This is a genomic window from Pseudonocardia kujensis (assembly GCF_021283305.1).
Taxonomy (GTDB): domain Bacteria; phylum Actinomycetota; class Actinomycetes; order Mycobacteriales; family Pseudonocardiaceae; genus Pseudonocardia; species Pseudonocardia kujensis.
Window position 1 is genome coordinate 1 of the sequence record NZ_JAJSOK010000032.1, and the last position, 56,814, is coordinate 56,814.

The following is a 56,814-nucleotide window of genomic DNA, read 5'->3' on the forward strand; positions in this document are numbered from 1 at the left end:
GCCCGGCCACGGACTCAACATCGAGCAGCTCACGCTGCGGATCAGACCGTCCCTGCACCCGGACATCGTCCCAGCGGCCCGAGATCAACTCGCGGTCCGACACCCGAGCTTTTCAGCAGTCTCCTAGGGGGAGTGGCGGCGGCCGCCGCAGGCCCGGTGCCCGGACAGGGTGCCGAGGAGCAGCATCGCGCCCCACGGCCCCGCGACCCAGATCGGCCAGAAGGGCAGTGGGTGCCCGGCGCCGAGCGACGTCGCCAGCCACACCACCAGGCAGATCGCGTTCACCGCGAGCCACGGCACCCAGGCGGCGGCCATCGGGAGGCCGCGGGCGCCACGCGACGGCCGCGGCGGGACGCGCCGGGCCGGAATCGGCCGTGCGGCCGCGCGCGGCGCCGGCAGGTCCGCGAACACCGCGTCGAGCTCCGCCCGGGTCCGCGCCGCGTAGACCTGTCCGACCCGGTCCTCGTACTCGGCGAGGCCGAGCCGCCCGGCCCCCACGTCGGCGGCGAGCCTCGCCGCCCCGCGCTCCCGCTCGTCGTCGCCGATGCGGATCCCCGTCCCGCCCTGTCCGGTCATGAGCCACCACCCCCGTCGGAGGTCCCGAGTCTGCTCCGGTCGAGCACGACATGTCAACTTCGACATGTCGATTCAGGACGGCGGGACGGCGCACCTCAGCACGAGCATCGACCGGGGCGCCACCCGCAGCCGCGCCCCGGCCTTCTGGGTCCTCCGGCGGGCATTCGCCAGCAGCGGGTCCGAGGTGTCGACGGCCGTCTCCCACACCCGGCCGTACTCCTCACCAGGCAGCGTGAACTGGACCTGCTGGTGGTGGGCGTTGATCAGCAGCAGGAAGGAGTCGTCCACGATCCGCACGCCGAGGTGGTCGCGGTCCGGGATGCCCTGCCCGTTGAGGTAGATCGCCAGCGACTGGGCCCGCACGCGGTCCCAGTCCTCGTCGGTCATGTACTCGCCGTCGGGCCGCAGCCAGGCGATGTCGTCCATGCTCGAGCCCTGGATGGGCCGGCCCTGGAAGAACCGCTGGCGGCGGAAGATCGGGTGCTTCGCCCGCAGCGCCGTGAGGCAGCCGACGAACTCGGTGAGCACCTCGTGCTCGCGGGCGCGGTCCCAGTCGACCCAGGACAGCTCGTTGTCCTGGCAGTAGACGTTGTTGTTGCCCTGCTGGGTGCGGCCCAGCTCGTCGCCGTGCGCGATCATCGGCACGCCCTGGGAGAGCAGCAGCGTGGTGAGGATGTTGCGCTTCTGCCGCTCGCGCAGCGCGTGGATCTGCACGTCCTCGGTCGGGCCCTCCGCGCCGTGGTTCCACGAGCGGTTGTGGCTCTCCCCGTCCCGGTTGCCCTCGCCGTTGGCCTCGTTGTGCTTCTCGTTGTAGGAGACGAGGTCCTCGAGGGTGAAGCCGTCGTGGGCGGTCACGAAGTTGATCGAGGCGATCGGCCGCCGGTTGTCCGCCTCGTACAGGTCCGAGGAGCCGGTGAACCGGGCCGCGAACTCCCCGAGGCTGGCCGGCTCGCCGCGCCAGAAGTCCCGGACCGTGTCGCGGTAGCGCCCGTTCCACTCCGTCCACAGCGGCGGGAACCCGCCGACCTGGTAGCCGCCGTCGCCGACGTCCCACGGCTCGGCGATCAGCTTCACCTGGCTGACCACCGGGTCCTGGTTGACCAGGTCGAAGAAGGCGGACAGCCGGTCCACGGCGTGGAACTCGCGGGCCAGCGAGGACGCGAGGTCGAACCGGAAGCCGTCGACGTGCATCTCGGTGACCCAGTACCGCAACGAGTCCATGAGCAGCCGCAGCGACTCGTGGTGGCGGACGTTGAGGCTGTTCCCGGTGCCCGTGGTGTCGAAGTAGTACATCGGGTCGCCGTCGACGAGCCGGTAGTAGGCGTGGTTGTCGATGCCGCGGAAGGAGAGCGTCGGGCCCAGGTGGTTGCCCTCGGCGGTGTGGTTGTAGACGACGTCGAGGATCACCTCGATGCCCGCCCGGTGCAGCGCGCGGACCATCGCCTTGAACTCCGCGACCTGCTCCCCGCGGGTGCCGAAGCAGGCGTAGCCGTTGTGCGGGGCGAAGAAGCCGATGGTGTTGTAGCCCCAGTAGTTGCGCAGGCCCTTGTCGTGCAGCGTCGAGTCGTGCACGAACTGGTGCACCGGCATGAGCTCGACGGCGGTGACCCCGAGCTTGCGGAAGTGGTCGATCATGACCGGGTGCGCCAGCCCGGCGTAGGTGCCGCGGACGTCCTTCGGGATGTCCGGGTGGCGCATGGTCATGCCGCGCACGTGCGCCTCGTAGACGACCGTCTCGTTGTACGGGATCCGCAGCGGGCGGTCGTCCTGCCAGTCGAAGTACGGGCTGACCACGACGGAGGTCATCGCGTACGGGCCCGAGTCCATGTCGTTGTAGGAGTTCGGGTCGCCGAAGCGGTAGGAGAACAGCGCCTCGTTCCAGCGGTACTCGCCGTCGATCGCCTTCGCGTAGGGGTCGAGCAGCAGCTTCGAGGGGTTGCACCGCAGGCCGGCGCCGGGGTCGTACGGACCGTGCACCCGGTACCCGTAGCGCTGACCCGGCCCGATGCGCGGCAGGTAGCCGTGCCAGATCAGGCCGTTGCGCTCCGGCAGGACGACGCGCTCCTCGACGCCGTCGTCGTTCACCAGGCAGAGTTCGATCCGCTCCGCGACCTCCGAGAAGATCGCGAAGTTGGTCCCTCCGCCGTCGAAGGTGGAACCCAGCGGGTAGGGCGAGCCGGGCCAGATGTGCACGTGTCCTCCGGTGCGTGACGAGCGGGAGACAGTTCTAACCCGGCCGGGCGACGTCGGCCACTCCGGGCGAGCCGGCGGTGCGGCGGTTGGGCCGGGCGGGTGCGCGGCCGGGTGACGGGTGGCGGATCGGGCCGCCCGCGCGGCGATGATGGGATCACCGCGCACCGTCGCCGACCGGAAGGACCGCCGTGGACTTCACCCTCCCCGAGACCGCCCTCGCCGTGCAGGAGGGTGTGCGCGCGATCGGCGCCCGCTACGACCACGCCTACTGGTCGCGGCTGGAGGAGGAGCACCGCTTCCCGTGGGAGGTCTGGAGGGACCTGGCCGACGGGGGCTGGATCGGGCTGACCGTGCCGGAGGAGTACGGCGGCGGCGGGCAGGGGATGCTCGAGCTGGCCGTGGCCTGCGAGACCCTGGCCGCGTCCGGCGGCACCGGCGGGATCTTCCTCTACGTCCTCACCCCCGGCTTCGGTGCGACCACGCTCGCCCGGCACGGCACCGAGGAGCAGAAGAAGCGCCTGCTGCCCGGCCTCGCGTCCGGCGACACCCAGTTCTGCATGGCCCTCACCGAGCCCGACGCCGGCAGCGACGCCCTCCGCATCCGCACCCGCGCGGTCCGGGACGGCGGTGACTTCGTGATCAACGGGCAGAAGATCTGGATCTCCGGGCTGGAGAACGCGGACTGGATGATCGCGATCACGCGCACCGTCCCCGCCGAGGAGGCGAAGCCCCGGACCGGCGGCTTCACGCTGTTCCTGGTCGACGTCAAGGAGGCGGTCGCCGCGGGGACGCTGCAGTACACCCCGATCCCCAAGCTGGGCAGCAACGTCGTCACCTCCAGCCAGGTCTTCTTCGACGACCTGCGCGTGCCCGCCGAGAACGTCCTCGGCGAGGTCGACGGCGGGTTCTCCGTGCTGTGGGACGTCCTCAACCCCGAGCGCATCCTCGCCGCGGCCGGCGGCGTGGGCACCGCCGACGCCGCGCTCGACGTCGCCGTGCGGTACGCGAAGGAGCGGCACGTGTTCGGCCGCCCGATCGGCGCCAACCAGGGCATACAGTTCCCGCTCGCGCAGATCAAGGCGAAGGCCGAGCTCGGCAGGCTGATGACCTACAAGGCGGCGTGGCTGTTCGACCGGGGCCTGCCCTGCCATGCCGAGACCAACATCGCCAAGCTCACCGGGGCGCAGGTCGGGTGGGAGGCCGCCAACCAGGCCTTCCAGACCTTCGGCGGCATGGCGTACTCGAAGGAGTACCCGGTGGAGCGGCTGTTCCGCGACTCCCGGATCGCCCGCAACATCCCCGTCGCCGAGGAGCTGGTCCTGGCGCACATCGGCACGCAGGTCCTGGGGCTCCCGCGCAGCTACTAGCCTAGGTAGCCGGGCGCCGGACTCTCAGGTCAGGACGAGCGGCGGGCCGGAGTCGAGCAGTACCCGCATCGACGGTGCGCCGTCCGGGGTGAGCGAGAGGCCCGGGAGGACCGGGCCCGGCGGGACCGCCCCGGTCATCCGGGCGGCGACGATGCCACCCGCGCCGTTCGGGTGCGGGGGAGTGGCGGGGTGGGACAGGCCGGCGAGCTGGGCGTCGGACAGCTCGGCGACCGCGAGGAACGGCATGCCCGGGTCGCCCTCGTGCACCGCGAGCGTCGGCCCGTCCGGCACGGTGTACCGGCGGAAGGGGCCCTCGGGCACCGTGCCGCGCAGGACGATCCCGAACGGGTACGCAGTGCGGGCGCACCGCTGCGCGAACCCGAGCCCGGACGCCCGCTCGGCCTCGGGCTCGTCGATCCAGAGCAGCTCCACGTAGTGCCGCGGGAAGACGACCCGCCGGTTGCGGGTGCCCTGCCCGACGTGCCGCGTGCCCGCGTCGAGCAGCAGCCCGTCCGGCGGGTCCGGGGGGCCGGGGAGGAAGGCGATGAGGTGGTCGAGCTCCAGCACCCGTCCAGCATCCCGCGGGCGGCGATGGGTATGCAGGTGGGGTGATCGATCGGTTCGACGGCTGGATCGCCGGCCTGGGCACGGCGGCCGGGCTCCGCGTCGTGGTGGGGCACTGGCCGCGCTCCCCGCTGGGCTCCTTCACCGACGTCATGGTCGAGCGGCCGGACGGGCACCGGCTCCTGCTCGCGCCGTCCTGCGCCGTGGCCGACTTCGTGTCCGCCACGTACACGTTCGACGAGGTGCGGATCGGCCCGGTCGACCACGAGATCCGCGGTGACCGCCGGCAGGTCCGCGCCGGGCCGCTGGAGTGCGCGTTCCGCGTGGGCGGGCGGACACCGCTCGGCCTGCTGCTCCGCGCGGTGCCGCGCCGGCTCGCCACCGCGCCCCGCTGGATCGCGACGACCGACGCCGTCGCCCGCCGCGTCCTGCCCGGCGTGCGCACCGTCGGCAGTGCGGGCGGCGGGCGCACCGAGTACTACGGCGCGCTCGACCTGCACCGCCTCGGCGCCGCCGTCGTCCGGTGGGAGGGGGCGGACCAGGGTCCGCTGCGACCGGTCCACCCGCCCGTGCGGTTCGGCTTCGGCTCCACCCCCACCGCTCCGTCCCTGGTCCGCATCACCACCCTCGTCACGCGCGAGAGCTGACCGCACCCGCCTGGTCCCCGCCGGACCCCGCCGGACCCCGCCCACCCACCTCGCCCCGGCAGCGGCTCCGCCAGCAGCGCGCGCGGATCGCCGGGTCGACGGCCACGAAGGTGGTCATGAGCCGGTGCACCGTCGCTTGTCGAGCCCGGACGACGCGGTGAGCTCGGCGAGGGTGATCAGCGGCCGCCCGGCGCCGAGCTGGCCCAACAGCTGGCAGGCACTCAACACCGAGCCGACGGTCTCCCGTGCCGTGATCCCAAGTCGGCCTCCGGCAAGATCCTCCGGACGGTGCTGCGGACCCGCGAGGTGGGGTGACCGCCCCGGTGGGTATGCCATCGCCGATGGTGCAGGTCGCCTCGAAGTCCTCGGCGGTGAGCCCGTCGAGCCCGGCACCGCCTACTTCTGGCCGGATCAGCCGCGGGGCTTGAGGCTCGCCCCGGCGTCGGAGACGAGGGTGGTGCCGGTGATGTGCTCCGCGCCCTCGTCGCACAGGAACACCACGGCCACGGCGACGTCCTCCGGGGTGCCTGCGCGGCGCAGCGGCGTGGTCTGCTCCACCCGTCCGACCAGCTGCTGGTAGGCCTCGTCGCCGAGCGGCCCGGAGAACCAGCGGGTGCCGATGAAGCCGGGGACCACGGCGTTGACCCGGATCTCGGGCGCGAGCGCCCGGGACAGCGACACCGTGAGCGTGTTGAGCGCGCCCTTCGACGCCGCATAGGCGATCGAGGAGCCCTCGCCGTCGAGGCTGCTGGTCGACGACACGTTGACCACGGCCCCGTACCCGCGCTCCCGCATGTGCGGGACGACCGCGCGGGTCATCTGGTACGCGCCGATCACGTTGGTGCGGTAGGTCGCCTCGAAGTCCTCGGCGGTGAGCCCGTCGAGGTCGGCGTGCGGGACGATCCGGGTGCGGCCCGCGTTGTTGACCAGGACGTCGATCCGTCCCCACCGCTGCGCGACCTCCGCGGCGACCCGGCGGCAGGCCGCGTCGTCGCCGACGTCGCCGCGCAGGGCGACGGCGTCGACGCCGAGGGCGCGACAGGACTCGGCCGTGGCCTCGGCCTCGTCCGCGCTGCGGGAGTAGGTGATCGCGACGCGGGCGCCGCGCCCGGCCAGGCGGCGGCCGACCGCCGCGCCCAGACCGGTCGCGCCACCGCTGACGACGGCGACCTTGCCGTCCATGCTGCCCATGCCGGGCAGCTTAACGACTGTTCAACTCTCAGCTGAGCCGCTCGTAGATCACGGCCATGCCCTGCCCGCCGCCGACGCACATGGTCTCCAGGCCGATGCTCTTGTCCTCGGCGCGCAGGCCGTTGAGCAGGGTGGCGGTGATGCGGGCGCCGGTCATGCCGAACGGGTGCCCGACCGCGATGGCGCCCCCGTGGACGTTGAGCTTGTCGCCGAACGGGTCGATGCCGAGGTCGCGGGCCGACGGGATGACCTGGGCGGCGAACGCCTCGTTGATCTCGACGAGGTCGACGTCGTCGATGGTCATCCCCGCACGGGCCAGCGCCTGCTTCGACGCCTCGACCGGGCCGAGGCCCATGATCTCGGGGGAGAGGCCGGTGACCCCGGTGGAGACGATCCGCGCCAACGGGGTGATCCCCAGCGCCTTCGCCTTGGTGTCGGACATGACGACCAGGGCCGCGGCGCCGTCGTTGAGCGGGCAGCAGTTGCCGGCGGTGACGAGCCCGTCGGGCCGGAACACCGGCTTGAGCTGCGAGACCGCCTCGTAGGTGACGCCGGCCCGCGGGCCGTCGTCGGTGTCGACGACGGTGCCGTCGGGCAGGGTGACCGGCGCGATCTCGTTCGCGAAGAAGCCGTTCCTGATCGACTCCTCGGCGAGGTTCTGCGAGCGGACGCCGAAGCGGTCCATGTCCTCGCGGGTCACGCCCTTGGCGCGGGCGAGGTTCTCGGCGGTCTGGCCCATGGCGATGTAGACGTCGGGCAGGTTCCCGTCGCGCCGCGGGTCGGTCCAGGTGTCGGTGCCGGACTCGGCGGTGGCGACGGTACGGGCCTCGGCGTCGGCGAACAGCGGGTTGTGCGTGTCCGGCCAGGAGTCGGAGCTGCCCTTCTCGAAGCGGGACACGGTCTCGACGCCGGCGGAGACGAACACGTCGCCCTCGCCGGCCTTGATCGCGTGCAGCGCCATGCGGGTGGTCTGCACGGACGAGGAGCAGTACCGGGTGATCGTGGTGCCGGGCACGGTGTCGAGGCCGAGCAGCACGGACACGATGCGGCCCAGGTTGTTGCCCTGCTCGCCGCCGGGCAGGCCGCAGCCGAGCATCAGGTCGTCGATCTCGCTCGGGTCGAGCGCGGGCACCTGGTCCAGGGCGGCGCGGACCATCTGGACGGTCAGGTCGTCCGGGCGCATGTCCTTGAGCGAGCCCTTGCGGGCGCGGCCGATGGGGGAGCGGGCGGCCGCGACGATCACTGCCTCGGGCACGGGTGACTCCTTCGCTGGAGGGCTGGTGCTGGGTTCGAGTGTGCACCCCTGCCGGAGGCAGGAGTTACCGCGCGGTAGCGAATCACACGGGTTGTCGGGGCGCGCGCGGGCCGCGAGGGTTCGGCCCCCGCGGCGGGCGAGCCGTACCAGAACTCGGTCGCCGGCACCGAGTACCTGTGCGCGGACCCCGGGAGCTGGGCGCGCTGCCCCTCTTCTCGATCTTCGAGCCGGGCTTCCTGCGGGACGTGGCCACGCTGCAGCGGGCCGGGCGGCTGCCGGCGGGCGGGATCGTGAAGCTGTACTTCGGTGGCGACCTGCAGGTCGGCCTGCCGCCGACGCCGACCGCGCTCGAGGCCCATCTCGAGCTGCTGGCGCCCATCGGGCTGCGCCGCGGCTCGCCCCCGCCTCCGCACACGCCGCCGCCGTGCGTCGACCGACCGTTCGGTTCCCGGGGGCGCTAGCATGAGGCCCGTGCAGACGAACAGTGGTGCGGCCGACCCCGACGGCCCTGCGGTCCTCGTCACCGCCGACGAGAAGGACGCGGCCGTCGCGGTCGTCACCCTGAACCGGCCGCGGAAGCGGAACGCGCTCACCGTCGAGCTCAAGGAAGCGCTGCTCGAGGCGCTGCGGCGGGTGGGGTCGGACGAGTCCGTCCGCGCCGTGCTGCTCACCGGGACCGGCAAGTCGTTCTGCGTGGGGCAGGACCTCGGCGAGCACGTCGAGTCGCTGCGCGGCAACGCCGCGACCTCCTTCGACACGGTCGAGAAGCACTACAACCCGATCGTTCGGGCGATCGCGACGATGCCGAAGCCGGTGGTGTGCGCGCTCAACGGGGGCGCGGTCGGTGCGGGGCTGGGCTTCGCGCTCGCCTGCGACCTGCGCGTCGCGGCCGACACCGCCACCTTCGCCACCGCCTTCTCCGCGATCGGCCTCACCGCGGACTCCGGGCTCTCCGCCAGCCTGGTGCACTCGCTGGGCGCCGCCCGGGCGACCGAGCTGCTGCTGCTCGGCGAGTCCTTCGACGCCGCGCAGGCGCTCGCGTCGGGCCTGGTCAGGGCGGTCGTCCCGGCCGAGGAGGTGCTCGGCGCCGGGCTCGACCTGGCGCGCCGGCTCGCCGCCGGCCCGACCCTCGCCTACGCCGAGATCAAGAAGGCGGTGGCGATCGGGGCGGTGTCCTCGCTCGACACCGTGCTGGCCAACGAGGGCGAGGGGCAGGCGCGGCTCGGCGTGACCCGCGACCACCGCGAGGCCGTGGAGGCGTTCCTGGAGAAGCGCAGGCCCGTCTTCGAGGGCCGATGACCGCCGCGCCGTCCGAGCCGCCCGTCCCGCCGGGCCCGCCGCCGCGCACCCGCCGTGCGCGGGGGGCGCCGGGCGCGCGCCGGCCGGTGTACGACGCGGCGTCGCTGCTCGCGGTGGCCGTGCAGGAGTTCAACACCCGCGGCTACGACGCGACCTCGATGGAGGACCTCTCCCGCGCGGCGGGGATCACGAAGTCCTCCTTCTACCACCACGTGAGCGGCAAGGAGGAGCTGCTGCGGGCCGCGCTGAGCCGTGCGCTCGACGGCCTGTTCGGGATCCTCGAGGAGCGCGCGGCACAGGAGGGCACCGCCCTGGAGCGCCTGCGGCACATCATCTTCCGCCAGGTCGAGGTGCTCAGCTCCGAGCTGCCCTACGTCACCCTGCTGCTGCGGGTGCGCGGCAACACCGAGACCGAGCGTTGGGCCCTGGCCCGGCGCCGGGCGTTCGACGCGACGATCGCCTCGCTGGTCGCCGAGGCGGTGGCCGACGGCGAGGTCCGGGCGGGGGTGGAGCCCTCGCTCGCCGCCCGCCTGCTCTCCGGCACCGTCAACTCGATCATCGAGTGGTACCGGCCCGGGCGCCCCGGCTCCGGGTCGTTGCCGGGCGAGGTCGTCCGGATGGTGTCCGAGGGGATCATCCCGCCCGCCTGAGCCGGCCGCCGGGGCGGGGCGAACGGACATTCGGTCCCCGGCGCCGCTCAGCGCGCGACGACGCGGACCGTGCCCAGCTGCGGGTCCGCCGGGTCGGGCAGCACCATCCCGGCCGGCACGCCGGTGGCGAGGTAGTCGACGATCTCCCCGGTGATCCGTTCGCCGGGCAGCAGGACCGGGATGCCCGGCGGATAGGGGGTGACCTGCTCGGCGCAGATCCGCCCCTCGGCCTCGCGCAGCGGGGCGTCCTCGAGCCGCGCGAAGAAGGCGTCGCGCGGCAGCATGACCGCCTCGGTCTCCAGGGCCTGCGGGCCCGGGAGGTGGACCGGCGCGGGGTCCGGGAACCCGTCGGCGGCCTTCGCCAGCGCCGACAGGGCCTCCAGCAGGGTCCCGGCCGTCTGTGCGTCGTCGGCCAGCGAGAGCTGCGCCTCGATCCGGCGGTGGTCGGAGAGCCCGACGTCCACGGCACGGTGGGCGCGCAGCCAGTCCGCGGCCTGGTAGCCGCTGATCCCCAGCTCGGACAGGTCGATCAGCACCTTCAGCTCGTCGAGCTCGTGCGAGGCCTCCACGCCGATCAGCTCGTCGCGCAACGGTTGCAGGCCCTGGATGGCGGCCACCTGCGCGCGCACGTCGTCGGCGAGGTCGAGCGCGCGGCCCAGCAGCTCGTGGCCCTGCTCGACCATCTGCCGGCGCCAGCCGTCGATGCCGGCCCACAACAGGACGTTGGGGCTGGTGGTGGCCAACATGTCGGCGCACGCGGCGAGGAAGGTCGGGTCGACCAGGTCACCCTGCTGGTGGAACACCGAGCCCTGCTCCAGCCCGGCGCCCATCTTGTGGACGCTGACCACACAGAGGTCCGCGCCCGCGTCCATCGCCCAGGTCGGCAGCCGCTCGTGGAACGGCAGGTGCGCACCCCAGGCCTCGTCGACGAGCAGCGGCAGCCCGCGCGCATGGCACAGCTCGGCGATGGCGGAGATGTCGGCGCAGGTGCCGTACGGGGTCGGACTGGTGATCAGCACCCCGGCGACGTCGGCGTCCCGGTCGAGGGCCCGTTCGACGTCGGAGGGCGAGGGCGGGTGCGCGAGGTGCTGGTCGCGGTCGTAGCGGGGGTGCACCCACACCGGCTGCAGCCCGGAGAGCACCAGCCCCGAGATCACCGACTTGTGCACGTCGCGTCCCACCAGCAGCCGCCCGTGCCGGCCGGCGACGGCGAGCATCGCGCTCTTCACCGACAGGGAGCTCCCGCAGGTGGAGAAGAAGGCGTTGTCGGCGCCGACGGCGTCGGCCATCAGCTCCTGGGCACGGGCGATGATCCCGGCGGACGAGGCCCGGTCGTCGAGCCCGCTGGAGGCCAGGACGTCGGCGCGGAAGACCGCCTCGCCGAGGACCGCCCGTACGCGCGGGTCGGCGCCGCGGCCCTGCTTGTGGCCGGGCGGCGTGAACGGCGTGTGTCGTTCGCGGTGGTAGGCCTCGAGGGCCTCCAGCACCGGTGCCTGCGTGTGGTCCACGGGCGTCGACCCTCCGTCCTGTCGTCCGGGCGTGAGGTCCTACCCGGACACGACGGGGTGAAACGGGGTCAGGGCAGGCCCGCCACCCAGTCGGCCAGCCGCGCCACGTTCTCGGCGTTGCGGCCCTGGTCGACGAGCGTGAACGGGACCAAGGGGCGGCTGCGCAGCACCACCCGCGAGGCGGGCCCCTGCGGCCGCACCTCGATCTCGATCCGCTCGCCCCAGCTGCGCCAGGTCACGCCGGTCCGCAGCAGGGCGCGGTCGGCGTCGACGGCCGTCACCCGCCCGCCGGGCAGCAGCGCGGCGGCCTCGCCGACGCGGGCGAGCACCTCCGGCCCGGACACGGCGGCGCGCACGGTGGACTGCGCGACCACGCCGGCCGTCCCGGTCCGCCGGGCCGCCCGGTCCTGCAGGTGACCGAGGACCAGCGCCATGACCAGCCCGAACAACGCCCCGGCCACGATCGACGCCCCGGCAAGGATCCCGTAGCCGGCGGGTCCGGCGTCGGCGCCGGGTCCGCCCTGCAGCGCCACGAGCACGCCCCAGAACAGGCCGAACGGCACCCCGGTGGCCAGGCCGAGCCGCACGCGGCTCGGCGGCTGCGGTGCTCCTGCGACGTTCCCTCCGGACATGGTGTCCTCCCCCGACGGGCCCGCTCCGGCGGGCGCTGGTGACTCACCCGCTGAGGCGGGCTGCCGAGAAGGGTCGGGCTCCGCGGTCCGCGCGGCGAGGGAGGGGGCCCCCGGAGGACCGGGGGTCAACCCCCGGTGGGGTCAGGGGGATCACTCCGCCACCTCGGGTATCTGCCCCAATGTCCCAGGGCTCTCCCCAGAGCATTCTCGTTCCCGTCGAACCGCACCAACGGCGGACGACGAACCGGGGGAGATGCAGCGTCGAGGCTGCTCGATGGGGGGAGACAGCAATGCCGATCGTGACCGGGCCGCAGGAGTTCACCGAGGAGCGTCTGTTCGTCGACCTCCGCTCGATCGTCGGACACGAGCTGTACCTGAAGTGCGAGGGCTTCAACTTCGCCGGCTCCGTGAAGCTCAAGGCCGCGGCCTCGATGGTCGAGGCGGCCGAGCGGGCGGGGGAGATCGGGCCGGGCTCGACGCTCGTCGAGTCGTCGTCCGGCAACCTCGGCGTCGCGCTGAGCATCATCGCCGCCAACAAGGGCTACCGCTTCATCTGCGTCACCGACGTCCGCTGCAACGCCGCCACCATCGCGCTGATGGAGGCCATGGGCACCGACGTCCGCGTGATCCGCGAGGCCGGCCCCGAGGGATTCCTCGGCGCGCGCCAGGCCTACGTGCGGGCCGTCCTCGCGGCCGACCCGAGGGCCCACTGCCTCAACCAGTACAGCAACCCGAACAGCTGGAAGGCGCACTTCCGCACCACCGCGCCGGCCATCGCCGAGGAGTTCCCGCAGCTCGACGTCCTGTTCGTCGGCGCGGGCACCACCGGCACCCTGATGGGCTGCGCCCGCTGGTTCCGCCAGTACCGGCCCGACGTGCACATCGTCGCCGTCGACGCCGTCGGCTCGGTGACCTTCGGCCAGCCCGCCGGGCGCCGGATGATCCCCGGCCTGGGCACGAGCGTCGTCCCGGACATCTTCGACCGGTCCTACATCGACGACGTCGTGTTCGTCGAGGAGACCGACGCGATCTCCATGTGTCACCGGATCGCGAGAAAGGGCTTTCTCTTCGGCGGATCAACGGGCACGGTGGTCAGCGGCGCGAAGGCCTGGCTGGACCAGAACTCGGCCGGGCACCTCACGTCGGTAACGCTCGCCCCCGATCTGGGCGAACGCTATCTGGAGACCCTGTACCGGGCCGACTGGGTCCGGGACAACTTCGGCGACGAGGTGCTCGCCGCCGAGCCGGCCGACGAGAGCCTGGTGGCCTGAGAAGATGGCACTGTTGCCGCCCACCCCGGGGCACGCCCCGGCGGAGGCCCCCGCGGGCCCGCCGGCCCTGCTCTCGGAGCTGGTCCTCGTCGACCGGCACGAGGCGCAGGGCTGGCGGGTCCGCCGCCACGAGCGCCTGGACTCGGTGTTCGAGGAGCGGTGCGACTGGATCCGGGAGTACGGCCGCGCCGGACAGCTCGCCGTCGACGGTCCCGGCGTCTCGTTGACCTACGACGAGCTCGACGCCCGCGCCAACCGGCTCGCCCGCTACCTGCGCCTGCGCGGGGCCCGGCCCGGCGACCGGGTCGCGCTGCTGTTCGACGTCCGGGTCGAGACCTATGTCGCCCTGCTCGCGGTGCTCAAGATCGGCGGCACCTGCGTGCCGCTCGACCCCGACGCGCCGGCGGACCGGCTCGGCTACCTCGTCGCCGACGCCGAGGCCCGGCTCGTGCTCACCCGCGCGGACCTGCGCGGGCGCGTCGGTGTGGTCGGATCGCTGCCGGCCGGCACCGAGATCCTGGCCGTCGACGACGCCGCCGCCCTGATCGCGGAGATGAGCCCGCAGCGGCTGCAGCCCGCCGAGCGCGGCGAGCCCGTCGACCGGCCCGCGTACGTCGTGCACGTGCCCGGCCACGCGGGCTGGTTCGAGCGCGTGGAGATCGACCACCGCAGCATGTGCAACGCCGTCCGGGTCTCGTCCGAGACCTTCGGTGTCCGGGGGCACCGGCTGTACCAGGGCCGCGCCCTGTTCTCCGGGGGCGGCATCGAGGAGGTCTGGATGGCCTGGGCGGCAGGCGCCACGCTGGTACCCGCCCCCGACGGTCCCCGCCTCACCGGCGACGTGCTGCACGCAGTCCTGGCCGAGCGCCGGGTCACCGCGCTGTGCACCACCCCGGCCGTGCTGGCCACGCTGGAGGCGGACCTGCCCCAGCTGCGCTTCCTGCTGGTCTCCGGGGAGGCCTGCCCGCAGAGCCTGGTCGCGCGCTGGCACCGGCCGGGCCGCCGGTTCCTCGTCGCCTACGTGCCGCCGGGCGCGACCGTCGCGGCGACCTGGACCGAGGCGCACCCGGACAAGCCGATGACGATCGGTGTGCCGCTGCCGACCTTCGCGACCGTCGTCCTCGACCCCGAGGTGCCGGAGCGGGCGCTCCGGCACGGCGAGACCGGCGAGATCGGTGTGGCCGGGCTCGGCCTCTCCTGCGGCTTCCCCGACCCCGCGGGCGACGCCTTCGTCGACGACTTCCTCGGCATCCCCGGCAACCCGTCCGGCCGGATCTACCGGACCGGCGACCTCGGTCGCGTCGACGACGCCGGCGAGATCGAGTACCGCGGCCGGACGACGCTGCAGGCGCTCGTCGACGGGGAGCGCGTCGACCTCACCGCGATCGAGTCCGTGATGCTCGCGGTGCCCGGGGTCGCGTCGGCGGCCGTGGCGCCGCGCGAGGCCGCGCCCGGGGTCACCGAGCTGGTGGGCTTCTACACGCTGCGGGCCGACAGCCCGGCCGTGACCGAGCGCGAGATCGGGTCGTGGCTGCGCGAGCGGCTGGCGACCGACCACGTGCCGGCCCGCCTGGAACGGCTCGACTCGCTCCCGCTCACCCCCGACGGGCGGGTCGACCGGGCGGCCCTGCCTCGGGGCGACGGGGAGATGACCCGGCTGCGGGCGGAGAACGCGCGGCTGCACGAGCAGCTGGAGCAGCTGCGGCCGCCGGCGGCGCCGGGGGACACCGACGGCCCCGTCGAGCCGGGCGCGCCCGTCGAGCCCGTCACGCCGGCCGCGCCGAAGTGGCCGGCCGACCTCTCGACGCCGGTCGATCCGGTCGAGCCGGCCCGGCCTGCGGCGCCCCTCGAGCCGGGGATCCTCACGTTCGACCAGATCATCGGCTCGACGGCCCCACCGCCGACCCCGCCGGCCCCGGCCCCGCGGCCCGAGCCGAAGCCGGACGTCCTGACGTTCGACCAGATCATCGGGTCGACGGCCGCGCCGCCGACCGCGCCACCGACCGCGCCGCCGACCGCGCCACCGGCACTGCCGACCCTTCCGGCCCCCGTGGCGCCGGAGCCGGCTCCGGCCCCTGCCCCGGAGCCGGCGGAACAGCCCTCGGCGTCCCGCCGGCCGACGCCGTACCCGCGGGCGGCCGCGCCCGCCCCGGCCCGGCCGACGCCGTACCCGCGACCGGCCTCGGCGCCCTCGCCCGCGCCGCGGCCCGCGCCGACGCCCTTCCCGCCGTCGCCGGCCCGGCCGTCGCCGTTCCCGCGTTCCACGCCGCTGGCACCCACGCCCTTCCCGCGGGCCACCGCAGCGGCACCCACCCGGCCTGCTCCGGCACCGGTGCCGCTCATCCCGGGCACGCTCACCCCGAGCACACTCACACCGCCGGCCGGTCCGGCGCGTCCGGCGCCGACCCCTGAGGCACCGACCCCTGAGGCACCGGGCCCTGAGGCACCGGGCCCTGAGGCACCGGGCCCTGAGGCACCGGGCCCTGAGGCACCGGGCCCTGGCGCACCGGGACCTGGCGCGCCGACACGCGCCGCACCGGCACCCGCCGCACCCACCGAGGCGGTCTCCACCGCCGGTCTCGCGTCGGCGCTGGCGAGCGTGTTGGCCGAGGTGCTGGCGGTCGAGCACGTCCCGACCGACCGCAACGTGTTCGACGACCTGGGCGCCGACTCGATGGTGATGACCCGGTTCTGCGCCCGGCTGCGCAAGCGGGCGGACCTGCCGTCGATCTCGATCAAGGACGTCTACGCCCACCCGACGATCGCCGGGCTCGCCACCGCGTTCGCGCCGTCGATGCCCGTCGCCGCCCCGGTCGTCCCGGTGGGGGCGGCCGGCGACGACGTCGTCCAGGGACTCGCGCAGGTGCTGGCGGAGGTCCTGGGCGTCGAGCGCGTGGCGACCGACCGCAACGTGTTCGACGACCTGGGCGCCGACTCGATGGTGATGACCCGGTTCTGCGCCCGGCTGCGCAAGCGGGACGACCTGCCCTCGATCTCGATCCGCGACGTCTACGCCAACCCGACCGTCGCCGGCATGGCCGCCGCGGCCGCGCCGAGCGCCCCCGTCGCGGCGGCGGACCAGGTCGCCCCGGCCGCGGTCACCCCGGTGCGGCACAGCACGTTCGGCTACTACCTCACCGGGTTCCTGCAGCTGGTGACCTTCCTGGTCTACGCGGGCGTCGCCGGCGTCGTGATGGACCGGGTCTACACCTGGATCTCCACCAGCACCAGCCTGCTCCAGACCTACCAGCGCTCGGTCGAGGCCGGGGCGGCCGCGTTCCTGGCGCTGTGCCTGCTGCCGATCGTGGCGAAGTGGCTGCTGGTCGGTCGCTGGAAGGAGCAGGAGTTCCCGGTCTGGAGCCTGCGCTACTTCCGGTTCTGGCTGGTGCGGACGCTCGTGCGCGCCAACCCGATCGCCCTGCTGCTGGTCGGCTCGCCGCTCTACACGCTCTACCTGCGCGCCCTCGGGGCCAAGGTCGGCAAGAACGTCGTGATCCTGACCCGCAACCTGCCGGTGTGCACCGACCTGCTCACGATCGGCTCGGGCACCGTCGTCCGCAAGGACGCGATCCTGTTCGGCTGCCGCGCGCACGCCGGGAGGATCCAGACCGGGCGGGTCACGCTGGGCCGGGACGTCGTCGTCGGCGAGAAGACCGTGCTCGACATCGACACGGCGATGGGCGACCGCGCCCAGCTCGGCCATGCCTCGTCGCTCCACCGCGGGCAGAGCGTCCCGGCGGGCCAGAGCTGGCACGGCTCGCCCGCGGTCCCGACGGACACCGGCACCGACTTCCGCGCCGTGCCGGCCGTGCGGATCCGCGCGCTGCGCAAGGTCACCTACGTGACGAGCCAACTGGTCAAGCTGTTCGGGATCTACCTGCCGCTGGGCTTCGGCGGCCTGTTCCTCCTGGTCAACGCGGTCCCGCAGTTCCAGGCCCTGCTGGACCCGGGAGCGGTCGGCTACACCACCGCCGCGTTCTACCTCGAGGCCGTGGCCGACTCGGCGCTCATCGTCTTCGGGGGCCTGGTCGTGGGGCTGCTGGTCGTCATCACGCTGCCCCGCCTGGTGGCCCTGTTCGTCCGGCCCGACCGCGTCTACCCGGTCCACGGGTGGCGGTACTCCCTGCACCGCACCGTCACGCGCCTGACGAACGTGAAGACCCTCACCTACCTGTTCGGCGACAGCTCGTTCATCGTCGGCTACCTCTACCTGCTGGGCTACGACCTCGGGAAGGTCGAGCAGACCGGCTCGAACTTCGGCTCGGCCGTCGCGCACGAGACCCCGTTCCTCACCTCGGTGGGCCGCGGCACGGTGGTCGCCGACGGGCTGTCGGTGAACAACGCCGACTTCTCCAACTCGTCGTTCCGCACCACGCGGGTCCGCATCGGCGGCAACAACTTCCTGGGCAACCAGATCGCCTACCCGATCGGCGGCCGCACCGGCGACGACTGCCTGCTGGCCACCAAGGTCGCGGTGCCGATCGACGGTCCGGTCCGCCAAGGCGTCGGGCTGCTCGGCTCGCCCGCCTTCGAGATCCCGCGCACGGTCCAGCGCGACCGTGTCCTGGAGATCGACGCGCGCGAGCGCCGCAGCCGGCTGCGGCGCAAGAACCTCCACAACCTGATCACCATCGGCATCGCCCTGCTGGTGCGCTGGGGCCACGTCCTCGGCCTGCTGCTGCTCGGTCTGCTGGCCCTGGACCACTTCCAGCAGTTCGGCATGGTGGCGTTCGGGCTGGAGCTGGTCGCGAGCCTGCTGTTCACGATCGTCTGGTTCGTGTTCTGGGAGCGGGCGATCATCGGCTTCCGCCGGATCCGCCCGAAGTCCTGCTCGATCTACGACGTGCGCTTCTGGCGGCACGAGCGCTTCTGGAAGCTCGTGATCCCGCCGATGGAGCGCCAGCTCGGCGGCACGCCGTTCAAGAACCTGGTCACGCGCCTGCTCGGCGTCCGGCTGGGCCGGCGGGTGTTCGACGACGGGGTCAGCCTCACCGAGCGCACCCTGACCGCCATCGGCGACGACTGCACGCTCAACTTCGGCACGACCATGCAGTGCCACTCGCAGGAGGACGGTGCCTTCAAGTCCGACCGGATCACCCTCGGTGCCGGCGTGACCCTCGGCGTCGCCGCCTTCGTGCACTACGGGGTCACCATCGGTGACGCCGCGGAGATCGCCCCGGACTCCTTCGTCATGAAGGGCGAGGAGGTCCCGGCGGGCGAGCGGTGGGGCGGCAACCCGGCCCGGGAGATGCCCGAGCCGCCCGCGCCTCCTGCCCCGACCGCCCCGGCCCTGCCGCCCCCGACCGACGCGGCCGCGTCCGACTGGACCGCCGCCCTGCTCACGGCCCGCGAGGAGCCCGTCCGATGACGACCCCGCCCACACCGACCGGCCCGATCACCCCGGTCCCGCAGTTCACCCCGACCACCCTCACCCCGGAGTCCCTGATGACCTCGCCCACCGCCGCCCCGACCTGCGCCCCCGGCAGCCCGGCCCGGGTCTGGTGGACCACGGCGCTGACCGCCGGTGGCCGCACGACGGTCCCGCGCTGGACCCTCGACCCCCGCCCCGGCGCCGGCACGGTCGAGGTGCCGCTGCCCGGGCCCGTGTCCGAGACCCTGTCCGAGGCCGCGCTGGTCGCCGCGCACGCGAAGGTGCTGGCCGCGCTGTCGGGCGAGCCCGAGACCGTCGCCGGGCTGGCGACCCCGGCCGGCGCGCTGCCGTTGCGCCTGCCCGTGGAACCCGGCTCGTGGCGCGCCCTGCGCGACGCCGCCCAGCTGGCCGCCGCCGAGCTGCGGGCCCACCAGGACTTCCCGGTCGAGGCGCTGCGCGCCGAGCTCGGTGTGGCCGGCCCGGTGTTCGAGACCGTCGTCGACCCGGCCGGGACCGCGCCGGAGCCGGCGGGGGAGGTCGTGCTCACCGTCGGCGTCCGCGACGGCGTGCTGCAGCTGCGGTACCGCACGGACGTGCTCGACGCCGCCGCGGGTTCCCGGATCGCGGGCTACCACCTCGCCGCACTTGCACAGCTGGCCGAGACCCCCGACGCCGACCACTCGGCGTCGACGCTGCTCTCCGACCCCGAACGCGCCCACCAGCTCGAGGGCCTGGCCGGGCCGATCCGCCCGCTGCCCGACCGCCGCTTCCACGAGCTGGTCGAGGAGCGCGTCCGCCGGCACCCGGACGCGGTCGCCGCGGTCCAGGGGGACGTGCGCTGGACCTACGCCGAGCTCAACGACCGCGCCAACCGCCTCGCCCGCGCGCTGCGGGCGCACGGCCTGGAGCACGAGGGCGTGGTCGGTGTGGTGACGGAGCGGAACCTCGACTGGATGGCCGCCGTGCTGGCCGTGTTCAAGGCGGGCGGGGTGTACCTGCCGATCGAGCCGCACTTCCCGGCCGAGCGCATCCTGAAGACGCTGACCCGTGCCGAGGCGGCCCTCGTCGTCACCGAGCCGGGCAGCACGGAGACCCTCGACCGCGCCCTCGACGCGCTGCCCGAGGTCCGCGTGCTCACCCTCGCCGGCGCGCTCGCGGAGGAGGCCGACGGGAGCGACCTCGGTGTCGCCGTCGGCCCCGACCAGGCGGCGTACGTCTACTTCACGTCCGGCTCCACCGGCGAGCCCAAGGGCGCGTTGTGCGAGCACGCCGGGATGCTCAACCACCTGCTCGCCAAGATCGAGGACCTCGAGATCGCCGAGGGCGCCGTGGTGGCGCAGACCGCCCCGCAGTGCTTCGACATCTCGCTCTGGCAGCTGGTGTCGGCGCTGCTGGTCGGCGGCCGGACCGTCGTCGTGCCGCAGGACTCGATCCTCGACGTCGAGCGGTTCGTCGACACGGTCGTCGACGAGCGGGTCGCGGTCGTGCAGCTCGTCCCGTCCTACCTGGAGGTCGTGCTGTCCTACCTGGAGCGCACCGGCCGGGAGCTGCCCGACCTGCGGTGCGTCTCGGCGACCGGAGAGGCCCTGAAGACCGAGCTCGCGCAGCGCTTCTTCGAGCAGGTGCAAGGCGTGTCGCTGGTCAACGCCTACGGCCTGACCGAGACGTCGGACGACACCAACCACGAGGTCATGCGGTCCGCGCCCGCCAAGGTGGTGCTCGGCCCGGCGGTGCGCAACGTGCGCGTCTACGTCACCGACGAGAACCTCGAGCCGGTTCCGCTCGGCGCGCCCGGCCTCATCTGCTTCGCCGGGGTCTGCGTGGGCCGCGGGTACGTGAACGACCCGGAGCGCACGCGCGCGGTCTACCTCACCGACCCGCACGTGCCGGGGGAGCGGCTCTACCGCGGCGGCGACTACGGCCGCTGGACGCCCGAGGGCAAGCTCGAGTTCCTCGGCCGCCGGGACAGCCAGGTCAAGATCCGCGGGTTCCGCATCGAGATCGGCGAGATCGAGAACGCGCTGCTCGGCATCCCGGGGGTGCGCGACGGGGCCGTGGTCGTGGCCGAGCGGCCGGGCGCCGGGGCCCAGCTCGTCGCCTTCTACGCCGCGGCCGAGGACCTGCCGGTCGACCTGCTGCGCGACGGGCTCGCCCGGACGCTGCCGGTCTACATGGTCCCCGCGGCGTTCCACCGCCGGGAGCCGTTGCCGCTCACCGCGAACGGCAAGATCGACAAGAAGGTGCTGACGGCGCTCGCCGCCGAGCTGGGGCAGGAGCCGGCGGCGGCCGCCCACGAGGCTCCCGAGACCCCCGCCGAGCGCCGACTGGCCGCCGCGTTCGCGCAGATCCTCGGGGTGCCGGAGGCGGAGATCAGCCGCCACGACCACTTCTTCGACCGCGGCGGCTCGTCGTTGTCCGCGGTGAAGCTCGCGGTCGCGCTGGACCGGGCGGTGTCGCTCAAGGACATCACCCGCAACCCGGTGCTCGCCGACCTCGCGACGCTGCTCGACGCGCCCGCCGAGGCCGTCGACCCCGCGGCGGCCGCCGCGCCCGCGGAGCTGTTGCAGCCCCTCGTCACCGGCACCGACCCGGGCCGGGCGCTGGTCTGCTTCCCGCCTGCCGGCGGCAACGCCGTCAACTTCCGGCCGGTGGCGGCCCACCTCGCCGGGATGACCGTGTTCGGCGTCGAGCCGCCCGGCCACGACCCCTCCGCCACGGAGAAGTTCGTGCCGCTGGCCGAGATCGTCGAGCGCGTCGCGGCCGAGATCACGGCCAGGCAGCTCACCCGCGTGCTGCTGTGGGGGCACTCCTCGGGCACGGCGTACGCCGTCGCCGCCGCGCGGGCGCTGGACGAGCGGGGCGTGCGCGTCGAGCTGGTCGTGCTCTCGTCGCAGCAGCTCGGCGACCCGACGACGCGCCGGAACGGGATCGTCGAGCTGTCGGGACGCTCGGACGCCGCGCTGGTCGACCGGCTGCGCGACACCGGGCTGTACCCGGAGCTCGACCAGCTCGACACGGAGGGGGCCCAGCGCGTGGCGGCGGCGTACCGCCACGACTGCATCGAGGCGCACCGGTACCTGGCCGACGCCGCCACCTCCGGGATCAAGGTCAGCGCGCCGGTCGTCGTCGTCCGGGCGGCGGACGACCCGAGCACGGCCGACGAGTCCCGCCGCCGGGACTGGGAGCTGCTGGCGGGGGAGGTGCAGACCCGCGAGCTCGACGGGGGCGGCCACCACTTCCTCCGGAGCCGACCCGACGAGGCGGCCGCCGTCGTACTCGACGCGGCCCGCGCCGCCTCTTCCTGACCGGACGAACACACCCTCGGAAGGAACCGACATGACCCAGCCCGCACCCGCACTGGACCTCACGCAGCGTCCTGGTGGGCCCGTCGTCCTCACCACCACCGCACCGCAGGGGCCCGCCGCGTGGGCCGCGCAGAACCGCGACGCCGTCCGGAACCTGGTGGCGCAGTACGGGCACCTGTACGTCCGTGGCCTCGGCCTGCAGGACTGGGCGGCCACCGCGGCCGTGTTCCGCGGGCTCACCACCACGCTGCTCGGCGAGCGCGAGGCCTTCGCGCCGCGGCAGCACTTCGGCGACGGCGTGCACTCGTCCACCTCGTGGCCGGCCAACCAGCAGATGTGCATGCACCACGAGCTCAGCTACACCCTCGAGTTCCCGGGCCTGATGCTGTTCGCGTGCCTCAACCCGCCGGCCGCCGGCGGCGCCACCACGGTGTCCGACGCGGCGGCGGTGCTCGAGGCGCTGCCCGCCGACCTCGTCGCCCGCTTCGAGCGCGAGGGCTGGATGCTCACCCGCACCTACAACGACGAGATCGGCGCCTCGTGGCCCGACGCCTTCGGCACGGACGACCGCGCCGCGGTCGAGGCCTACTGCCGCGCCAACGCGATCGAGTTCGAGTGGACCACCGACGGCGGCCTCAAGACCCGGCAGCGTCGGCTCGCCGTCGTCCGGCACCCGGTGAGCGGGGCGCGCTGCTGGTTCAACCAGATCGCGTTCCTCAACGAGTTCACCCTCGACCCGGACGTCCGCGAGTTCCTCGTCGACACCTACGGCCCCGACGGGCTGCCCTTCACCACGAGGTTCGGCAACGGCGAGCCCATCGGCCCCGAGGTGATCGCGCTGATCAACGACGTCTACACCGCCCACACGCTGCGCGAGCCGTGGCAGGCCGGTGACCTGCTGCTCGTCGACAACGTCCGGTGCGCGCACAGCCGCGAGGCCTACCAGGGCGACCGGCAGGTGCTCGTGGGCCTGGCCGACTCGGTCAAGCTCGCCGACTGCGCCCCCACCGGGGGTGCCCGGTGACGGCCGTCGACCCCGCCGCGGCGCCGACCGGAGCCGGGCTCACGGTCCCGCCCTTCGCCGTCGTGTCCGGGGCCCAGGTCCAGGGGGCGCTGCAGGGCCGGGAACGGGAGATCACCGACCTCGTCGAGGCCACCTACCGGCTGCACGGGGCAGGCGACACGGTCAACCCGCCGTCGTACTTCCTGCGGTTCCCCGACCGGCCGACCTCGCGGATCATCGCGCTGCCGGCCTCGCTCGGCGGGCCGTCGGCCGTCGACGGGCTGAAGTGGATCTCGAGCTTCCCGGGCAACGTGCAGGCCGGGATCCCGCGCGCCTCCGCCGTGCTGATCCTCAACGACCACGACACCGGCTACCCGTTCGCGTGCATGGAGAGCTCGATCATCAGCGCCACGCGCACGGCGTCCTCGGCGGCGCTGGCGGCGGACCGGCTGAGCGAGGGCCGCAAGCGACCGACCCGCGTCGGGTTCTTCGGCACGGGCCTGATCGCGCGCTACATCCAGACCTTCCTCGCCGGCACCGGCTGGGAGTTCGAGGAGATCGGCGTGTTCGACCTCTCCGCGGACAGCGCCGCCGGGTTCCGGGGGCACCTGGAGCGCACCGGCACGCCGGGCCGGGTCACGCTGTACGACACGCCGGAGGAGCTCATCCGGAGCAGCGACCTGGTGGTCTTCGCGACGATCGCCGGCACCCCGCACGTCTCCGAGGTCTCCTGGTTCGACCACGGGCCGCTGGTCCTGCACGTGTCGTTGCGCGACCTCGCGCCCGAGATCCTCCTCGAGGCGACGAACTTCGTCGACGACGTCGAGCACTGCCTCAAGGCGGACACCTCGCCGCACCTGGTGGAGCAGCGGCTCGGGCACCGGGACTTCCTGGCCGGGACGCTCGACGACGTCCTCTCCGGGCGGGCGTCGGTGCCGGCCGAGGGCACGGTGGTCTTCTCGCCGTTCGGGCTGGGCGTGCTGGACCTGGCCGTCGGCAAGTACGTCTACGACCGGATCGTGCAGGCGGGGGAGCTGCAGGTCGTGGACGGGTTCTTCCACGAGCTGAAGCGGCACGGGTAGGCCGGGTCCCGGGTTCGGCGCAGGCGCCGGCGGCGGCGAAGGAGGGCGGGCGCGGCCTCGGCGGGGGTCGCGCCGACCTCGGGGCGGCGCGCCGGCGGCTTCGCCGGTTTCGTCGGTGGGGCCCGCTACCGTCCGCGTCGATGGGTGCGACGTGGGCGAGCTTCCTGGGCGGGCTCCTCGGCGCGCTGCTCGGCGCCGTGGCCAACATCCTGGTCGGCGAGGGCAAGCGGCGCCGGGAGGAGGACACCGCGCTGCTGGGCTGGTGCAGCCAGGTCTACGACTGGGTCGTCGAGGGGAAGGTCGCCCCGGAGGCCGCCCGCCACATGCTGGAGGAGCGGCGGATCGTGGGGCACTGGTACGCCTTCAACCGGCGGTACGCGAAGCGCGTCGACGCTATCCTGGACGAGCTCGACCGGGCCTTCGCGCCGCCGGAACCCACCGGTGCCGCCCGCGAGGAGTTCGTGCTCGACACGGAGGACGACGATGAGCGACCAGGCTGACGAACCCGTGGTCACCGAGGTGACGGCACGCCAGGTCCGCGCGGCCCGGTTCCGGGTCGTGCGGGACTCCGTCCAGGGCCGGGTCACCCCCGAACGCATCCGCCGGCTCGCCCGGGTGCTGCTGCCGGGGGAGGACTCGCCGCAGACCGGCTGAGCTCTTCAGCGGCCCACGACCCGGGGCTCAGCCCTCGCCGTCGGCGTCGGCCACGTCCGGGCTGTCGCCACGCGGGTCCTGCGTGCCCCCGTCGGGGCGGTCCTCCGGCGGCGCCGTCATCGTCGGCTCCGCGTCCTGGTCGACCGGGTCGTCGGGCAGGGCGGGCTCGTCCTCGGCCCTGCTGTGCTCGGGGTTCTGGGGGTCGGTCATGCCCGCGGCTACCCGGGTGGGGGTGGGGTATGCGGGCGGCCCGCCCGATCAGAAGGGGATCAGCGGGACGAGGGTGGTGCGCAGGATCAGCACGCCGACGAAGACGATGATGAAGGCCAGGTCCAGGCTGATGCCGCCGAGGTTCACCGGCTTCACCACCCGGCGGACCGGCGCGATCACGGGCTCGGTGATCCCGTGGGTCACGCGGCGGGCCTGGTAGAGGGCGGCGCCGCCGCTGCCGGGGGAGAGCACCCCGATCCAGTCGACGACCACCCGCGCGAGCAGGACCAGCTGGAACAGCACCAGCAACAGCCCGAGGAGGGAGGCGATCACGGCGGTCTCCTTTCCGGTTCCTCTTCGAGTGTCCCGATCGCAGGTGAGAGGGGCCTGAGAGTTTTCTGTCGGTAGGCCCTTCTAAGGTCGTGACCATGACGGCCGCCGCCTCCGTGGTGTCGCCCGCGGCGGACGCGACCGCCCGGGCGCGGTGGCGCGCGCTCGCGCTCACGGACCCGATCGCGCGGCTGGTGCGCAACGCGGCGCACGCCGGGATCGACGACGAGCTGTTCGACCTCCGCCAGCTCGCCCTCGCCGCCGTGGACCTCGTCGTCGGGTCGATGGGGTTCGCGCGGGAGGCGACCCTGGAGGAGGTCGCGGAGGACCTGACCGCACTGGCGGCCCGGATGCGGCCGGACCGCGCGCACCAGGCGCGGGACGTCGCGCAGGTGGTGCTGAAGGGCCTGCTCAACGAGGCGCACGAGCACCGCCGCTTCACCTACTGGTTCGCCGACCTGTCCGGCGAGCGGGTGGAGCGCGAGCCCTACAGCTTCCGGTTGCTCTCGTTGCGCGAGGCGGAGTACGGGCCGGTGCTGGTGGCGTCGGACCAGGCCATCACGCTCTTCCTGCACGGTCTCGACGTCGACCTGGAGGACGCGGACCGCGCGCTGGCGCACGTCCTGCAGCGCCAGCTCGACGACCGCCGCTTCGACGCCGCCGTGCGCACCGCCGCGCAGGCCGAGCGCACGTCGGTCGGCATCGCCGCGACGCTGTCCGAGCTGCTCGACGCGACCCGCCGGGACGTGGGGAGCCACGACTGGCTGGTCGACGTGCCGGAGCGGCTCGCGATCGCCCGCCGGCACGTGGAGGAGCGCATCGGCGAGGACGACCGGTTCCTCGAGCACGTGCAGAGCGGGCTCGACGCCGAGACCAGCGGCGACGTGCGGGCGGCGTCCGGGCGGATCGTGGACCTGCTCGGGCGGGTCCGTCAGGTCCACCTCGACCTGGAACGGCGGCTGGTGGGCGCCCGCGAGGTCTTCCTCGCCGCGCAGGTCCGGCAGCGGCTGGCGAAGCGCCGCCGGTTGCGGATGCTCGCGCTGGGGGAGGACGTGCTGCGGCCCGCCCTCGTCCTGCCGCGCGAGCAGGCGGTCGAGGTCACCACGGCCTTCGCCGACCGCTCGCTCGGGGTCAGCGTGCCCCGGCTCGTCCGGTTCGACGACCTGCTCGACCAGCTGTGGGCGCCGCCGCGCCAGCGCGAGGCCGTCGAGCCGGTGACCGAGGAGGCCGGGCTCGACGAGGCCGCGGAGGAGGACGTGCAGCGGTACCCCGCCGCCGTCGTCGAGGCGGCGCGCGAGGTGCTCGACGGCGCCCGCGTCGAGCCGGCCCGGTTGTCGGACCTGCTCGACGGGTGCGGATCGGACGAGGTGGCCGAGCTGGTCCTGCTGTCGGCGTTGTGGGCCTTCGCCCCCGACCCGGTGGCGGACGAGGAGGAGCCCGACGGTTCGGTCGAGCTGGCGGCCGGCCTCGCGGCGGAGGACGACGGGACCCGCCTGGACCATCGCCTCGCGCGCGGCCGGGACCTGCTGCTCCGCGCCGCCGCGCCGGAGGAGGGCGGACCCGGGGTCGAGGAGGACGAACTGGAGCTGGTGGCGCCGTGAGGGACCCGTCCGAGCGGCACTCCGAGCGGGGCGAGGCATGAGCAATTCCGTCGCGGCCGACCTGACCGAGGTCAGGGCGGCGGCCGAGCTGGTGGCCTTCGGTCTGCAGCGCCGTGCCCGGCCGGTCGAGGGCAGCGACTACCGCGCCCTGCTGGACCGGTACCGGTCCGAGCTGCGGTTCCGGGACGTCGTCGACACCATGGCCGAGGGGCTCGGTCTCGAGGTGCTGGGCACCCCGCGGTCGGGGATCGTGCTCGCGCCCGAGCCCGGCGGCGCGTTCGCCACCCGGCTCGCCGACCTGCGCACCATGGACCAGGCGGAACGGCTGGTGTTCGGCCTGGTCCTGCTCGGGATCGCGGCCTACGCCTACCCGCAGGACGTCGACTTCGACGACCCGGAGACCAAGCTGGTCGACGTCGTGAAGGTCGACGAGTTCCTCCGCTCGGCGATCGACACGCTGCAGGGCCAGGAGGGCGGCGAGGGCACGCCGGAGGAGCGTGCCCGGGCGGCCGCCGAGGTCTACGCCGACATGCCGCAGCTGATCACCACGCAGACGGGCCGCCGTGCCCGGGGCTGCACGCTGAAGGTGATCGAGGACGCGCTGGGCTGGCTCGTCGACCAGGGCGCGGCCCGCGAGGCGACCTCGCTGGGCCCGGACGTCTACCACCTCACCGACCGCTTCCGGCTCCTCGTCGCCGACTCGGCCGGCGGTGCGGCCCTCGACGCACTGCGCGAGCTGCGTGCGGTGGGAGGAGCGGCGTGACGGCCCCGGTCATGTGGAAGATGAGCCGGGTCCGGCTGGACCGGGTGGGGCCGACGGCGGCGCGCTTCCTCGACGTCACCCTGGACTTCACGGACGAGCGGGACGGGCACCCCCTCGACTCGATCCTCTGGCTGCGCAACGGCGGCGGGAAGTCCACCGTGCTCTCGCTGATCTGCGCGCTGATCCGCCCCCGCCGCCGGGACTTCCTGGCCACCGCCGCCACCGGCAAGCACCTCGAGGACTACGTGCTGGGCGCCGACACCGCCCACGTCGTCGTCGAGTGGTCCGGCCCGGACGGGCGCTGCCTGGTCACGGGCGCGGTGCACGAGTGGGCCGACCGGGCCCAGCCGGCCGACCCGAACCGGGACCACGACCGGCTCACCTCACGCTGGTACCTGTTCCGGCCGCAGCCCGGGCGGGCGGAGCTCGACCTGCTGCCGTTCGAGATCGACGGTCGGCCGGCCACCCAGAAGGACTTCCTCGCCGCGCTGCGCACGTGGGACGCGGTCCCGCAGGCGGGCGTCGCGATCACGGACGGGCAGGACCGCTGGGCCCGGCTCCTCGACGAGCACGGTCTCGACCCGGCCCTCTTCACCGCACTGCTGCAGATGAACGCCACCGAGGGCGGCATCGAGGGCCAGTTCCAGTTCCGCAACGCGGACCAGTTCGTGCGGTACCTGCTGGAGCTGATCGTCGACCCCGAGGTGCCCGGACAGGTGTCGGCGATCCTCGAGCGGGTCCGGTCGGGGTTGGCCGAGCGGCCCGAGCTGCTCGCCGACCTGGCGTTCGCCTCGGAGGCCGTGCCGCTGCTCCGCGCGCTCGCCGAGGGCCGCACGGCACTCGCCGAGGCCGAGGAGGCCGAGCGCGCGGTGCAGGAGCGGGCCGCCGGCCTGGCGGGCGCGATCGCGGCCGGGGTGCGCCGGGCCCGGCAGGAGGAGGCCGCGTCCTCCGACCGGCAGGAGGAGCTGTCCGCGCAGGTCACGGAGCTGCGCGGGCTGGCGGCCGCGGCCGAGGAGCGGGAGGCGGCCCTGCGTGCCCTCGCGGCGCGCCACCGGCTCGACGCGGCCCGGACCGAGCTGGCGGAGGCGCAGGCCGGCCAGGAGCGGGCGCGGGCGGCGCTCGCCGCCTGGCGCGGGGTCGTCGACGTGCTCCGGCTCCGCGAGGCCCGGGCGCGGGTGCGGTCGCTGGAGGAGCAGCTCGCGGCGATCGAGGAGGACGCGGAACCGTTGCGGCGCAAGCTCGCCGAGGCCGCTGCGCGGTACGCCCGGAGTCTTGACGAGACGCTCGTGGAACAGGCCGAGCAGGCCGCGGAGCTCGACGACCGGCTGTCGTCGGCGCGCGCGGCGGCGGAGGCGGCGCGGGAGCGCGCCCGATCCGCGACGAGCATCCAGGGACGGCTCTCCGGCGAGCTCGCGGCCCTGCGCACCCGGCTCGCGGAGCTCGACGCCGGTATCGCGGTGGCGCGCGGGCAGGGGCACCTCGGGCCGGAGGAGGAGGTCGCGGCGGCCGTCGAGCGACACCGGGCGGCCGACGCCGAGGCCGCCGCCGAGCTGGAGCGGCTGCTGGAGGAGCGGGCCGGGCTCCGGGAACGGCGGGACGAGCTGCGGGCGGCGGCGGACTCGCTCGCGACCGCGCGGCGCGCCCTCCTCGAGCGGCACCGCACGGCGGCCGAGCGCGCCGCCGGCCTGCGGAGCCGGGTGGCCGAGCTGGCCGCCGACGACCGGTTGCGCGCGCTGACCGGCGGCGACGAGGTGGACCCGGTCGCCGAGGCGGGGGACCTCGAGGACCTGCTCACCGCGGCACTCGCGCGCACCGACCGGCACCGGGTGGAGCTGGCCGTCGAGGGGGCGGAGGACGAGCGGGCACTCGAGGCCCTGGCGGCGTCCGGGCTGCTCCCGCCGACGCTGGACCTCACCCGGGCGCAGGAGGCCGTGGAGGCCGCCGGGATCGCCGTCGCCACGGGGTGGCGGTACCTGGCCGACTCGGTCCCGCAGCGGGAGCACGCGGCCGTGCTGCGCGCGGCACCGGCGCTGGCGTCCGGACTGCTGGTGCACGCGGAGGCGGACCTGCCGGCGGCGCGGCAGGCGCTCGCCGAGGCCGGGATCCGGCCGACCACGGCCCTCGTCCTCGCCACGACCGCTGCTCTCGATGCCGTCGTGCAGGGTGGTGCCGCGGAGCAGTTCGAGCTGGTCACCCCCGCCGCGGCGCTCACCGACCCGGCCGCCGCCGGGGCCGAGACCGCTGCCCGTGAACGGACGAGGGCCGACCGGGCCGGCCGGGACGCCGCGCTGGTCGCCGACCGGGAACGCGACGACGACCTGCGCCGCAGCGTCCGCGCGCTGCGCGCCGACTGCCCGCCCGGCACCCTGGCGTCGCTCGACGGCGAGGTCACGGGGGCCGCCGAGGAGCTCGCCCGGGTCGACGAGGACGCCGCGCGGGTCGCGGCCGACTTCGCCGCCGTCGACGAGCGGGAGCAGGACTGCGAACGCCGGCGCGAGGCCGCGGAGGCGACCCGGCGGGCAGCCGGGGTCGCCGCGGCCGTGCTCGACGGGCTGGCCGAGCGGCTGGCCGCCGCCGGCGAGTCCCGCGCGCGGGCCCAGGCGCTGCCGGCCGAGATCGAGGCCGCACACGCGGAGGTCGAGCAGGCCGGGTCGGCGGAGGAGACGGCCCGGCGGCAGGCACGGGAGGCCGAGGAGCTGGCCGCGGCGGTGCGCCGCAGCACGGCGACACTGCGGGAGGCCCGGGACGGGCTCGACGTGCCGGCCGGCGACCTCGAGACGGCCGAGGCGCTGTCCCTGACCGAGGCCCGGCGGGCCTGGGAGAGCGCCGAACGCGCCTACGCGCGGGAGGTCTCCGACTCCGCGCTGGTCGCGGCGGTCGTCGAGGCGCGGCGGGCCGTCGAGGTCCCCGCGCAGCAGGTGGGTGCCCTGCCCGCGGCCGTGCGCGAGGCCGCGGCGGCCCTGGCCGACGGTCCCGAGGCCGTCGATGCCGAGGCCCGTGCCGCGGCGACGGCGCGGGCCGAGCAGACGGCGCAGGCCGCGGACGAGGCCGTGGGCTCCGCCCGGTCCGCGGTGGGGCTCGCCGAGGCCGAGCTGGCGCGGCTCCCGGCCGGCGGAGACCTCCCCGATCCGCCGCCGGCCGATGCCGCCGAGGCGCTCGCCCTCGCGGCCGAGGCCGCGGAGGAGCACGCCGCGCACCGGGCGGCCACCGAGCGCGCCCGGACCGAGCACGAGAAGGTCGGCGGGCTGCGGACCGAGGCGCGGGAGCGGGCGTCGGAGCTGGGCCATCAGGCGCAGCTGCTCGGCGTCGAGCCTCCGCCGGAGGAGACCGCCGGCGTGGACGCGGACGGGATCGCCGTCGAGGAGGCCGCTGCCGAGGTGACCGCCGTCCGCGACCGCCTCGACGCGGCGGGTGCAGCGGTCCGGCGCGGCCGCGGCGCCGTCGAGAAGGTGGCGCGGGAGATCGTCCTCTGGTCCGCCGCGGACCGGTTCTCGGCGGTCAAGCCGGCGGTGCGGGACCGCTTCCGGGTCACCGACGTGGCCGGCGAGCTGGGTCCGGAGGCGGAGCACCTCGCCGGGGAGCTGGAGACCTACGCCGCGAACCTGCGGGGCCGGCTGGAGGAGCTCGAGGAGCACAAGTCGGTCGTCGTCACGGCCATGACCGGCATGGTGCGCCAGGCCCTCAAGTCGCTGGCCCGCGCGCAGTCGCTGTCCGAGCTGCCGGAGAACCTCGGGCCGTGGGCCGGGCACCGGTTCCTCGACGTCGGGCCGCGGTCGGCCGTCGAGACCGCCGACGTGGTGGTGCGGGACCGCTGCGCCCGGCTCGTCGACCTGCTCACCTCGCGGGGCGCGGAGGTCCCGCGCGGCCAGGAGCTGTTGTGGCAGGCCACGAACGCGGTGGTGGGCGACGGCAACTGGAAGGCACGGGTGCTCAAGCCGTCGACCACGCTCGCGCTGGAGCGGGTGCCGGTGGAACGGATGCGGAAGTGGTCCGGCGGTGAGAAGGTCACCATCTCGCTGCTGCTGTTCTGCATGGTCGCGAAGCTGCGGGCCACCAGCCGGGGCCGGGACCTGCCGGGCCTGGGTGCGCTGCCGCTCGACAACCCGCTCGGCAAGGCCAACTACGTGGTCTTCCTCGACCTGCAGCGCAAGGTCGCCGCCGCCAACGGCGTGCAGCTGATCTTCCTGACGGGCGTGGGGGACATGAAGGCGGTCGGCCGCTTCCCCAACATCATCCGGCTGCGCAACACGGCGAACCGGGGCCGGGAGTACGTGCGGGTCGCGGACCGCACGCAGGCGGGGGAGGACCCGGCGGGCGCGATCGACACGACCCGCCTCCACCGCGACGATCCGGTCCTCACCCTGCTGTAGCCCCCGAGATCCGCATCCCGGCAGGGGAACGTTCGAAAGCGGACGCTTCCCCTGCCGGACCGCCATCACGGTCAGCGCGGGAGGTACTTCTCCGCCGCCTCGCGGTAACGGTCCTCGAGGCCCGCGGTGAGCGCGGCCTCGTAGCGCTCGGGTGTGCCGCCGGCCTCCCAGGCAGGCGGCTCGGAACCGCCGGCGAGCACCCAGGCGGCCTGGCGGGCGGCGCCGTCGGCCACGTACTCGCCGGGTTCGGGCACCACGACCGGGACGCCGAAGACGCCGGGGGCGATGCGGCGCACCGCCTCGGACCGCGCGGCGCCGCCGATCAGCATGATCTCGTGCGCGTGCACCCCCACCGCGGCCAGCGCGTCGACCCCCGCCTTCTGTCCCGACAGCATGCCCTCGATCGCGGCGCGGGCGAGGTTCGCGGGGGTGGCGTTGGCCAGTGTCATGCCGTGGATCGCGCCGGTGGAGTGCGGCAGGTTCGGCGTGCGCTCGCCCTCCAGGTACGGCACGAGCGTGAGGCCCTCGGCGCCGGGCGGAGCGGAGAGGGCGAGCCGGGACAGCTCGGCGTGGTCGACGCCGAGCAGCCGCGCCGCGGCGTCGAGCACCCGGGCCGCGTTGAGCGTGACCACCAGCGGCAGGAAGGCGCCGGTGGCGTCGGCGAACCCGGCGATGGTGCCGGTCGGGTCGCTGCCCTGCCGTTCGCCCCGCGCCGACACCACACCCGAGGTCCCGAGCGAGACCACGACGTCGTCGCCTGCCCCGAGCCCGAGTGCGGCGCCCGCGTTGTCCCCGGCGCCGGGACCGAGCCGGAGACCCGGGCCCTCGACGGACTCGGTGGGGCCGAGAACCCGGGGGAGGACGACGTCGTCGCGGCCCAGCCCGAGCCGCAGCAGGTCGCGGCGGTACTCGCCGGAGGAGGCGTCGAAGTAGCCGGTGCCGGAGGCGTCGGACCGGTCGGTGACCAGCGCGTCGAGCGCGCCGTTCCCGGCCAGCTGCCAGGTCAGCCAGTCGTGCGGGAGACAGACGGCGGCGGTGCGGGCCGCGTTGGCGGGTTCGTTCTCCGCGAGCCAGCGCAGCTTCGTCACGGTGATCGAGGCGACCGGGACCGTACCGGTGGCGTCCGCCCAGGCCTGCGCACCCAGCTCCTCGACGAGTGCGGTCGCGGCGGGGGCCGAGCGGGTGTCGTTCCACAACAGCGCGGGGCGGACGACCTCGCCCGTCTCGTCGAGGCACACCATGCCGTGCTGCTGCCCGGCGACGCTCACGGCCGCGACGTCGGCGAGACCACCGGCCTCGTCGAGGGCCTGCTGCAGCGCCGCCCACCAGTGCTTGGGATCGACCTCCGTCCCGTCGGGGTGCGCGGCCCGGCCGGAGCGGACCAGCTCCCCGGACTCCGCGTCCCGGACGACGACCTTGCAGGACTGCGTCGACGAGTCGACGCCGGCGACGAGCTCACCCATGCCGACCACCCTGCCGTGCGCGACCCCTCGTGCGCGAGGGCAGGATCGCGGCGTGCAACGAGTTCTGATCACGGGAGCCGCCGGACGGATCGGGCGGATGCTGCGCGCGCGGATGCCGCGCCCGGGCCGGGAGCTGCGGCTGCTCGACCGCGAGGGGATCGACGAGCTCGGCGCGCTCACCGCCGACGTCGCCGACCTCGCCGCGATGGTGGCCGCGTGCGAGGGCGTCGACGCGATCGTCCACCTCGGCGGGATCTCGGGCGAGGCGGACTGGGCCTCGATCCGCGACGCGAACATCGAGGGCACGTACGCCGTCTTCGAGGCCGCACGGCAGACCGGGGTGCGGCGGGTCGTCTACGCCTCCAGCAACCACGCCGTCGGGTTCGTCCACCAGCCCGACGACCCGGATCTCGAGATGCCCGACGACCTGGGCCCCCGCCCGGACTCCTACTACGGCGTGAGCAAGGTGGTGGGCGAGGCGCTCGGCAGCCTGTACCACGACCGGTACGGCCTCGACGTCGTCTGCCTGCGGATCGGCACCTGCGCCGCCGAGCCCCACGACCTGCGTGGACTCTCCACCTGGCTCTCGCCCGACGACTGCGCCCGCCTGGTCGAGGCCGCGCTCACGACGCCGTCACCGGGCTTCCGGACGGTCTGGGGCGTCTCGGCCAATACCCGTCGGGTGTGGTCGCTCGAGGGCGGTGCCGCGATCGGCTACGAGCCGCGAGACGACGCCGAGGTGTTCGCCGACCGGATCGGTCCCGGTGACCCGGCGAAGGACGAGGTCGGCCGGAGGTACGTCGGCGGGCCGTTCACGCTCTGACCTCCCGGGATGTGCGACTCGGACGCCCGGAACTGCCGACTCGGGGTGCAGGAACTGCCGACTCGCGGTGCAGGAACTGCCGACTCGCGGTGCAGGAACTCGCGACTCGCGGTGCAGGAACTGCCGACTCGCGGATACCGGCGGGGTCAGAGGGCCATGGCGTCGGTCCAGAGGCGGGCGGAGCGGCCGGTGAGGACGTCGAGCAGGGCGCCGGCCTGGGCGTCCGTGAGGGAGGCGACGTAGTCGATCACCGCCCGGCCGCGGGCGAGGTCGCCGACCTGCGCGGCTTTGACCACGCCCTCCTCCGCGAGCGCCGCGTACTCGCCGCGGGCCAGCTCGACGAGGTCGTGCAGTCGCGGCGGGAGGCCGGGGGCGTCCGGCGAGCGGCCGTCGGCCAGCCAGTCGTGCAGGGCGCCGACCAGCCCGGTGACGACGGTGGCCTGGCCGCGCTGGTGCGAGGCCAGGTCCGCGCGGCGCAGCACGAACTGCTGGTGCACGAACTTCAGCACGGCCACCTCGTGCCACTGCGCCTCGCCGAGCGCCACGTGCGCCGCGCGGACGGGCGGCTCCTCCAGCACCCGGATGCCGCCGACGAGCCGCGAGGTCCAGCGCGCGGAGAACTCGGCGACGGCCCGTTCGGCGGCCATGGACCCGTCGAAGGGCACGGCGAGCAGGCCGTCGACCAGCTCGGCCCGCACCCGGGCGACGGCGGCGGCGAAGGCGTCGTCGGAGTAGACCCAGTCGTCGCGCTCGGCGAGCCGGCGGCGCAGCCGCTCCAGGGCAGCACCGGGCCCCGCCGTCGGGCCGGGCTCGACGGACCGCTCCCAGCTGCGCAGCTCGGCGGCCACGCCGGCCTGCTGGAGCACGCCGACCCGGTGGAAGTCCTCGACGTCGTGGATGGCGTAGGCGATGTCGTCGGCGGTGTCCATCACCGCGGCCTCGACCGTCTGCTGCCAGGGCGCCACCGGGAACGGCGCCCGCGCGGCCTGCAGCTCGCCCAGCTCGGTCACGTAGGCGGAGAACTTCGCCGAGCCGGAGTCGGGGACACCGGGCAGCGGGCCGCCGCCGCGGGGCGGCAGCTCGGCCTCGCTCGGGTGCGGGTCCGGGTACCCGCGGCGCGCCCACGGGTACTTGAGGACGGCGGCGCGCACCGCCGCCGTCAGGCCCAGTCCCGTGCGCCCGGGGCCGTGCAGGTCGATCGTGGTGAGGATCCGGAAGCTCTGGGCGTTGCCCTCGAAGCCGTCGGCCAGCCCGAGGCGCTCCCGGGCCAGGCGGTCGAGGACCTGCTCGCCGAGGTGCCCGAAGGGCGGGTGGCCCAGGTCGTGCGCCAGCGCGGCGGCCTCGACGACGTCCGGGTCGCAGCCGCCGAGCTTCTCGAGCACCGGCCCGGACTCCTCGCCGAGCCGCTCGGCGATCGCCCGGGCGACCTGCGCGACCTGCAACGAGTGCGTGAGCCGGTTGTGGAGCAGCAGCCCGGCGCCGTTGGGGCTCACGACCTGTGTGACGCCGGCGAGCCGCGCGAAGAACGGCGACGCGGCGATCCGGTCGCGGTCCACGCGGAACGGCGAGCCCGCCAGCCCCGCACCCGTCTCCGCCGCGCCGGCCGCGCGCTCCTCCCGGCCCTCGGTCATGCGCAGGGTCATGCGCAGCAGGCTATCCGCGCATCCCCGCGCGCGCCGGGCTGCACAACTCCCCAGCGGGGCGCTGCCCAGCGCAGTATGGATCCATAACGTGTCGGGGAGGGGCGTCTCATCGCGTTGTGGAGCCATACTCCGATCAGGCCCGGATCGGGACCGCGGTCTGCGGCGCGTGGGCCCGTGCGGTGGGGCGGACGAGCAACAGCACCAGCAGCCCCCCGACGACCCCGGCCGCCCCGGCGAGCAGAGAACCGGCGTGCAGCCCGGCCGCGACGGCCGCGTGCACCTCACCGGTCCCCGGCGCCTGCCCCGCGACGACCGCCTCGACCAGCCCCGGGTCGGAGACGTGCCCCTCGACGGTGTTCCGGAAGACCAGCCCGAGCACCGCGACGCCGAGCGCGTACCCGAGCTGCCGCGCGGTGTTGAGCGTCCCGGCGACCATCCCGCCGAGCTGCGGCGGGGCCGCGGACAGGGCGGCGGCGGTGAGCGTGGGGATCGCCAGCCCCACCCCGACCCCGACGACGGCGAGCCCGGGCAGCAGCGCGAGCGCACCCGACTCCGCGCCCACCATCGACTGCAGGCCGGAGCCGACGCCGACCAGCACCAGACCGATGCCCACGGTCCAGCGCGGCGAGACGCCCTGGAGTGCCCGGCCGGCGATGGCCGACACCAGGAACGAACACACCGCCATCGGCAGCAGCGCCACGCCCGCGGCGACCGGCGAGAGCCCGAGCACGCCCTGCAGCCACACGGAGATGTACGCGAGCATCGAGAAGGCCGCGGCCATCAGGACCAGCCCGGCGGTGATCGTCGCGGAGAAGGAGGCGGACCGGAAGAGCCGCAGCTCCAGCAGGGGGTGCTCGACCTTCCGCTCGATGCCCAGGAAGATCGCGATCGCGACGGCGGCGAGCACGAGGAAGGCGACGGTGCCTGCGGCGGTCCAGCCGTCGTCGCCCGCCCGGATCAGGCCGTAGGTGAGCGCGCCGGCGAAGACGGTGAAGGCGAGGATGCCGGGCACGTCGAGCCGCACGCCGGGCCGCCGGGTCTCGACGCAGACGGCGAGGGTCAGGGCGATCGTCAGCACCGTCACCGGCAGGTTGACCAGGAAGATCCACCGCCAGCCCGCGTGTTGGGTGAGCAGCCCGCCGACCAGCGGGCCGAGCGCGGAGCCCGCCCCGTTGGTCGCACCCCAGACGCCGAACGCGACGCCGCGGTCGCGGCCGGAGTAGGTGGCGTTGAGCAGGGCGGTGGTGGTCGCGAACATCAGGGCCGCACCGATGCCCTGCAGGCCGCGGGCCGTGATCAGCACCGTCGCGGTGGGAGCCAGGCCGCAGGCCAGCGAGCCGAGCGCGAACAGGACCAGGCCGGCGACGTAGGCCCGGCGCCGGCCGACGATGTCGGCCGTCGACCCCGCGCCCAGCAGCAGGGCGGCCAGAACGAGGGCGTAGACGTCCAGGACCCACTGCAGGCTGGTGAACGACGCCCGCAGGTCCGCCGCCATGTCGGGCAGCGCGACCGTCACGATCGTGACGTCGAGCAGCAGCATGAAGGAACCGAGACAGATGGCCACGAGCGGCCACCAACGAGAAGGCATGCGACGAGGATCCGGACTGCGTGCGTGGATACGCACTCAGATCTGCGAGGATGCAGAAATCCGACACGGGAGGTCGTAGTGACGCCGGAACTCGACGCACTGGACCGCAGGATCATGCACGCGCTCAACCTCGACGGGCGGGTGTCGTTCGCCCGGGTCGGCGAGGTGCTGGGCGTGTCGGACCGGACCGTCGCCAGACGCTGGGCGCGGATGCGCGAGGCGGACCGGGTGCGGCTGGTCGGCGCCGTCGGCGGGGCGGGTCTGGGCGGCGCCCAGTGGATCATCCGGATGCGGTGCCGGCCCGGCAGTGCGGAGGAGGTGGCGCACGCGCTGGCCCGCCGCGAGGACACCCGCTGGGTGCAGCTGCTCTCCGGCGGCACCGAGATCAGCGCGAGCGTGCAGTCCTGGTCGGCCGAGGAGCGCGACGAGCTGATCCTGCAACGGCTGCAGCGCACCGCCCAGATCCAGACGGTGACCGCGCACAGCGTCCTGCACGTCTTCGGCGGCGGCCCGGACGTCTTCCACGCCGTGGACGTGCTGGAACCCGACGAGATCGCCGCCCTGCGCCCGGTGTTCCGGACCGAGGCCGCTGCCGGGATCACCGACGCGGACCGGCCGTTGCTGCGGGTGCTGCGCCGCGACGGGCGGGCGCCCTACGCCGAGCTCGCGGCGGCGACGGGCTGGTCGGAGTCCACCGTGGCCCGCCGGATCGAGGCGCTGCGGGCCGCCGACCTGCTGTTCTTCGACTTCGACGTCGACGACCGGCTGCTCGGCTTCCACGCCCACACCCGGATGTGGCTGACCGTGCCGCCCGCGCACCTGCTCGAGGCGGGCCGGGCGATCGCGGCGCACCCCGAGGTGGCCTTCTGTGCGGCCACCACCGGCCGGGCCAACCTCACCGCGTCCGTGGTGTGCCGGGACGAGGCCGACCTCTTCCGCTACCTCACCGAGCGGGTCGGGGCGCTGCCGAACATCGGCGAGGTCGAGACCGGTCCGATCATGCGGACGGTCAAGCGGGCCGGCGCCTACCCCTGAGCGGTGGGCGGTGCTGGATCGCCCCCGGCGCGCAGGTCGTCACAAGCGCCGGAACCGCACGGGGATCCCGCCGACGGGCACGGGCAGCGAGGTGTTGTCCCAGCGCATCCGGTAGCCGGGCTCGATCTCCCAGCGGTGGGTCCGCAGCATCTCGTGCAGGATCGCCGTGACCTCGTAGGTGCCGAAGTGCAGGCCGATGCACTTGTGCACGCCGCCGCCGAACGGGACCCAGGCGTCGCGGTCGGAGCGGTCCTCACGACGGCCCTCGGAGAAGCGGTCGGGGTCGAAGGTCTCCGGGTCGGTCCAGCACGCCGGGTCGTAGTGGTTCACGCCCTGCGCGACCACGACCCGGGTGCCCTTCGGCACGTGGTGGCCGGCGACCGCGGTGTCCTTGACCGCCGTGCGCATCACGACCGGGACCGGGGCGTCCATCCGGAGCGCCTCCTTGATCACGAGGTCGAGGGTGGTCAGCGACTTCAGGGCGGCGACGTCCGGCGGGTTGTCGCCCAGGGCGAGCGACTCGGCGCGGGCCTTCTCCTGCCACTCGGGGTTGCGGGCGAGGTGGTACGCGGCCGACGCCGTGGCGATGGTCGACGTGTCGTGCGCGGCCATCATCAGGAAGATCATGTGGTTGACGACGTCGTCGTCGGAGAACCGCTCGCCCTCCGGCGTCACGACGTGGCACAGCGCGGTGAACAGGTCGTCGCCCGTCCCCGCGCGCTTGGCCGGCAGCGCGTCGCGGAACCACTTCTCCAGCACCGCCCGCCCGCGCAGGCCCTTCTGCCAGCGCGAACCCGGGACGGGGTAGCGCACGAACGCGTTGGCCGCCCGCACGCAGTCGACGAACGCCCGGTTGATCTCGTCGGCGTCAAGGGTCGGCTCCGCAAGCTCGGCCTCCGCCTCCGGCCCGCTGCGGGCGTCCATGAACACCCGGGTGGCGATGTCGAGCGTCATCTTCTTGAGGGTCGGGTAGAGCCGCAGCGAACCCTCCCAGCTCGGCACGACGTCCCGGATCACGGGCACGGCCTGGTCGACGTAGGCCTTGATGCGGTCGGCGGTGAACGCCTCCTGCATGATCCGCCGGTGCGCGCGGTGCTCGTCGAAGTCCATGAGCATGAGCCCGCGGTGGAAGAACCTGTCGACGAGGACCCGCCAGCCCTCCTGGGAGAAGGCCTTGTCCCGGTTGGTCAGCACCTCGCGGGTGGCGGCCGCCCCGCCGACGACGACCGCACGGCCGTTCGGGGTGCGCATCCACCAGACGGGCCCGTAGTGCGCGCTGCGGCGGCGGTTGAGGTCGGTGCCGAAGCGGACGTAGCCGAGCGCGTGCCCGAGCAGCGGGAGCCCCTCGTCGCCGGGCACCGGGCGCAGGCCCTCCGGCGCGGGGGAGAGCGGGGAGCCGACGCCCCCGGCCGAGCGCTCGAGCAGGGCGCGGTCGACCTGCGCGGGCAGCGGCAGGGTGAGTACGGAGGAGTACCGCTCGCGGGCGTGGCGCGGGAGGGACCCGATCCCCGCACCGATCCGTCGCACCTGCTCGATCACCGTCACGTGAGTCTCCCTCGACCTCGGCTGTGCCGCCGACGTTAGACACTGTGACACGATGTGTCCACATGGTTGACGGATTCGGCGGATGCGTCCAGGCTGGTGCGATGGAACCGAGGTCGATGGCCCAGCGGGCCCGCGTCGGACTGCGCGACGACGCGCTCGACGTCGCCGAGGAGCTCGTCGTCGACCGGGGGTTCCGGGCCTTCTCGATGCGGGACCTGGCCACCCGGGTGGGCGTGAGCCGGCAGACGCTCTACAACGAGTTCGGTGACCGCCGGGGTGTGGCGTCGGCGCTGGTCCTGCGCTCCACCGAACGGTTCCTCGACGAGATCGAGCAGGCCCTGGCCGGGGAGGCGGACCTGCACGCGGCCTGGGTCGCGGCGGTGCGCGGGGCGCTGGCGCGCGCGGAGGACAACCCGTTGCTCAAGACGCTGTTGACCGGCGAGGACGGCACCCCGGAGCTGTTCGGCACGGACAGCGAGCCGATCGTGGCGGCGGCGCGGGAGCGGGCCGCGGGGTACCTCCGGCGCCGCCGGCCCGACCTCGACGCCGACGTCGTCGGGCTCGCCGCCGAGACCGCCGCCCGGCTCACGGTGAGCCACATCGTGCTCCCGCTGGCCCCCGCCGACGTGATCGCCGAGCAGGTCGCCACGGTGGTGGTGCGGATCTGCCGTGCGCCGTGAGCGGTGCTCCGGCACCACCTCCCGCGCGCGGGCGCGTCAGCGCGTGAGGCGGGGGAGCAGGGAGCTGGCGATCGTGATCATCACGGCGGCGGCGAGGACGAGCACGCCGAAGCAGAGTCCCAGCCGCGCCGGCGCGCCGATCAGCAGACCGCGCAGGGCCTCCACCTCGTAGGACAGCGGGTTGACGTGGTTGACCCACTGCAGCCACGTCGGCATGAGCTCCACCGGGTAGAGCGCGTTCGAGGCGAAGAACAGCGGCATGGTGATCGCCTGCCCGATGCCCATCAGCCGGTCGCGGGACAGCACCAGCCCCGCGATCGTGATCGACAGGCAGCAGAAGAAGGCCGAGCCGAGCATCAGCGCCACGACCACACCCAGCAGTTTCAGCGGGTTCGCCGTGAGCGACACCCCCAGGACCAGTGCCAGCAGCAGCACGACGACGGCCTGGGCCACCGCCCGCACCCCGGCCGCGAACGCCTTCGCCGCGACCAGGGCGACCCGTGGCGTCGGGGTCACGAGGAGCTTGGCCAGCACGCCGGCGTCGCGCTCCCAGATGATCTGGATGCCGTAGAAGATCGCGATGAACAGTGCCGACTGGGCCAGGATCCCCGGGGCGAGGAAGTCCAGGTACGGGATGTTCCCGGTCGGGATCGCGTGGATGTTGGTGAAGACCTGGCCGAAGATGATCAGCCACAGCGCGGGCTGCACCGCGCGCGTGACGAGCTCGGTGCGGTCGTGGCGGAGCTTCTGCAGCTCCACCAGGCACATCGTGGCGATGCGGGACAGGGCGGTGCGGAGCAGGGCGACCGGCCCCGGCTCGGTGTCAACCCAGGCGGCCGGCGGTGCGGCGAGCGGCGCGGACATCGCGGATCCCTCCCTTGTCGTTGTCGAGGGTGTCGCCGGTGTGGTGGCGGAAGACGTCGTCGAGCGTGGCCGCGCCCCCGTCCCGCCCGGCCCCGATCGCGCCCTTGAGCTCCTCGGGGGTGCCCAGGGCCCGGACCCGGCCGCGGTGCATCAGCGCGATGCGCTCGCAGTGCTCGTCCGCCTCCTGCATGGCGTGCGTGGTGACCAGCACGGTCATCCCGGTCTCGGCGCGGGTCCGGGTGATCCGCTCCCACACGCCGTCCCGGGCAACGGGGTCGAGCCCGACGGTCGGCTCGTCGAGGACGAGCAGCTGCGGCGCGCTCACCAGCGCCTGGGCCAGTTCCAGGCGGCGCACCATGCCGCCGGAGTAGGTCTTGACGGGGCGGTCCGCGGCCTCGACGAGGTCCATCGCCTCGAGCACGCCCTCGACCTGCACCTTCCGGGCGCGGCGCGGGACGTCGAAGAGCCGGGCGAACAGCATGACATTCTCCCGTCCGGTCAGCGTGCCGTCGGCGGAGAGCTGCTGCGGGACGTACCCGATCAGCCGCCGGACCTGGGTCTTCTGTCGGGCGACGTCGCGGCCCAGGACCGTGACCGTGCCGGGCGGGGCGGGCAGCAGTGTGGTGATCGAGCGGATCGTGGTGGTCTTGCCGGCACCGTTGGGGCCGAGCAGGCCGAAGACCTCGCCGCGCCGGACCTCGAGGTCGAGACCGTCGACCGCGACGGTGTCGCCGAAGGCCTGGCGCAGCCCGGTGCAGCGGACGGCCGGTGCAGCGGTGCTGTCGGAGGAGCTGGTCACGGGGCCTCTCCTGCGGACGGTCGTGCGGGCCGGACGGGTGCGGACGCGAGCGGGGTGGCCGGCTCCGGGGTGGGCCGAACGGTGGCGGCCGGTTCCGGGGTGGCCGGTTCCGGGGTGGGCGGAGGCGGGGCGGCCGGTTCCGGGACGGGCGGCTCCTCGAGGGCGGCGAGGAGCCGCTCCAGGGCGGGGAGCGCGGCGGTGATCGCGGTCCGCTCGCCGGTGTCGAGCCGGGCGAACGCGTCGTCGAGGAGTTCGCGGCGTGCGGCGCGGCGCCGCGCGAGGCGGTCCACGGCCCCGGGCGTGAGGAAGAGCCGGACGGCGCGGCGGTCGGCGGGGTCGGCCTCGCGGCGCAGCAACCCGTCGTCGACGAGCTGGTTGACCAGTGTGCTCACCGAGTTGCCGGCGAGGTAGAGGGCACGCGCGGCCGCGGCCACCCCGATCCCGGGCTCGGCTTCGACCTGCTGCAGCAGCTCGGCCTGCGCCCCGCGCAACGGCGGCCGCCCGAACCTCGCGCGCAGCCGGCGGCGGAGCACGCGCCGCATCCCCACGACGAGGCGCAGGACGTCGTCGGAGGTGGAGGTGGGTGCGCTCATGCGGCCGACGATAGCTCGTACTCAGAGCTGTTAGCAACGCACAAGAACCCGCACGATCCGCACCATGGAGCCTCGAGAGGGCCAGCCAGCGTTATGGATCCATAACGCTCGGATGGGCCGCCCTGGCCAGCGTCATGGATCCATAACGCCTGGAGAGGGGCGCGCCGGTGAGCGTCATGGAGCCACGGCGTCCGGGCTGGGACGGGTGGAGGCGAGGGTCGTCGCGATCTCCTGCACCTTCGCCCGCAGCTCGGCGGCGGCCTCGGCGGGCGGGACGTCGAACGGGCCGGTCGCCACCGCGACCAGGCGCGCGCCGTGCCCCGTGCCCTCGACCAGCTCCCACTGCACCGCGCCGCCGGACAGCGCGGCCGGTCCCAGCAGCGGGCGGGCGACGTCGGCGGGGGCGGTGAGCTGCCGCTCGACCCGGACCGTGTCGCCCTCGATCTCCGGGGCGTCCAGCGCGAACTCCCGGACGTACTCCTCGTGCCGCGCGGTCATGTCGACGGTCGGTGCGGGGTCGGTGCCCGCCAGCAGCTGCGACAACCCCTCGACGCAGGCGGACCAGCCCGTCGCGAAGCTCGCGGCGCCGTAGCGGTCGGTGAAGGCGTGGTGCAGGACCAGCAGCGACCCGCCGTCGGCCGGGTGGACCTCCCAGCGCAGGTGGTCCGAGTCGCCCCAGCTGAAGGCGAACAGCCGGGGCGGGTCCAGGTCGGTGACCACGCCGCGGGAGTCGCCGTCGTCGAACAGGATCTCCCCGCCCTCGCGCAGGTCGAGGCGCACGGTCGACGGGAACCAGCGCTCGAGGTGCTCCGGCGTGGTCAGGGCGCGCCACACCTTCTCCGGCGGGTGGGGGAGGGGTCGCTCCAGGCGGAGCACGGTGCGGCCGTCGCGCAGGGTGAGGCTGTCGGGGGTCACGATGTCTCCTCGGCAGGGTCGGGGTCGGAATCGGGGTCGGGGTCGGGGTCGGGGTCGGGCATCCGGTCGAGCTCCCGTTCGAGGGCGTCGATCCGCCGGTCCCAGAAGCGGCGGTAGGGGGCGAGCCAGGCGTCGAGCTCGGCGAGCGGCTCGGCCCGCAGCGCGTACCGGCGCCGTTGCGCCTCCGGCTGCACCTCGACCAGGCCGGCCTCGCGCAGCACCCGCAGGTGCTTCGACGTGCCCGGTTGGCTGAGGCCCAGCTCGGCGCCGATCTCCCCGACCAGGCGCGGGCGTTCCCGCAGGAGATCGAGGATCCGGCGCCGGGTGGGTTCGGCGAGGACGGCGAACGGCAGCACTCCCGCAAGATACCCCGACAGTTATATAACTGACAAGGCATGCACAAGCGTGATCGGCCCGGACCTGCCACGCTCACCCCCATGAGCGAGCAGCAATGGTTCTTCTGCCTCAAGCACCACACCGTGGAGGGCCCGGAGGGCTGCCGGGCCGCGGACCGCCTGGGCCCGTACCCGGACAAGGAGACGGCCGCGCGAGCCCTCGAGATCGCCCGCGAGCGGACCGAGCAGGCCGACCGCGAGGACGAGGAATGGCGCGAACGGGGCTCCACGCGCTGATCACCGGCTAGGCTCTCCGTTCGGTGATGCAGGCGCATGAACGGAGGATGCCGATGGACAGCAAGGTCGCTGTCGTGACCGGGGGCAGCCGGGGCATGGGACGCGAGATCTGCCGGGATCTCGCGGGCCGCGGCCACCGGGTGGTCGTGGCCAGCCGCAAGGCCGAGGCCTGCGAGGCCCTCGCCGCGGAGCTGCACGAGGAGTTCGGGGTGTCGGCCCTCGGGATCGCCTGCCACGTGGGCCGCTGGGCGGACTGCGACGCACTGATGGACCGCGTGCTCGAGGAGTTCGGCCGGATCGACGTCCTCGTGAACAACGCGGGCATGTCGCCGCTGTACCCCTCGCTCGGTGAGGTGGGCGAGGACCTGTTCGACAAGGTGATCGGGGTGAACCTCAAGGGCCCGTTCCGGCTCGCGGTGCGGGCGGGCGAGGCGATGCAGAAGGGTGAGGGCGGGCAGATCGTCAACGTCAGCAGCATCGCCGCCGTCCAGCCGCAGCCCGGGGAGCTGCCCTACGCCACCGCGAAGGCGGGGCTCAACGCGCTGACCCTCGGCCTGGCGCGCGCCTTCGGGCCCACCGTGCGGGTCAACGGCGTCATGCCGGGGATGTTCCGCACGGACATCAGCAAGGCGTGGGACGACGAGATGTTCGCCAAGGGGGAGACCGCGGCGCTGGGCCGGATCGGTGAGGCGGAGGAGATCGTCGGGGCCGTGCGGTACCTGACCGGCGCCGACTCCAGCTTCACCACCGGCGCGATCCTCAAGGTCGACGGCGGTATGGCCTGGGCGCCGGCATGACCGACACGGACACGAGGACCGACGGCAGGACCGATACACGGACCCGCCTGCTCGACGCCGCCGAGGCGCTCTTCGCCGAGCGGGGCAGCGAGTCGGTGTCGCTGCGCGAGATCGGCCGCGCCGCCGGGGCACGCAACGTGATCGCCGCGCAGTACTGGTTCACCGACCGGGACGGCCTGCTCAAGGCGCTGATCGAGCGGCACCGGCCCGAGATCGAGGCGGCCCGGCACGCCCTGCTCGACGAGTACGAGGCCGCCCTGGCCGCGGGCACCGCCGGCGACGCCGACGCCCGCCTCGCCGCGCTCGCCGGCGCCCTCGTCCGGCCGAGCGCGGTGAAGCTGGACCAGGGCGCGAGCGGCGCCGGTTACCTGCGCACCGTGGCCGACCTGCTGACCCGACCCGAACCGCAGACCGAACCGCTCGGCTACGACGTCGAGGGCGGCAGCATCCTGCGCTGGCGCGCCCTGCTGGAGCCGCTGCTCGACCCCGACGCCGTGGTCCTGCACCGGCGCTTCCACGTGATCCGGTTCGTCGACGTCGAGCTGGCCCAGCGCGCCCGCGCCCCCGGCCGGCGCGACCACCGGCTGTTCGTGAGCCAGCTCGTCGACTCCGCCGCCGGGCTGCTCGGCGCCCGGACCTCGGAGGAGACCCGGCGGCTGCGCGCGGAGCGGAACGAGCGATGAGCCCCGTCGACACCGTCGACCTCGACCGGCTGGCGGACTGGCTGCGCACCCAGGGCATCGAGGGCCGGATCGGGGAGGTCACACCGCTGGCGGGCGGGACCCAGAACGTCGTGCTGCGGATCGAGCTCGACGGCCGGCCGGTGGTGCTGCGCCGCCCGCCCGAGCACCCGCGGCCGACGAGCGACCGCACGATCGCGCGGGAGATCACCGTGCTGCGCGGCCTCGCCGGCACCGGGGTCCCGCACCCGCGCCTGGTCGCCGGCTGCGACGACACCTCCGTGCTCGGCGTCGTCTTCTACCTCATGGAGCTGATCGACGGCGTCAACCCCGGCGAGGAGGTCACGCCCGAGCAGCGCGCCGACCCGGCGCTGCGGCACGGGCAGGGCCTGGCCATGGCGCGGGCGCTGTCCCGGCTCGGGGCGCTCGATCCCACCGCGCAGGGCCTGGACGTGCTGCGCAAGCCTGGCAGCTTCCTGGAGAAGCAGGTCCCGCAGTGGCTGCGCCACCTCGAGGGCTACCGCGAGTTCCCGGACTGGGAGCCCGGCGGGCTGCCGGACGTCGAGCTGGTCGCCCGGTGGCTGGAGGAGCACCGGCCCGCCGACGCGCCGCCCGGCGTGATGCACGGCGACTTCCACCTCAACAACGTGCTGCTCGCGCGCACCGAGCCCGAGGTGGCGGCGATCGTCGACTGGGAGATGTGCACGGTCGGCGATCCGCTGCTGGACCTGGGCTGGCTGATGGTGACCTGGCCGCAGGAGCCCACCGCGATGGACGTCGGGGGGCCGCTGGCGCAGCTCGGCGGCCTGCCCACCCGCAAGGAACTGGTCTCGGCCTACGCCGAGGCCGGGGGCCGCGAGCCGGTGCACGTCGACTGGTACACCGCGCTCGCCGGGTTCAAGCTCGGGATCGTCCTGGAGGGGACGTGGGCGCGGGCCGGCGCGGGCAAGGCGCCCCAGGAGATCGGGCAGCGCCTGCACGACCACGCCGTCGGCCTGCTCACCCTCGCCGGCCGGGTCGCCCGGGGGGAGTGGTCGGTACTCGACTGACTCGCGTTATGGAACCATAACGCGATTTCCAGGCCCGTTTGAACGCGTTATGGAACCATAATGCGAATTCTGAGGGCGTTTGAGCGCGTTATGGTTCCATAACGCATCAGGTGGCGGCGCGGTGGACGCCGGCGAGGTGGACGTAGGCGGCGGCGTTGAGGGCGATGCCCTTGCGCTCCTCCTCGCCCGTGTCCTTGCGCACCTTGCCCGGCACGCCCGCGACCAGCGAGTTCGGCGGGATCTCCACGCCCTGGGTGATCACCGCGCCGGCCGCGACGATCGTGCCGGAGCCGATGCGGGCGCCGTTGAGCACCACGGCGCCCATGCCGACCAGCACGTCGTCCTCGACGGTGCAGCCGTGCAGCACCGCCCGGTGCCCCACGCTGACCCCGGACCCGATCGTGACGGGGAACCCGGGGTCGGCGTGCACGACGGTGCCGTCCTGGATGTTGGAGCGGGCGCCGACGGTGATCGAGTCCATGTCGCCGCGCAGCACGCACGTGTACCAGACGCTCGCCTCGGCCTCGAGCCGCACGCGCCCGGCCAGCACGGCACCCGGCGCGACCCACGCCTGCGGGTCCACCGACGGCCTCGATCCCTCGATCGTGATCATCGAACTCCTCTCACACCTTCTCGAACGCGCGCAGGATCTCCGCGCTGAACAGCACGAACCGCGCCACCTCGACCTGCGTGTCGGCCTCGCGCACCGTGGTGACGGCGATGCGGGCGGCGTCGTCGAGGGGCCATCCGTAGATCCCCGCCGAAACCGCGGGGAAGGCGACGGTCCGGGCGCCGAGCTCGTCGGCGACCCGCAGCGACTCCCGGTACGCCGAGGCGAGGAGGTGCGAGCGGTCCTCCTTCTTCGCGTACACCGGGCCGACGGTGTGGATCACCCAGCGGGCGGGCAGGTTCCCCGCGGTGGTGGCCACGGCCTGGCCGGTGGGCAGCCCGTCCGGGTAGCGCGTCTCCCGCAGCTCCCGACACTCGGCGAGGATCGCCGGCCCGCCGGCGCGGTGGATCGCGCCGTCGACGCCCCCGCCGCCGAGCAGGGACGAGTTGGCGGCGTTGACGACGGCGTCGACCTCCTGGGTCGTGATGTCCCCCTGGACCAGCTCGATCCGGGTCACGAGGCACCTCCCTGGGCGCGGAGCTTCTGCAACAGCGGGATCGCGGCGATCTTCTCGTCGGTGAGCGATCCCCACAGGACTTCCCCGGTGGGCCGCTCACCCCGCGTCGGCCGGCAGTCGATCACCCGCTCGGGGGTGACGACGAGGTCGACGGGGATGTCGTGGGCCGCGGTCGGGATCACCCCGGCCGGGCGGACCTGCAGCGCGTGCACCGTGGTGACGACGACGGTCCGGTCGGAGATCAGCCCGGCCGCGCCGGCCAGCGCGAACTCGAGGTCGGCGAACCCGCCGCCCTTGCCCAGCCGCGCGCCGTCCTCGCCGACCGCGACGCAGCCCGTCACGACGAGGTCGACCGGGTCGAGGTCGTCGACGGCCACCCGGCGGGCCGAGCGGGTGGCGTTCTTGATCGACACCGCGCGGCGGGGCGGATCGGCCAGGTGTTCCGGGTCGAGCAGGAAGAACGGGTCCTCCTCGGCGAGCTTCGGCACGGCCATGTAGAGCGTCTTGCCGTCCTCGAGCGCACGCTGTCGGACGGGGAGCTGCGCGGAGTCCGGGTTGGACTTCACCGCGCGGGCCTTCTCCCACTCCGGCAGCGACCGCAGGAGCTCGGCGGCCTTCTCCGCCCCGGTGAAGTTGGAGATCCGGTTCCGGGCACCCGGGAACCGCGCGACCTTCGCCTTGGTCAGCGCGGTCCAGACCTCCTCGCGCAGCGCGGCCTTGGCGTCGAGGAGGGCGCGGTCGCCGCCCGCGTCGTGATCGTGCCGCCGGGGCGTCCGTGCCATGCGCCGACCTTATCGGCGCCGGCCGGCTCCGGCGCGTGCCGCATGATGGACGGCATGACGGCGGTCCCGCACAGCGCGCACTGGGGAGTGTTCCGGGCCGAATGGCGGGAGGGTGAGCTGCAGGTCCGGCCGCACGAGGCCGACCCGAACCCGTCCCCGGTCCTGCAGAACATCCCCGCCGCCGTCCGCAACCCGGTCCGCGTGGCCCGCCCGTCGGTCCGGCGGAGCTGGTGGGAGCAGGGGCCCGGGCCGACCGACCGCCGCGGGCGGGAGGAGTTCCTCGAGGTCGGCTGGGACGAGGTGCTCGACCGGCTCGCCGGCGAGTTCCGCCGCGTGCACGCCGAGCACGGCCCGACCGCGGTCTACGGCGGCTCCTACGGCTGGGCCAGCGCCGGCCGCTTCCACCACGCCCAGGGGCAGATCCACCGCTTCCTGGGCCTGGCGGGCGGCTACACGCAGTCGGTCAACACGTACTCCGGCGGGGCGGCGGAGGTGCTGATCCCGCACGTCCTCGGGCCGTTCGACGCCGTGACCCGCTCGGTGGTGACGTGGGACCAGATCGCCGCGCACACCGACACCGTGCTGGCGTTCGGCGGGATGGCGCTGAAGAACTCGACGGTCGCGGCGGGCGGGGTGAGCCGGCACGTCGAGCGCGGCGCGATGCGGGCGGCGCACCGGCGGGGTGCGGGGTTCGTGCTGGTCAGCCCGCTGCGGCAGGACCTTCCGGCGGAGGTCGACGCCCGGTGGCTCGCCGCGGAGCCCGGCACCGACGCCGCCCTGATGCTCGGCCTGGCGCACACCCTGCGCGCCGAAGGCCTGCACGATCGCGACTTCCTCACGGACCACTGCGCGGGCTGGCCGGAGTTCGAGCGCTCCCTGCGCGGGCACGACGCCGAGTGGGCCGCGCGGATCTGCGGGATCGACGCGGAGGAGATCCGGACCCTCGCCCGCCGGCTCGCCGCCGGTCGCACCCTCGTCACCGTCTCGCAGTCCCTGCAGCGCGCCGAGCACGGCGAGCAGCCGGTGTGGGCCGGGCTCGCGCTCGCGGCGATGCTCGGCCAGATCGGGCTCCCCGGCGGCGGGTTCGTCTACGGCCTCGGCTCGCTGGGGCACTACGGACGTCCGCGCAACGCCGTCCCGGTCCCGACCCTGTCGCGGCGGCCGAACCCGGTGCGCAGCTACATCCCCGTCGCGCGGGTGGCGGACATGCTCCTGCACCCCGGCGAGCGCTACTCGTACAACGGCGAGGAGCGGACCTACCCCGACATCCGGCTGATGTACTGGTGCGGCGGCAACCCCTTCCACCACCACCAGGACCTCGCGCGGCTGCGCCGGGCGCTGGGCCGGGTGGACACCTTCGTGGTGCACGAGTCGGTGTGGACGGCCACGGCGCGCCACGCCGACGTCGTCCTGCCCGCCACGACCACGCTCGAGCGCGAGGACATCGGCGCGCACGGCACGGACCCGCTGGTCGTGGCCATGAAGCAGGTCGCCGAGCCCTACGGCGAGGCCCGCGACGACCACAGCATCCTCGCCGAGCTGGCCGACCGGCTCGGGTTCGGTGAGCGGTTCACCGAGGGCCGGACGACCCGCGACTGGCTCGCGCACCTGTGGGAACGGACCGAGAAGGCGTTGGCGGACAAGGGGTTCCCCGCGCCGACGTTCGAGGAGTTCTGGGCGGCGGGGGAGCACGAGCTGCCCCCGGGAGCCGACGACGGCGGCCTGCTCGCGGCCTTCCGCGCCGGCACCGGCCGGCTGCCCACCGAGTCCGGGCGGATCCAGCTCGCGTCGGAGCGGATCGCGTCGTTCGGCTACGACGACTGCCCGGGCCACCCGACGTGGCTCCCGCCGACCGAGCCACCCACCCCGGACCGACCGCTCTGGCTGGTGTCGAACCAGCCGTCGACGCGGCTGCACAGCCAGCTGGACTTCGGCGCCACCAGCGCGGCGGGCAAGGTCGGCGGGCGCGAGGTCGTGCGGATCCACCCCGCCGACGCCGCGCCGCGGGGGATCGGCGAGGGCGACGTCGTCCGGCTGCACAACGCCCGCGGCGCCTGCCTGGCCGCCGCCCGGGTGACCGACGACGTGCGGGCCGGGGTCGTCCAGCTGCCCACCGGAGCCTGGTACACGCCGGCATCGGCGGACGACCCGACCTGCGTGCACGGCAACCCGAACGTGCTGACCCGCGACGTCGGGACCTCGCGACTGGCCCAGGCGTGCACCGGGCAGCTCACCACGGTGCAGGTGGAGCGGTACGCCGGGGAACCGCCGGAGGTGCGGGCGCACCGCCGGCCGCCGATCGTGCCGCGCGGGTAGGGACGTTCCCCGCCCGCCGCCGGAGGGCTCTCGTCCGGCGGCGGGCGGGCGTCCGGCGTCGGCGGGGTACCGCGGCCACGACGGCGCCGGGAGTTCTCAGGAGGGAGCGTGCCGCTGCCACGCGTGGATGCGGTCCTCGGGGCGGCGCAGCCCGTCGAGCGCGTGCACGGCGGCCACGACCTCGGGCCGGGCGCGGTGCTCGGCGACCGCCCGCTCCGCCTCGGCCAGCTCGCGGGCCGCGGCGGCCTCGGCTGCGCTCCCGTCGAGCGCGATGCCGCTGAGCTGGGGGCTCAGCTGCGGGTCCTCGAACGTGCCGACCGTCCGCTCGCGGGCGTAGGGGCTGTCCGCGCGCAGCCGTCCGGTGAACCGGCCCCAGGACCCGACGGTCAGCAGGATGCCGCCGACGACCAGGCTGAAGATCACGTTGGGCATCCGGAACGCGAGGACGTCGAGGGCCGAGTTCAGGACCAGCACGTTCGCGATGCCGGAAAGCAGGAACAGCGCCCCGACCACGACCTGCACGGTCGAGGAGAGCCGGCCGCCGCGGATCCCCGCGCCGACCAGGACCGCACCGAAGACCACGGAGATCGTGGAGAGCAGGCCGTTGGAGGACAGGCCGAGCACCGGCTGCCCCTGGGTGGAGAAGAACTCGAGGCGCTGCGCGAACCCCAGCACCGCGAACACCCAGAGGCCGAGCCCGATCACCACCGATCCCGTGCGGTGCACGAGATCGAGCCGGTGGGCGGCCCGGTCCTCCGCGGTCCGTACCCGGTCCCCGTCGTCGCTGCTGCTCACGGTGCTCCTCCTCGCGGTGGGACGATCCCGTCCGCGGTCCCGGACGAAACGCGCCGAACCTTGTTCACGACAAGGGTGGCCCGTCCCGCCGGAGGCCGCCAGCCGAGCAGCGCCCGGCATGGTCAGTGGTCGCGCAGGGCCTTCACCAGCTCGTCCTTCGACATGTCCGACCGGCCCTCGATGCCGACCTTCTTGGCGCGCTCGTAGAGCTCGTCCTTGGTCATGTCGTCGTAGGAGCCGGACTTCCCGCCGCGCGAGGAGACCTTCTTCTTCCCCTCGGCGGCGGAGGCGTTCGCGATCCGGGCGGCCTTCTCCTTGCTCTCGCCGCGGTCACGCAGCTCCTCGTACATCTTCTCGTTCTTGATGCTCGAGTTCGGCATGTCGGCGGTGGTACCCCCACGCGCCGTGTGCTAAGCGTCGCGGGATGTAGTCCGATGCGGTGCGGGTCCGCGTCGGCCCCGACGACGGGGGGTGCGCGATGGTCCGCGCGATGCGGGCGGTGGGCGGGGTCCTGCTGCTGGTGCTGGCCACGCTGCTGCTGGTCGTGGGGCTGGTGCTCTGCGTGACCGTGGTCCTGCTTCCGGTCGGCCTCGCCGTCGGGTTCCTGGCCGTGAAGGTGGGGAAGGTCGGCGTCCGGCTCCTGCTGCCGCGGAAGGTGGACGTGCAGCGGGGGCTGCAGGGGAGCCTGCGGGTCCCCGAGATCCGCGCGGCCGCCGACCGGTTCGCCCGGTCCACCCGCCGGCCCCGCCGACGGCTCCGCAAGCGGGTCGGCAGGGCACGGCGGCGGCTCGTGAAGCGCTTGTCCTCCTGAGTTGCGGCTCGTCAGGAGGCCAGCTGCTCGAGGCCCGGGTAGGGGCGGATGTGCGCCCCGGGGGCGCGGGTGGGCGGGGTGGTCGTCGTCGCCGGGGTGAGGGCGGACAGGTCCGCCGCGGCCCGGTGGACGATCGCCCCGCCGCGCAGCATCGCCGGGCGGGCGGTCACCGCGACCCGGGAACCGGCACTGCGGACGATGCGCAACGGCTGGGTGTGCGCGATCGCGGTCGCCGTGCGGGCGGCGAGGATCCCGAGCCCGGTGGGGTCGACGGGCCGGGCCGTGGCCTGCGCGACGCGGCCGAGGGTGGCCCGGGTCGCGCGGACGGCTCGGGTCACGCGGACCGGCCGGGAGGACGGGGGCAGCAGGGTCGGCAGGGTCGGCAGGGTCGGCAACGGCAGCCGGGCCGGGAGCCGGAGCCGGGGCTTCTCGGCCGCGACGGCCAGCGCCAGCCCGGCGGCGACGACGGCCAGGAGCGGCACGGACGCCAGCGCGGCCGGGAGACCGGCGTGCTCGGCGAGGAACCCGATGGCGGGCGGCCCGCCGAGCAGCCCGCTGTAGCCGACGGTCGACGCGAGGGCCACGCCGCGCGAGCCCGAGTGCGCCCCGGCCCGTGCGATCGTGACCGGGAAGAGGTTCGCCAGGCCCAGCCCGACCAGCACGAAGCCGGCCAGCGCCAGCTCGGGCGACGAGGTGAGCAGCGCGGCGGCCATCCCGGCGGCCGCGAGCAGCGCGCCGCCGCCGAGCAGCCGGGTCTCGCCGAGCCGGCGGAGCAGCACACCACCGGTGAGCCGTCCGCACGCCATGGCCAGCGAGAAGCAGGAGTAGCCGGCCGCGGCCAGGGCGGGCGTGGCGCCGAGGGTCTCGCGCAGGTGCAGGGCGCCCCAGTCGGTGATCGCACCCTCGCCGAAGGCGGTGCAGCCGGCGATCAGGCCGAGAAGGACGACCAGGCCTCGCCCCCGGCGGCGGGGGGACGACGGCTCCGGGCGGTCGTCCGGCGACGCGGGCGGTGAGCCGTCCCGGAGGCCGGCGAGCGTCGAGCGGGTCGCGGCCACGATCACGAGGCCGACCACGCCGACGGCCGCGAGGTGCGGCAGCACCGGACCGAGCGTGGAGGCGACCCCGCCCGCCGCGGCGCCGGCGAGTCCGCCGAGGCTGAACGCGGCGTGCAGCGCGGGCAGCAGGGGCCGGCCGGGCCGCCGGGCCTCGACGGCCACGCCCGCGCTGTTGATGGCGACGTTGACCATCCCGGTCAACGCGCCGAACAGCAGCAGGGCGGCCGAGAGCCGGGGGATCGACGTCGCCAGCCCCGGCAGCGGGAGGACGAGCGCCGCCCCGGCGCTGCCCGCCAGCGCGACCCGGCCGGCGCCGAAGCGGGTGGCGAGCAGACCGGTGAGCTGCATGCTGGCCAGGGCGCCGACCGACACGCACAGCAGCGCGACGCCCAGCGTGGCGTGGGTGGCGCCGACCTGGGTGGTGACGTCGGGGATGCGGGCGGCCCAGCTGCCGAACACGGCGCCGTCGAACGCGAAGAGCGCGGTCACGGCGGCGCGCAGACGGCGGAAGGAGGCGGGCCCGGGGGCAGTGCGGGACGGCCTGGTCGGAAGGGCTGTGCGGGGAAACGGACGGAGATCGCGGAGGCGCACGGGGGTACGGCGGCGCGACCCGGCGGGGGAGACGGGCATGAACGGGGTCCTCGGGCGGGCCGCGCACTCCGGCGGCGCTCGGGTTGCCGGCCGGAGGGGCCCACCGTGACGGTCGCGACGCTCGGGGAGGGCGCGCGCGACGGGCGGTCGGAGTACGGGACGCACGACCGCGTGCGTCGACGTTCCACCTTGGCAGAGCCCGGACCGTGATCGCCACTTCTCCGCAGGTGAACCGGCTCACGATCGATTCAGAAGGGAGGTCGGGAACCCGCTGCGTCAGGTCGTGGTCAGGAGCGCCTCGAGGCGGTCGAGGAAGGGCAGCTGACCCTTCACGAGCTTCACCCGCGCCGTGGCCAGGTCGAACCAAGCGGCCCGGTCGATCTCCGGGAAGCGCAGCCGGCGCCCGGAGTTGCGCGGCCATTCGATCTCGACCCACGACCCGTCGTCGGGCCGCTCGGCGACGGCCGCGACCTCCCGGTCGGGCACGTCGCCGGCCAGCGCGAACCCGAGGACGGTCTTGCGCCGGCCGGACTGGACGACCGAGCCCAGCGCGTGCAGCTCCCCGTCGGGCGGCGGGAAGCCCAGCTCCTCGGCGAACTCCCGGCGCGCCGCGGCGACGGGCTCCTCGCCCTCGTCGAGCTCGCCCTTCGGGATCGACCAGGCCGCGGCGTCCTTGCGGGCCCAGAAGGGCCCGCCCATGTGCCCGAGGAGCACCTCGACGATCCCGTCGCGGTCGCGGTGGAGCAGGATCCCGGCACTGGTCAGCACAGCACGATTCTCCGCCCCGCCCCCGCGCTCCCGGGCGCCGGGATCAGTGGATCCTGGAGCGCCAGTCCGCGGGTACCCGGCCCGCGGGGCCGGGCACGGGCTGGTCCTCGGGCCGGTGCGACGGCGGGGCCAGCGCCGGACCGGAGAGCGCGACCTCGCGCTCGTAGTCCCAGAACCAGTCCTCGCCCGGCTCGAAGCTCTGCACGACCGCGTGGCCGGTGGAGCGGAAGTGCGCGGTCGCGTGCTGCTCGGGGGAGGTGTCGCAGCAGCCGACGTGTCCGCAGGTCGCACACCGGCGCAGGTGCACCCACCAGCCGCCGGCGGCGTCGCACTCCGCGCACCCGGTGCCCGACGGCGGCACGGACGGGTCGATGGTCGTCACGACTCCTCCACGAGGGCGTCGAAGGGAAGCAGGACCTGGAACCGCGTGTTCCCCGGCTCGGAGAGGACGCGCAGGTCGCCGTGGTGCCGGTTCACCACGATCCGCCAGGAGATGTCCAGGCCGAGCCCGGTGCCCTCGCCGACGGCCTTCGTGGTGAAGAACGGCTCGAAGATCCGCGACCGGATCTCCGCGGGGATCCCGGGGCCGGTGTCGGCGATCTCGACGAGCAGCCGGTCACCCTCCCGCGCGGTGCGCACGGTCAGCGTGCCCCTGCCGTTCATGGCCTGGACCGCGTTGTCGATCAGGTTCGTCCAGACCTGGTTGAGCTCGGCGGCGTAGACGGAGATCTTCGGCAGGCTGCGGTCGAAGTCCTTGACCAGCGTCACGCCGTCGCCGAACTTGCCGTGCAGCATGACGAGCGTGGACTTGAGCAGCTCGTGCACGTCGACGGTCTGGTACGGCGCGCGGTCCATCTGCGAGTACTGCTTCGCCGCGCCGACCAGGGTCGACACCCGGGTGGTCGAGTCCGCGATCTCGTTCATGAGCAGCTCGGTCTCGACCGTGTAGTTCAGCCAGCGGACCGCGCTCTCCAGGATCGCCGGCGGCACGCTGGCCTTGACCTGGCCCAGCCACTCGACGTCGATCCCGGCGGCCACGAAGTTCGGTGCGATGTCCCAGCCGCCGTCGATGCCCTGGTCGGAGATCCACTCGCCGACCTCGTCCTCGGCGTCGCCGGTCTCGAGGGGGCCGAGCTCCGGGGCCTTGCCGACGCGGTCGGCGGCGTCCTCCTGCAGGCGCATGAGGGTCTCGAGGTCGGCCCGCTCGTAGGGGCCCGCCGCGATCAGCCCGAGCTTGTGCCGCATCCCGGCGACGCGCTCGCGCAGCGTCGAGGTGGCGCGCACCGCGGCCGCGGCCGGGTTGTTCAGCTCGTGGGTCAGGCCGGCCGACAGCGACCCGAGGGCGAGCAGCCGTTCCCGCTGGCTGACGGCCTGCTGGGTGTTCTGGATGCCGAAGAACAGGCCCTCGAGCAGGTGCAGCGCCATCGGGAACCACTCGCGCATCAGCGTCGAGAGCTTCTCGGCGTCGAGCACGTAGAAGCGCGAGGGGACCGTGACCCGCAGCGAGTTGTTGTAGACCTGCGGCACCCGGTCCCCGAGGTAGGCGTGCCAGGCCCCGGCGTACACCCCGGCCTGGGAGGTGCGCTCGACCTCGACGTCCTCCTCACCGGACCGCCTGCTC

General features: G+C 74.4%; 51 protein-coding genes (1 of these 51 only partly in view). 24 read left to right on the forward strand and 27 right to left on the reverse strand.

Features of this window, described 5'->3' with window-relative positions:
- Positions 1 to 123 precede the first annotated feature (123 nt).
- Positions 124 to 576, reverse strand: a complete 453-nt coding sequence (locus LWC35_RS21565; protein WP_232871990.1) for a DUF1707 SHOCT-like domain-containing protein — start codon at positions 574 to 576, stop codon at positions 124 to 126.
- A gap of 72 nt (positions 577 to 648) precedes the next feature.
- A complete protein-coding gene (glgX, locus tag LWC35_RS21570) occupies positions 649 to 2,769 on the reverse strand; it encodes a glycogen debranching protein GlgX (RefSeq protein WP_232871991.1) in 2,121 nt (706 codons plus the stop codon).
- A 188-nt stretch (positions 2,770 to 2,957) separates the two neighbouring features.
- On the opposite strand from glgX, the gene LWC35_RS21575 reads away from it, so the two are divergent.
- On the forward strand, positions 2,958 to 4,136 hold the full coding sequence (locus LWC35_RS21575) for an acyl-CoA dehydrogenase family protein (protein WP_232871992.1): 1,179 nt from the start codon (positions 2,958 to 2,960) through the stop codon (positions 4,134 to 4,136).
- 24 nt (positions 4,137 to 4,160) lie between these two features.
- Here the strand turns inward: LWC35_RS21575 and LWC35_RS21580 are convergent, their stop codons facing one another.
- The gene (locus LWC35_RS21580) at positions 4,161 to 4,703 is read right to left on the reverse strand and encodes a VOC family protein (RefSeq protein ID WP_232871993.1); all 543 of its coding nucleotides are present in this window, start codon (positions 4,701 to 4,703) and stop codon (positions 4,161 to 4,163) included.
- 41 nt (positions 4,704 to 4,744) lie between these two features.
- On the opposite strand from LWC35_RS21580, the gene LWC35_RS21585 reads away from it, so the two are divergent.
- Positions 4,745 to 5,347, forward strand: coding sequence for a hypothetical protein (locus LWC35_RS21585; RefSeq protein ID WP_232871994.1), 603 nt, complete (start codon positions 4,745 to 4,747; stop codon positions 5,345 to 5,347).
- A gap of 411 nt (positions 5,348 to 5,758) precedes the next feature.
- Here LWC35_RS21585 and LWC35_RS21590 read toward each other — a convergent pair whose 3' ends face one another.
- Positions 5,759 to 6,538, reverse strand: a complete 780-nt coding sequence (locus tag LWC35_RS21590) for an SDR family NAD(P)-dependent oxidoreductase (protein WP_232871995.1) — start codon at positions 6,536 to 6,538, stop codon at positions 5,759 to 5,761.
- Between the two features lie 28 nt (positions 6,539 to 6,566).
- A complete protein-coding gene (locus LWC35_RS21595) occupies positions 6,567 to 7,793 on the reverse strand; it encodes an acetyl-CoA C-acetyltransferase (RefSeq protein WP_232871996.1) in 1,227 nt (408 codons plus the stop codon).
- A gap of 176 nt (positions 7,794 to 7,969) precedes the next feature.
- On the opposite strand from LWC35_RS21595, the gene LWC35_RS21600 reads away from it, so the two are divergent.
- The 3 genes from LWC35_RS21600 to LWC35_RS21610 are packed head-to-tail and all read left to right on the forward strand — an operon-like array spanning position 7,970 to position 9,742.
- Positions 7,970 to 8,254, forward strand: coding sequence for a hypothetical protein (locus tag LWC35_RS21600; RefSeq protein ID WP_232871997.1), 285 nt, complete (start codon positions 7,970 to 7,972; stop codon positions 8,252 to 8,254).
- Between the two features lie 10 nt (positions 8,255 to 8,264).
- Positions 8,265 to 9,092, forward strand: coding sequence for an enoyl-CoA hydratase/isomerase family protein (locus LWC35_RS21605; RefSeq protein WP_232871998.1), 828 nt, complete (start codon positions 8,265 to 8,267; stop codon positions 9,090 to 9,092).
- On the forward strand, positions 9,089 to 9,742 hold the full coding sequence (locus tag LWC35_RS21610) for a TetR/AcrR family transcriptional regulator (protein WP_232871999.1): 654 nt from the start codon (positions 9,089 to 9,091) through the stop codon (positions 9,740 to 9,742). The genes LWC35_RS21605 and LWC35_RS21610 overlap by 4 nt, the downstream gene beginning before the upstream one ends.
- A gap of 47 nt (positions 9,743 to 9,789) precedes the next feature.
- Here the strand turns inward: LWC35_RS21610 and LWC35_RS21615 are convergent, their stop codons facing one another.
- Both LWC35_RS21615 and LWC35_RS21620 read right to left on the reverse strand, forming a co-directional pair.
- Positions 9,790 to 11,250: an aminotransferase class I/II-fold pyridoxal phosphate-dependent enzyme gene (locus LWC35_RS21615; RefSeq protein WP_232872000.1), complete on the reverse strand. Its 1,461-nt coding sequence runs from the start codon at positions 11,248 to 11,250 to the stop codon at positions 9,790 to 9,792.
- A gap of 68 nt (positions 11,251 to 11,318) precedes the next feature.
- Complete coding sequence (locus tag LWC35_RS21620) at positions 11,319 to 11,882, reverse strand: hypothetical protein (RefSeq protein WP_232872001.1); 564 nt, start codon at positions 11,880 to 11,882, stop codon at positions 11,319 to 11,321.
- Between the two features lie 290 nt (positions 11,883 to 12,172).
- Here LWC35_RS21620 and sbnA point away from each other — a divergent pair, with 290 nt between their 5' ends.
- The 7 genes from sbnA to LWC35_RS21655 all read left to right on the forward strand — a co-directional run bounded on the left by sbnA (position 12,173) and on the right by LWC35_RS21655 (position 24,568).
- On the forward strand, positions 12,173 to 13,153 hold the full coding sequence (gene sbnA, locus LWC35_RS21625) for a 2,3-diaminopropionate biosynthesis protein SbnA (RefSeq protein ID WP_232872002.1): 981 nt from the start codon (positions 12,173 to 12,175) through the stop codon (positions 13,151 to 13,153).
- A 4-nt stretch (positions 13,154 to 13,157) separates the two neighbouring features.
- On the forward strand, positions 13,158 to 18,521 hold the full coding sequence (locus LWC35_RS21630) for a Pls/PosA family non-ribosomal peptide synthetase (RefSeq protein ID WP_232872003.1): 5,364 nt from the start codon (positions 13,158 to 13,160) through the stop codon (positions 18,519 to 18,521).
- On the forward strand, positions 18,518 to 21,829 hold the full coding sequence (locus LWC35_RS21635; protein WP_232872004.1) for a non-ribosomal peptide synthetase: 3,312 nt from the start codon (positions 18,518 to 18,520) through the stop codon (positions 21,827 to 21,829). The genes LWC35_RS21630 and LWC35_RS21635 overlap by 4 nt, the downstream gene beginning before the upstream one ends.
- Positions 21,830 to 21,860: 31 nt before the next feature.
- Positions 21,861 to 22,853, forward strand: a complete 993-nt coding sequence (locus tag LWC35_RS21640; protein ID WP_232872005.1) for a TauD/TfdA family dioxygenase — start codon at positions 21,861 to 21,863, stop codon at positions 22,851 to 22,853.
- The gene (sbnB, locus tag LWC35_RS21645) at positions 22,850 to 23,914 is read left to right on the forward strand and encodes a 2,3-diaminopropionate biosynthesis protein SbnB (protein ID WP_232872006.1); all 1,065 of its coding nucleotides are present in this window, start codon (positions 22,850 to 22,852) and stop codon (positions 23,912 to 23,914) included. The genes LWC35_RS21640 and sbnB overlap by 4 nt, the downstream gene beginning before the upstream one ends.
- A gap of 140 nt (positions 23,915 to 24,054) precedes the next feature.
- Positions 24,055 to 24,414, forward strand: coding sequence for a hypothetical protein (locus tag LWC35_RS21650; protein WP_232872007.1), 360 nt, complete (start codon positions 24,055 to 24,057; stop codon positions 24,412 to 24,414).
- Positions 24,398 to 24,568, forward strand: coding sequence for a hypothetical protein (locus tag LWC35_RS21655; protein ID WP_232872008.1), 171 nt, complete (start codon positions 24,398 to 24,400; stop codon positions 24,566 to 24,568). The genes LWC35_RS21650 and LWC35_RS21655 overlap by 17 nt, the downstream gene beginning before the upstream one ends.
- 27 nt (positions 24,569 to 24,595) lie before the next feature.
- Here LWC35_RS21655 and LWC35_RS21660 read toward each other — a convergent pair whose 3' ends face one another.
- Together LWC35_RS21660 and LWC35_RS21665 are read right to left on the reverse strand one after the other, a co-directional pair.
- Entirely contained in the window at positions 24,596 to 24,778 is a 183-nt protein-coding gene (locus tag LWC35_RS21660; RefSeq protein ID WP_232872009.1) for a hypothetical protein, read from the reverse strand.
- Positions 24,779 to 24,826: 48 nt separating this feature from the next.
- Positions 24,827 to 25,111: a YggT family protein gene (locus LWC35_RS21665; protein ID WP_232872010.1), complete on the reverse strand. Its 285-nt coding sequence runs from the start codon at positions 25,109 to 25,111 to the stop codon at positions 24,827 to 24,829.
- A gap of 95 nt (positions 25,112 to 25,206) precedes the next feature.
- Here LWC35_RS21665 and LWC35_RS21670 point away from each other — a divergent pair, with 95 nt between their 5' ends.
- Genes LWC35_RS21670 through LWC35_RS21680 form a run of 3 tightly spaced genes read left to right on the forward strand, consistent with a single transcriptional unit; the run spans position 25,207 to position 31,842 of the window.
- Positions 25,207 to 26,709, forward strand: coding sequence for a hypothetical protein (locus LWC35_RS21670; protein ID WP_232872011.1), 1,503 nt, complete (start codon positions 25,207 to 25,209; stop codon positions 26,707 to 26,709).
- A 37-nt stretch (positions 26,710 to 26,746) separates the two neighbouring features.
- Positions 26,747 to 27,472, forward strand: a complete 726-nt coding sequence (locus LWC35_RS21675) for a hypothetical protein (protein ID WP_232872012.1) — start codon at positions 26,747 to 26,749, stop codon at positions 27,470 to 27,472.
- Complete coding sequence (locus LWC35_RS21680) at positions 27,469 to 31,842, forward strand: coiled-coil domain-containing protein (RefSeq protein ID WP_232872013.1); 4,374 nt, start codon at positions 27,469 to 27,471, stop codon at positions 31,840 to 31,842. The genes LWC35_RS21675 and LWC35_RS21680 overlap by 4 nt, the downstream gene beginning before the upstream one ends.
- Positions 31,843 to 31,913: 71 nt before the next feature.
- Here LWC35_RS21680 and xylB read toward each other — a convergent pair whose 3' ends face one another.
- Positions 31,914 to 33,305: a xylulokinase gene (xylB, locus tag LWC35_RS21685; RefSeq protein ID WP_232872014.1), complete on the reverse strand. Its 1,392-nt coding sequence runs from the start codon at positions 33,303 to 33,305 to the stop codon at positions 31,914 to 31,916.
- 52 nt (positions 33,306 to 33,357) lie between these two features.
- Between xylB and LWC35_RS21690 the strand changes: the two genes are divergently transcribed.
- The gene (locus LWC35_RS21690; RefSeq protein WP_232872015.1) at positions 33,358 to 34,128 is read left to right on the forward strand and encodes an NAD-dependent epimerase/dehydratase family protein; all 771 of its coding nucleotides are present in this window, start codon (positions 33,358 to 33,360) and stop codon (positions 34,126 to 34,128) included.
- A 146-nt stretch (positions 34,129 to 34,274) separates the two neighbouring features.
- Here LWC35_RS21690 and LWC35_RS21695 read toward each other — a convergent pair whose 3' ends face one another.
- Positions 34,275 to 35,771: a deoxyguanosinetriphosphate triphosphohydrolase family protein gene (locus LWC35_RS21695; RefSeq protein WP_372463078.1), complete on the reverse strand. Its 1,497-nt coding sequence runs from the start codon at positions 35,769 to 35,771 to the stop codon at positions 34,275 to 34,277.
- A 133-nt stretch (positions 35,772 to 35,904) separates the two neighbouring features.
- Positions 35,905 to 37,359: an MFS transporter gene (locus LWC35_RS21700; protein ID WP_232872016.1), complete on the reverse strand. Its 1,455-nt coding sequence runs from the start codon at positions 37,357 to 37,359 to the stop codon at positions 35,905 to 35,907.
- Positions 37,360 to 37,437: 78 nt separating this feature from the next.
- Here LWC35_RS21700 and LWC35_RS21705 point away from each other — a divergent pair, with 78 nt between their 5' ends.
- A complete protein-coding gene (locus tag LWC35_RS21705; RefSeq protein WP_232872017.1) occupies positions 37,438 to 38,394 on the forward strand; it encodes an Lrp/AsnC family transcriptional regulator in 957 nt (318 codons plus the stop codon).
- A gap of 39 nt (positions 38,395 to 38,433) precedes the next feature.
- Here the strand turns inward: LWC35_RS21705 and LWC35_RS21710 are convergent, their stop codons facing one another.
- Positions 38,434 to 39,933 (reverse strand): cytochrome P450, encoded by a 1,500-nt coding sequence (locus LWC35_RS21710; RefSeq protein WP_232872048.1) that lies wholly within the window; start codon positions 39,931 to 39,933, stop codon positions 38,434 to 38,436.
- 107 nt (positions 39,934 to 40,040) lie between these two features.
- Here LWC35_RS21710 and LWC35_RS21715 point away from each other — a divergent pair, with 107 nt between their 5' ends.
- On the forward strand, positions 40,041 to 40,619 hold the full coding sequence (locus LWC35_RS21715; protein ID WP_232872018.1) for a TetR/AcrR family transcriptional regulator: 579 nt from the start codon (positions 40,041 to 40,043) through the stop codon (positions 40,617 to 40,619).
- A 36-nt stretch (positions 40,620 to 40,655) separates the two neighbouring features.
- Here the strand turns inward: LWC35_RS21715 and LWC35_RS21720 are convergent, their stop codons facing one another.
- The 5 genes from LWC35_RS21720 to LWC35_RS21740 form a co-directional block, all read right to left on the reverse strand.
- Positions 40,656 to 41,483: an ABC transporter permease gene (locus LWC35_RS21720; protein ID WP_232872019.1), complete on the reverse strand. Its 828-nt coding sequence runs from the start codon at positions 41,481 to 41,483 to the stop codon at positions 40,656 to 40,658.
- Entirely contained in the window at positions 41,443 to 42,282 is an 840-nt protein-coding gene (locus LWC35_RS21725) for an ABC transporter ATP-binding protein (protein ID WP_232872020.1), read from the reverse strand. The genes LWC35_RS21720 and LWC35_RS21725 overlap by 41 nt, the downstream gene beginning before the upstream one ends.
- Positions 42,279 to 42,875, reverse strand: a complete 597-nt coding sequence (locus LWC35_RS21730) for a MarR family winged helix-turn-helix transcriptional regulator (protein WP_232872021.1) — start codon at positions 42,873 to 42,875, stop codon at positions 42,279 to 42,281. Before LWC35_RS21730 ends, LWC35_RS21725 begins: the two co-directional genes overlap by 4 nt.
- A gap of 174 nt (positions 42,876 to 43,049) precedes the next feature.
- A complete protein-coding gene (locus LWC35_RS21735; RefSeq protein WP_232872022.1) occupies positions 43,050 to 43,790 on the reverse strand; it encodes an SRPBCC family protein in 741 nt (246 codons plus the stop codon).
- Entirely contained in the window at positions 43,787 to 44,146 is a 360-nt protein-coding gene (locus tag LWC35_RS21740) for an ArsR/SmtB family transcription factor (RefSeq protein WP_232872023.1), read from the reverse strand. Before LWC35_RS21740 ends, LWC35_RS21735 begins: the two co-directional genes overlap by 4 nt.
- Positions 44,147 to 44,227: 81 nt before the next feature.
- Here LWC35_RS21740 and LWC35_RS21745 point away from each other — a divergent pair, with 81 nt between their 5' ends.
- From LWC35_RS21745 to LWC35_RS21760, 4 genes are read left to right on the forward strand one after another with little or no spacing between them, the layout of a single operon-like run.
- On the forward strand, positions 44,228 to 44,422 hold the full coding sequence (locus LWC35_RS21745) for a hypothetical protein (RefSeq protein WP_037050254.1): 195 nt from the start codon (positions 44,228 to 44,230) through the stop codon (positions 44,420 to 44,422).
- Positions 44,423 to 44,475: 53 nt separating this feature from the next.
- Positions 44,476 to 45,219 carry an SDR family NAD(P)-dependent oxidoreductase gene (locus tag LWC35_RS21750; protein WP_232872024.1) on the forward strand — a complete coding sequence of 248 codons (744 nt, stop codon included), beginning with the start codon at positions 44,476 to 44,478 and terminating at the stop codon, positions 45,217 to 45,219.
- Positions 45,216 to 45,902: a TetR/AcrR family transcriptional regulator gene (locus LWC35_RS21755; RefSeq protein ID WP_232872025.1), complete on the forward strand. Its 687-nt coding sequence runs from the start codon at positions 45,216 to 45,218 to the stop codon at positions 45,900 to 45,902. Before LWC35_RS21750 ends, LWC35_RS21755 begins: the two co-directional genes overlap by 4 nt.
- Positions 45,899 to 46,948, forward strand: coding sequence for a phosphotransferase family protein (locus LWC35_RS21760; protein ID WP_232872026.1), 1,050 nt, complete (start codon positions 45,899 to 45,901; stop codon positions 46,946 to 46,948). Before LWC35_RS21755 ends, LWC35_RS21760 begins: the two co-directional genes overlap by 4 nt.
- A 106-nt stretch (positions 46,949 to 47,054) precedes the next feature.
- Here the strand turns inward: LWC35_RS21760 and LWC35_RS21765 are convergent, their stop codons facing one another.
- The 3 genes from LWC35_RS21765 to LWC35_RS21775 are packed head-to-tail and all read right to left on the reverse strand — an operon-like array spanning position 47,055 to position 48,857.
- Complete coding sequence (locus LWC35_RS21765) at positions 47,055 to 47,561, reverse strand: gamma carbonic anhydrase family protein (RefSeq protein ID WP_232872027.1); 507 nt, start codon at positions 47,559 to 47,561, stop codon at positions 47,055 to 47,057.
- 10 nt (positions 47,562 to 47,571) lie between these two features.
- Positions 47,572 to 48,075, reverse strand: coding sequence for an O-acetyl-ADP-ribose deacetylase (locus LWC35_RS21770; RefSeq protein ID WP_232872028.1), 504 nt, complete (start codon positions 48,073 to 48,075; stop codon positions 47,572 to 47,574).
- Positions 48,072 to 48,857: a 5-formyltetrahydrofolate cyclo-ligase gene (locus LWC35_RS21775; protein ID WP_232872029.1), complete on the reverse strand. Its 786-nt coding sequence runs from the start codon at positions 48,855 to 48,857 to the stop codon at positions 48,072 to 48,074. The genes LWC35_RS21770 and LWC35_RS21775 overlap by 4 nt, the downstream gene beginning before the upstream one ends.
- Positions 48,858 to 48,911: 54 nt before the next feature.
- Here LWC35_RS21775 and LWC35_RS21780 point away from each other — a divergent pair, with 54 nt between their 5' ends.
- Positions 48,912 to 51,173, forward strand: a complete 2,262-nt coding sequence (locus LWC35_RS21780) for a molybdopterin-dependent oxidoreductase (RefSeq protein ID WP_232872030.1) — start codon at positions 48,912 to 48,914, stop codon at positions 51,171 to 51,173.
- Between the two features lie 96 nt (positions 51,174 to 51,269).
- On the opposite strand, the gene LWC35_RS21785 is transcribed toward LWC35_RS21780, so the two are convergent.
- Both LWC35_RS21785 and LWC35_RS21790 read right to left on the reverse strand, forming a co-directional pair.
- Entirely contained in the window at positions 51,270 to 51,968 is a 699-nt protein-coding gene (locus tag LWC35_RS21785; protein ID WP_232872031.1) for a DUF4383 domain-containing protein, read from the reverse strand.
- 122 nt (positions 51,969 to 52,090) lie between these two features.
- Positions 52,091 to 52,348 carry a DUF7218 family protein gene (locus LWC35_RS21790; RefSeq protein ID WP_232872032.1) on the reverse strand — a complete coding sequence of 86 codons (258 nt, stop codon included), beginning with the start codon at positions 52,346 to 52,348 and terminating at the stop codon, positions 52,091 to 52,093.
- A 59-nt stretch (positions 52,349 to 52,407) separates the two neighbouring features.
- Between LWC35_RS21790 and LWC35_RS21795 the strand changes: the two genes are divergently transcribed.
- On the forward strand, positions 52,408 to 52,779 hold the full coding sequence (locus LWC35_RS21795; protein WP_232872033.1) for a hypothetical protein: 372 nt from the start codon (positions 52,408 to 52,410) through the stop codon (positions 52,777 to 52,779).
- A gap of 11 nt (positions 52,780 to 52,790) precedes the next feature.
- On the opposite strand, the gene LWC35_RS21800 is transcribed toward LWC35_RS21795, so the two are convergent.
- From LWC35_RS21800 to LWC35_RS21815, 4 genes are all read right to left on the reverse strand, one after another.
- Complete coding sequence (locus LWC35_RS21800) at positions 52,791 to 54,323, reverse strand: MFS transporter (protein ID WP_232872034.1); 1,533 nt, start codon at positions 54,321 to 54,323, stop codon at positions 52,791 to 52,793.
- 378 nt (positions 54,324 to 54,701) lie between these two features.
- Positions 54,702 to 55,190, reverse strand: coding sequence for an NUDIX hydrolase (locus LWC35_RS21805; RefSeq protein ID WP_232872049.1), 489 nt, complete (start codon positions 55,188 to 55,190; stop codon positions 54,702 to 54,704).
- Positions 55,191 to 55,236: 46 nt separating this feature from the next.
- A complete protein-coding gene (locus tag LWC35_RS21810; protein ID WP_232872035.1) occupies positions 55,237 to 55,575 on the reverse strand; it encodes a UBP-type zinc finger domain-containing protein in 339 nt (112 codons plus the stop codon).
- Positions 55,572 to 56,814 carry the 3' portion of an ATP-binding protein gene (locus LWC35_RS21815; RefSeq protein ID WP_232872036.1) on the reverse strand. 188 nt of this gene lie beyond the right edge of the window, so the window shows 1,243 of its 1,431 coding nt (coding positions 189-1,431); its start codon lies off the right edge, out of view; the stop codon is at positions 55,572 to 55,574. Before LWC35_RS21815 ends, LWC35_RS21810 begins: the two co-directional genes overlap by 4 nt.

Coding starts and splice junctions, on each gene's coding strand:
- LWC35_RS21565 (WP_232871990.1), bottom strand. CDS start 576: ATGACCGGACAGGGCGGGACGGGGATCCGCATCGGCGACGACGAGCGG.
- LWC35_RS21590 (WP_232871995.1), bottom strand. CDS start 6,538: ATGGGCAGCATGGACGGCAAGGTCGCCGTCGTCAGCGGTGGCGCGACC.
- LWC35_RS21610 (WP_232871999.1), top strand. CDS start 9,089: ATGACCGCCGCGCCGTCCGAGCCGCCCGTCCCGCCGGGCCCGCCGCCG.
- LWC35_RS21620 (WP_232872001.1), bottom strand. CDS start 11,882: ATGTCCGGAGGGAACGTCGCAGGAGCACCGCAGCCGCCGAGCCGCGTG.
- sbnA (WP_232872002.1), top strand. CDS start 12,173: ATGCCGATCGTGACCGGGCCGCAGGAGTTCACCGAGGAGCGTCTGTTC.
- LWC35_RS21630 (WP_232872003.1), top strand. CDS start 13,158: ATGGCACTGTTGCCGCCCACCCCGGGGCACGCCCCGGCGGAGGCCCCC.
- LWC35_RS21635 (WP_232872004.1), top strand. CDS start 18,518: ATGACGACCCCGCCCACACCGACCGGCCCGATCACCCCGGTCCCGCAG.
- LWC35_RS21640 (WP_232872005.1), top strand. CDS start 21,861: ATGACCCAGCCCGCACCCGCACTGGACCTCACGCAGCGTCCTGGTGGG.
- LWC35_RS21650 (WP_232872007.1), top strand. CDS start 24,055: ATGGGTGCGACGTGGGCGAGCTTCCTGGGCGGGCTCCTCGGCGCGCTG.
- LWC35_RS21655 (WP_232872008.1), top strand. CDS start 24,398: ATGAGCGACCAGGCTGACGAACCCGTGGTCACCGAGGTGACGGCACGC.
- LWC35_RS21660 (WP_232872009.1), bottom strand. CDS start 24,778: ATGACCGACCCCCAGAACCCCGAGCACAGCAGGGCCGAGGACGAGCCC.
- LWC35_RS21670 (WP_232872011.1), top strand. CDS start 25,207: ATGACGGCCGCCGCCTCCGTGGTGTCGCCCGCGGCGGACGCGACCGCC.
- LWC35_RS21675 (WP_232872012.1), top strand. CDS start 26,747: ATGAGCAATTCCGTCGCGGCCGACCTGACCGAGGTCAGGGCGGCGGCC.
- xylB (WP_232872014.1), bottom strand. CDS start 33,305: ATGGGTGAGCTCGTCGCCGGCGTCGACTCGTCGACGCAGTCCTGCAAG.
- LWC35_RS21695 (WP_372463078.1), bottom strand. CDS start 35,771: ATGACCCTGCGCATGACCGAGGGCCGGGAGGAGCGCGCGGCCGGCGCG.
- LWC35_RS21700 (WP_232872016.1), bottom strand. CDS start 37,359: ATGCCTTCTCGTTGGTGGCCGCTCGTGGCCATCTGTCTCGGTTCCTTC.
- LWC35_RS21715 (WP_232872018.1), top strand. CDS start 40,041: ATGGAACCGAGGTCGATGGCCCAGCGGGCCCGCGTCGGACTGCGCGAC.
- LWC35_RS21720 (WP_232872019.1), bottom strand. CDS start 41,483: ATGTCCGCGCCGCTCGCCGCACCGCCGGCCGCCTGGGTTGACACCGAG.
- LWC35_RS21730 (WP_232872021.1), bottom strand. CDS start 42,875: ATGAGCGCACCCACCTCCACCTCCGACGACGTCCTGCGCCTCGTCGTG.
- LWC35_RS21745 (WP_037050254.1), top strand. CDS start 44,228: ATGAGCGAGCAGCAATGGTTCTTCTGCCTCAAGCACCACACCGTGGAG.
- LWC35_RS21750 (WP_232872024.1), top strand. CDS start 44,476: ATGGACAGCAAGGTCGCTGTCGTGACCGGGGGCAGCCGGGGCATGGGA.
- LWC35_RS21755 (WP_232872025.1), top strand. CDS start 45,216: ATGACCGACACGGACACGAGGACCGACGGCAGGACCGATACACGGACC.
- LWC35_RS21760 (WP_232872026.1), top strand. CDS start 45,899: ATGAGCCCCGTCGACACCGTCGACCTCGACCGGCTGGCGGACTGGCTG.
- LWC35_RS21765 (WP_232872027.1), bottom strand. CDS start 47,561: ATGATCACGATCGAGGGATCGAGGCCGTCGGTGGACCCGCAGGCGTGG.
- LWC35_RS21775 (WP_232872029.1), bottom strand. CDS start 48,857: ATGGCACGGACGCCCCGGCGGCACGATCACGACGCGGGCGGCGACCGC.
- LWC35_RS21780 (WP_232872030.1), top strand. CDS start 48,912: ATGACGGCGGTCCCGCACAGCGCGCACTGGGGAGTGTTCCGGGCCGAA.
- LWC35_RS21790 (WP_232872032.1), bottom strand. CDS start 52,348: ATGCCGAACTCGAGCATCAAGAACGAGAAGATGTACGAGGAGCTGCGT.